Annotated in this window: 60 protein-coding genes (1 of these 60 running past the window's edge); 35 read left to right on the forward strand and 25 right to left on the reverse strand. The window is 64.9% G+C overall.

From position 1 onward, the window contains the following. Positions 1–180: 180 nt before the first annotated feature. Both otsB and QM588_RS18890 read right to left on the reverse strand, forming a co-directional pair. On the reverse strand, positions 181–2733 hold the full coding sequence (otsB, locus tag QM588_RS18885) for a trehalose-phosphatase (protein ID WP_283315601.1): 2553 nt from the start codon (positions 2731–2733) through the stop codon (positions 181–183). Between the two features lie 59 nt (positions 2734–2792). Next, positions 2793–3536, reverse strand: coding sequence for a FadR/GntR family transcriptional regulator (locus tag QM588_RS18890; RefSeq protein WP_283315603.1), 744 nt, complete (start codon positions 3534–3536; stop codon positions 2793–2795). Positions 3537–3616: 80 nt separating this feature from the next. Between QM588_RS18890 and QM588_RS18895 the strand changes: the two genes are divergently transcribed. Together QM588_RS18895 and QM588_RS18900 are read left to right on the forward strand one after the other, a co-directional pair. Beyond that, positions 3617–4177: a gluconokinase gene (locus QM588_RS18895; protein ID WP_283315605.1), complete on the forward strand. Its 561-nt coding sequence runs from the start codon at positions 3617–3619 to the stop codon at positions 4175–4177. Between the two features lie 257 nt (positions 4178–4434). Continuing rightward, positions 4435–4737, forward strand: coding sequence for a WhiB family transcriptional regulator (locus QM588_RS18900; RefSeq protein ID WP_283315607.1), 303 nt, complete (start codon positions 4435–4437; stop codon positions 4735–4737). On the opposite strand, the gene QM588_RS18905 is transcribed toward QM588_RS18900, so the two are convergent. After that, positions 4710–5291 (reverse strand): GNAT family N-acetyltransferase, encoded by a 582-nt coding sequence (locus tag QM588_RS18905; protein ID WP_283315609.1) that lies wholly within the window; start codon positions 5289–5291, stop codon positions 4710–4712. The two genes, QM588_RS18900 and QM588_RS18905, sit on opposite strands and share 28 nt — an antisense overlap. Positions 5292–5741: 450 nt before the next feature. Between QM588_RS18905 and QM588_RS18910 the strand changes: the two genes are divergently transcribed. The 3 genes from QM588_RS18910 (at position 5742) to QM588_RS18920 (ending at position 7764) form a co-directional block, all read left to right on the forward strand. Further along, positions 5742–6113: a hypothetical protein gene (locus QM588_RS18910; protein ID WP_283315612.1), complete on the forward strand. Its 372-nt coding sequence runs from the start codon at positions 5742–5744 to the stop codon at positions 6111–6113. 321 nt (positions 6114–6434) lie between these two features. Further along, positions 6435–7229 carry a DUF2637 domain-containing protein gene (locus QM588_RS18915; RefSeq protein WP_283315615.1) on the forward strand — a complete coding sequence of 265 codons (795 nt, stop codon included), beginning with the start codon at positions 6435–6437 and terminating at the stop codon, positions 7227–7229. Between the two features lie 22 nt (positions 7230–7251). Beyond that, positions 7252–7764, forward strand: coding sequence for a DUF427 domain-containing protein (locus QM588_RS18920; protein ID WP_135041654.1), 513 nt, complete (start codon positions 7252–7254; stop codon positions 7762–7764). Between the two features lie 4 nt (positions 7765–7768). Here the strand turns inward: QM588_RS18920 and QM588_RS18925 are convergent, their stop codons facing one another. The 3 genes from QM588_RS18925 to QM588_RS18935 are packed head-to-tail and all read right to left on the reverse strand — an operon-like array spanning position 7769 to position 11723. Next, positions 7769–8818 carry a hypothetical protein gene (locus tag QM588_RS18925; protein ID WP_283315619.1) on the reverse strand — a complete coding sequence of 350 codons (1050 nt, stop codon included), beginning with the start codon at positions 8816–8818 and terminating at the stop codon, positions 7769–7771. Beyond that, on the reverse strand, positions 8815–9438 hold the full coding sequence (bluB, locus tag QM588_RS18930; RefSeq protein WP_283315899.1) for a 5,6-dimethylbenzimidazole synthase: 624 nt from the start codon (positions 9436–9438) through the stop codon (positions 8815–8817). Before bluB ends, QM588_RS18925 begins: the two co-directional genes overlap by 4 nt. A gap of 11 nt (positions 9439–9449) precedes the next feature. After that, positions 9450–11723 carry a putative bifunctional diguanylate cyclase/phosphodiesterase gene (locus tag QM588_RS18935; RefSeq protein WP_283315621.1) on the reverse strand — a complete coding sequence of 758 codons (2274 nt, stop codon included), beginning with the start codon at positions 11721–11723 and terminating at the stop codon, positions 9450–9452. Between the two features lie 134 nt (positions 11724–11857). Between QM588_RS18935 and dinB the strand changes: the two genes are divergently transcribed. Then, positions 11858–13093: a DNA polymerase IV gene (gene dinB, locus QM588_RS18940; RefSeq protein ID WP_283315623.1), complete on the forward strand. Its 1236-nt coding sequence runs from the start codon at positions 11858–11860 to the stop codon at positions 13091–13093. Here dinB and QM588_RS18945 read toward each other — a convergent pair whose 3' ends face one another. After that, positions 13094–14491, reverse strand: a complete 1398-nt coding sequence (locus QM588_RS18945; protein ID WP_283315625.1) for a cytochrome P450 — start codon at positions 14489–14491, stop codon at positions 13094–13096. Between the two features lie 95 nt (positions 14492–14586). Between QM588_RS18945 and QM588_RS18950 the strand changes: the two genes are divergently transcribed. From QM588_RS18950 to QM588_RS18960, 3 genes are all read left to right on the forward strand, one after another. Beyond that, positions 14587–15162: a TetR/AcrR family transcriptional regulator gene (locus QM588_RS18950; RefSeq protein ID WP_283315627.1), complete on the forward strand. Its 576-nt coding sequence runs from the start codon at positions 14587–14589 to the stop codon at positions 15160–15162. Between the two features lie 22 nt (positions 15163–15184). Next, a complete protein-coding gene (locus QM588_RS18955) occupies positions 15185–15466 on the forward strand; it encodes a DUF2277 domain-containing protein (RefSeq protein ID WP_283315629.1) in 282 nt (93 codons plus the stop codon). Positions 15467–15573: 107 nt separating this feature from the next. Then, positions 15574–16248: a hypothetical protein gene (locus QM588_RS18960; protein WP_283315630.1), complete on the forward strand. Its 675-nt coding sequence runs from the start codon at positions 15574–15576 to the stop codon at positions 16246–16248. Between the two features lie 17 nt (positions 16249–16265). Here QM588_RS18960 and QM588_RS18965 read toward each other — a convergent pair whose 3' ends face one another. Beyond that, positions 16266–17429 (reverse strand): globin domain-containing protein, encoded by a 1164-nt coding sequence (locus tag QM588_RS18965; RefSeq protein WP_283315900.1) that lies wholly within the window; start codon positions 17427–17429, stop codon positions 16266–16268. Between the two features lie 213 nt (positions 17430–17642). Between QM588_RS18965 and clpB the strand changes: the two genes are divergently transcribed. The 5 genes from clpB to pyrE all read left to right on the forward strand — a co-directional run bounded on the left by clpB (position 17643) and on the right by pyrE (position 23697). Continuing rightward, positions 17643–20189, forward strand: coding sequence for an ATP-dependent chaperone ClpB (gene clpB / locus QM588_RS18970; protein WP_283315632.1), 2547 nt, complete (start codon positions 17643–17645; stop codon positions 20187–20189). Positions 20190–20290: 101 nt separating this feature from the next. Further along, positions 20291–21262, forward strand: a complete 972-nt coding sequence (locus QM588_RS18975; protein ID WP_283315634.1) for a DUF5666 domain-containing protein — start codon at positions 20291–20293, stop codon at positions 21260–21262. A 188-nt stretch (positions 21263–21450) separates the two neighbouring features. Then, on the forward strand, positions 21451–22413 hold the full coding sequence (locus QM588_RS18980; protein WP_283315636.1) for a hypothetical protein: 963 nt from the start codon (positions 21451–21453) through the stop codon (positions 22411–22413). A gap of 57 nt (positions 22414–22470) precedes the next feature. Next, positions 22471–23046, forward strand: a complete 576-nt coding sequence (locus QM588_RS18985) for a LemA family protein (RefSeq protein ID WP_283315638.1) — start codon at positions 22471–22473, stop codon at positions 23044–23046. Positions 23047–23148: 102 nt separating this feature from the next. Next, on the forward strand, positions 23149–23697 hold the full coding sequence (pyrE, locus tag QM588_RS18990) for an orotate phosphoribosyltransferase (RefSeq protein WP_027494314.1): 549 nt from the start codon (positions 23149–23151) through the stop codon (positions 23695–23697). Between the two features lie 57 nt (positions 23698–23754). Here the strand turns inward: pyrE and QM588_RS18995 are convergent, their stop codons facing one another. The 5 genes from QM588_RS18995 to QM588_RS19015 form a co-directional block, all read right to left on the reverse strand. Further along, entirely contained in the window at positions 23755–24363 is a 609-nt protein-coding gene (locus tag QM588_RS18995) for a class F sortase (RefSeq protein WP_283315641.1), read from the reverse strand. Beyond that, positions 24350–26194 carry a hypothetical protein gene (locus tag QM588_RS19000; RefSeq protein ID WP_283315644.1) on the reverse strand — a complete coding sequence of 615 codons (1845 nt, stop codon included), beginning with the start codon at positions 26192–26194 and terminating at the stop codon, positions 24350–24352. The genes QM588_RS18995 and QM588_RS19000 overlap by 14 nt, the downstream gene beginning before the upstream one ends. A 271-nt stretch (positions 26195–26465) precedes the next feature. Then, positions 26466–27692 carry an MFS transporter gene (locus tag QM588_RS19005; protein WP_283315645.1) on the reverse strand — a complete coding sequence of 409 codons (1227 nt, stop codon included), beginning with the start codon at positions 27690–27692 and terminating at the stop codon, positions 26466–26468. Next, positions 27689–28150, reverse strand: coding sequence for a MarR family winged helix-turn-helix transcriptional regulator (locus QM588_RS19010; RefSeq protein WP_167327394.1), 462 nt, complete (start codon positions 28148–28150; stop codon positions 27689–27691). The genes QM588_RS19005 and QM588_RS19010 overlap by 4 nt, the downstream gene beginning before the upstream one ends. 90 nt (positions 28151–28240) lie before the next feature. Further along, positions 28241–28840: an Rv1733c family protein gene (locus QM588_RS19015; protein ID WP_283315646.1), complete on the reverse strand. Its 600-nt coding sequence runs from the start codon at positions 28838–28840 to the stop codon at positions 28241–28243. Between the two features lie 141 nt (positions 28841–28981). On the opposite strand from QM588_RS19015, the gene QM588_RS19020 reads away from it, so the two are divergent. Beyond that, positions 28982–29677, forward strand: a complete 696-nt coding sequence (locus QM588_RS19020; RefSeq protein ID WP_283315648.1) for a lysoplasmalogenase — start codon at positions 28982–28984, stop codon at positions 29675–29677. On the opposite strand, the gene QM588_RS19025 is transcribed toward QM588_RS19020, so the two are convergent. Continuing rightward, a complete protein-coding gene (locus tag QM588_RS19025; protein WP_283315649.1) occupies positions 29604–30053 on the reverse strand; it encodes a hypothetical protein in 450 nt (149 codons plus the stop codon). The two genes, QM588_RS19020 and QM588_RS19025, sit on opposite strands and share 74 nt — an antisense overlap. A gap of 91 nt (positions 30054–30144) precedes the next feature. Here QM588_RS19025 and QM588_RS19030 point away from each other — a divergent pair, with 91 nt between their 5' ends. The 4 genes from QM588_RS19030 to QM588_RS19045 all read left to right on the forward strand — a co-directional run bounded on the left by QM588_RS19030 (position 30145) and on the right by QM588_RS19045 (position 33567). Beyond that, positions 30145–30933, forward strand: a complete 789-nt coding sequence (locus QM588_RS19030) for an SDR family oxidoreductase (RefSeq protein ID WP_027494308.1) — start codon at positions 30145–30147, stop codon at positions 30931–30933. A gap of 86 nt (positions 30934–31019) precedes the next feature. Further along, the gene (locus QM588_RS19035; RefSeq protein ID WP_442972945.1) at positions 31020–31688 is read left to right on the forward strand and encodes a DUF6636 domain-containing protein; all 669 of its coding nucleotides are present in this window, start codon (positions 31020–31022) and stop codon (positions 31686–31688) included. Further along, positions 31685–32368, forward strand: a complete 684-nt coding sequence (locus QM588_RS19040) for a TrmH family RNA methyltransferase (protein WP_283315653.1) — start codon at positions 31685–31687, stop codon at positions 32366–32368. The genes QM588_RS19035 and QM588_RS19040 overlap by 4 nt, the downstream gene beginning before the upstream one ends. A 62-nt stretch (positions 32369–32430) precedes the next feature. Beyond that, positions 32431–33567 (forward strand): glycoside hydrolase family 76 protein, encoded by a 1137-nt coding sequence (locus tag QM588_RS19045; protein WP_283315655.1) that lies wholly within the window; start codon positions 32431–32433, stop codon positions 33565–33567. A gap of 50 nt (positions 33568–33617) precedes the next feature. Here QM588_RS19045 and QM588_RS19050 read toward each other — a convergent pair whose 3' ends face one another. Both QM588_RS19050 and QM588_RS19055 read right to left on the reverse strand, forming a co-directional pair. Next, positions 33618–34283: a DedA family protein gene (locus tag QM588_RS19050; protein WP_027494304.1), complete on the reverse strand. Its 666-nt coding sequence runs from the start codon at positions 34281–34283 to the stop codon at positions 33618–33620. A gap of 64 nt (positions 34284–34347) precedes the next feature. Then, positions 34348–35088 carry a VTT domain-containing protein gene (locus QM588_RS19055; protein ID WP_371828753.1) on the reverse strand — a complete coding sequence of 247 codons (741 nt, stop codon included), beginning with the start codon at positions 35086–35088 and terminating at the stop codon, positions 34348–34350. A gap of 164 nt (positions 35089–35252) precedes the next feature. On the opposite strand from QM588_RS19055, the gene fbaA reads away from it, so the two are divergent. Continuing rightward, positions 35253–36293, forward strand: a complete 1041-nt coding sequence (gene fbaA / locus QM588_RS19060; protein ID WP_027494302.1) for a class II fructose-bisphosphate aldolase — start codon at positions 35253–35255, stop codon at positions 36291–36293. A 63-nt stretch (positions 36294–36356) separates the two neighbouring features. Here the strand turns inward: fbaA and QM588_RS19065 are convergent, their stop codons facing one another. Next, a complete protein-coding gene (locus QM588_RS19065; RefSeq protein ID WP_283315659.1) occupies positions 36357–37148 on the reverse strand; it encodes an Rv0361 family membrane protein in 792 nt (263 codons plus the stop codon). Positions 37149–37296: 148 nt separating this feature from the next. Between QM588_RS19065 and QM588_RS19070 the strand changes: the two genes are divergently transcribed. The 3 genes from QM588_RS19070 to QM588_RS19080 all read left to right on the forward strand — a co-directional run bounded on the left by QM588_RS19070 (position 37297) and on the right by QM588_RS19080 (position 39853). After that, a complete protein-coding gene (locus QM588_RS19070; RefSeq protein ID WP_027494301.1) occupies positions 37297–37713 on the forward strand; it encodes a DUF3151 domain-containing protein in 417 nt (138 codons plus the stop codon). A 37-nt stretch (positions 37714–37750) separates the two neighbouring features. After that, positions 37751–38845: an FUSC family protein gene (locus tag QM588_RS19075; RefSeq protein WP_048316520.1), complete on the forward strand. Its 1095-nt coding sequence runs from the start codon at positions 37751–37753 to the stop codon at positions 38843–38845. A 78-nt stretch (positions 38846–38923) separates the two neighbouring features. Then, positions 38924–39853 (forward strand): cation diffusion facilitator family transporter, encoded by a 930-nt coding sequence (locus QM588_RS19080; RefSeq protein WP_283315663.1) that lies wholly within the window; start codon positions 38924–38926, stop codon positions 39851–39853. Here the strand turns inward: QM588_RS19080 and QM588_RS19085 are convergent. From QM588_RS19085 to QM588_RS19095, 3 genes are all read right to left on the reverse strand, one after another. After that, a complete protein-coding gene (locus tag QM588_RS19085) occupies positions 39843–40310 on the reverse strand; it encodes a pyridoxamine 5'-phosphate oxidase family protein (RefSeq protein ID WP_283315664.1) in 468 nt (155 codons plus the stop codon). The two genes, QM588_RS19080 and QM588_RS19085, sit on opposite strands and share 11 nt — an antisense overlap. A gap of 117 nt (positions 40311–40427) precedes the next feature. Continuing rightward, positions 40428–41201: a site-2 protease family protein gene (locus QM588_RS19090; RefSeq protein WP_283315666.1), complete on the reverse strand. Its 774-nt coding sequence runs from the start codon at positions 41199–41201 to the stop codon at positions 40428–40430. After that, positions 41198–41863 (reverse strand): hypothetical protein, encoded by a 666-nt coding sequence (locus QM588_RS19095; RefSeq protein ID WP_052053266.1) that lies wholly within the window; start codon positions 41861–41863, stop codon positions 41198–41200. Before QM588_RS19095 ends, QM588_RS19090 begins: the two co-directional genes overlap by 4 nt. Before the next feature lie 203 nt (positions 41864–42066). On the opposite strand from QM588_RS19095, the gene QM588_RS19100 reads away from it, so the two are divergent. The 8 genes from QM588_RS19100 to QM588_RS19135 all read left to right on the forward strand — a co-directional run bounded on the left by QM588_RS19100 (position 42067) and on the right by QM588_RS19135 (position 48793). Beyond that, positions 42067–43356 (forward strand): adenylosuccinate synthase, encoded by a 1290-nt coding sequence (locus QM588_RS19100; protein ID WP_027494295.1) that lies wholly within the window; start codon positions 42067–42069, stop codon positions 43354–43356. A 431-nt stretch (positions 43357–43787) separates the two neighbouring features. Continuing rightward, a complete protein-coding gene (locus QM588_RS19105; protein WP_032388975.1) occupies positions 43788–44348 on the forward strand; it encodes an alternate-type signal peptide domain-containing protein in 561 nt (186 codons plus the stop codon). 2 nt (positions 44349–44350) lie between these two features. Beyond that, positions 44351–44905 carry a hypothetical protein gene (locus QM588_RS19110; protein ID WP_032388976.1) on the forward strand — a complete coding sequence of 185 codons (555 nt, stop codon included), beginning with the start codon at positions 44351–44353 and terminating at the stop codon, positions 44903–44905. Then, entirely contained in the window at positions 44902–45501 is a 600-nt protein-coding gene (locus QM588_RS19115; protein ID WP_032388977.1) for a signal peptidase I, read from the forward strand. The genes QM588_RS19110 and QM588_RS19115 overlap by 4 nt, the downstream gene beginning before the upstream one ends. Further along, positions 45498–46007: a hypothetical protein gene (locus QM588_RS19120; RefSeq protein WP_052066463.1), complete on the forward strand. Its 510-nt coding sequence runs from the start codon at positions 45498–45500 to the stop codon at positions 46005–46007. Before QM588_RS19115 ends, QM588_RS19120 begins: the two co-directional genes overlap by 4 nt. After that, entirely contained in the window at positions 46007–46639 is a 633-nt protein-coding gene (locus tag QM588_RS19125) for a SipW-dependent-type signal peptide-containing protein (protein ID WP_032388978.1), read from the forward strand. The genes QM588_RS19120 and QM588_RS19125 overlap by 1 nt, the downstream gene beginning before the upstream one ends. A 3-nt stretch (positions 46640–46642) precedes the next feature. Next, entirely contained in the window at positions 46643–48262 is a 1620-nt protein-coding gene (locus QM588_RS19130) for a signal peptidase I (RefSeq protein WP_283315676.1), read from the forward strand. 90 nt (positions 48263–48352) lie between these two features. Then, entirely contained in the window at positions 48353–48793 is a 441-nt protein-coding gene (locus tag QM588_RS19135) for an LGFP repeat-containing protein (protein ID WP_283315677.1), read from the forward strand. Between the two features lie 67 nt (positions 48794–48860). Here QM588_RS19135 and QM588_RS19140 read toward each other — a convergent pair whose 3' ends face one another. Further along, the gene (locus tag QM588_RS19140; RefSeq protein ID WP_032388980.1) at positions 48861–49385 is read right to left on the reverse strand and encodes a methylated-DNA--[protein]-cysteine S-methyltransferase; all 525 of its coding nucleotides are present in this window, start codon (positions 49383–49385) and stop codon (positions 48861–48863) included. 90 nt (positions 49386–49475) lie between these two features. Here QM588_RS19140 and yczR point away from each other — a divergent pair, with 90 nt between their 5' ends. Next, the gene (yczR, locus tag QM588_RS19145; RefSeq protein ID WP_283315681.1) at positions 49476–50957 is read left to right on the forward strand and encodes a MocR-like transcription factor YczR; all 1482 of its coding nucleotides are present in this window, start codon (positions 49476–49478) and stop codon (positions 50955–50957) included. 69 nt (positions 50958–51026) lie between these two features. Here the strand turns inward: yczR and QM588_RS19150 are convergent, their stop codons facing one another. Beyond that, positions 51027–52103 (reverse strand): CaiB/BaiF CoA transferase family protein, encoded by a 1077-nt coding sequence (locus QM588_RS19150; protein ID WP_283315683.1) that lies wholly within the window; start codon positions 52101–52103, stop codon positions 51027–51029. A gap of 95 nt (positions 52104–52198) precedes the next feature. Between QM588_RS19150 and purT the strand changes: the two genes are divergently transcribed. Beyond that, complete coding sequence (gene purT, locus QM588_RS19155; protein ID WP_283315684.1) at positions 52199–53395, forward strand: formate-dependent phosphoribosylglycinamide formyltransferase; 1197 nt, start codon at positions 52199–52201, stop codon at positions 53393–53395. 10 nt (positions 53396–53405) lie between these two features. Here the strand turns inward: purT and QM588_RS19160 are convergent, their stop codons facing one another. Next, positions 53406–54101 carry a CPBP family intramembrane glutamic endopeptidase gene (locus QM588_RS19160; protein WP_283315685.1) on the reverse strand — a complete coding sequence of 232 codons (696 nt, stop codon included), beginning with the start codon at positions 54099–54101 and terminating at the stop codon, positions 53406–53408. A 42-nt stretch (positions 54102–54143) separates the two neighbouring features. On the opposite strand from QM588_RS19160, the gene QM588_RS19165 reads away from it, so the two are divergent. After that, on the forward strand, positions 54144–54626 hold the full coding sequence (locus QM588_RS19165) for a DUF456 domain-containing protein (RefSeq protein ID WP_027494284.1): 483 nt from the start codon (positions 54144–54146) through the stop codon (positions 54624–54626). On the opposite strand, the gene QM588_RS19170 is transcribed toward QM588_RS19165, so the two are convergent. Continuing rightward, positions 54623–55369, reverse strand: coding sequence for an amidohydrolase family protein (locus tag QM588_RS19170; protein ID WP_283315687.1), 747 nt, complete (start codon positions 55367–55369; stop codon positions 54623–54625). The genes QM588_RS19165 and QM588_RS19170 overlap by 4 nt on opposite strands. A gap of 55 nt (positions 55370–55424) precedes the next feature. On the opposite strand from QM588_RS19170, the gene QM588_RS19175 reads away from it, so the two are divergent. After that, positions 55425–56294, forward strand: a complete 870-nt coding sequence (locus QM588_RS19175; RefSeq protein WP_283315689.1) for an SMP-30/gluconolactonase/LRE family protein — start codon at positions 55425–55427, stop codon at positions 56292–56294. Between the two features lie 71 nt (positions 56295–56365). Here the strand turns inward: QM588_RS19175 and QM588_RS19180 are convergent, their stop codons facing one another. After that, positions 56366–56408, reverse strand: partial view of an FAD-dependent oxidoreductase gene (locus QM588_RS19180; protein ID WP_283315690.1) — the 3' portion only. It continues 1343 nt past the right edge of the window; the window shows 43 of its 1386 coding nt (coding positions 1344–1386); its start codon lies beyond the right edge, outside the window; the stop codon is at positions 56366–56368.

Consider the following 56408-nt stretch of genomic DNA (forward strand, 5'->3'; position numbering starts at 1 on the left):
AGGCCCTCGCGGCCTAGGCTTTGCATTAACGGTCCAACCCACGGGGTCCAGTGCAATGCAGTGGTCCATTGACGCAGCCGACCGCAGTGGGTCAATGAACCATTGCACGGGTCAGACGTATGCAGTGGTCCATTGACGCGGACGGGCGCGGGTGGGGGAGGAGTGAACCGTGGGCGGAGGTCAGACGGGCTGAGCGCTGAGCAATCTCGCGCAGCGCAGCAGCCCCAGGTGACTGTAGGCCTGGGGGTGGTTGCCGAGCGACCGTTCGGCGATCGGGTCGTATTCCTCACTGAGCAGGCCGGTGGGTCCGGCGGCGCTGACGAGTTGGGCGAACAGAGCCTCGGCCTCGGCGCGTTGGCCCACCAGTAGGTATGCCTCGACGAGCCACGCTGCGCAGAGGTGGAATCCGCCCTCGCCGCCGGGCAGACCGTCGTCGTGGCGGTAGCGGTAGACCGTCGATCCACTGCGCAGTTCGGCTTCGGTTGCGGTGACGGTGGCTGCGAAACGCGGGTCCGACGGTTCGATCAGTCCGGACAGGCCGATGTACAGCGTCGCGGCGTCGAGGTCGGTGCCGTCGTAGGCGGCGGTGAAGGACTGCACTTCGTCGTTCCAGCCGTTGGCGAGCACTTCTTCTCGGATGGTGTCACGAAGCTCGGTCCAGCTCGATTCGGCTGTGCGGCCGAAGGTTTCGGCAAGACCGATGGCGCGGTCGACCGTCGTCCAGCCCATCACCTTCGAGTAGACGTGGTGGCGGGGATTGTCTCGGATTTCCCAGATGCCGTGATCGGGTTCGAACCAGCGTCGCTCGACGGCTTCGACCATGGCGCGGACGAGTTCCCAGTCGTCGTCGGACAGGCCGTTCTCCGACCCAGTGGCTTTGCGGGCGTGCGCGAGGGCGGACACCAATTCGACGATGGGGCCGAAGACGTCCAGCTGAACCTGTTGGTTGGCAGCGTTTCCCACGCGTACCGGACGCGATCCGGCGTACCCGGGCAGCTCGTCGATCACGGCTTCGGGAGGAAGTCCGAGACCCCAGATCGTGTACAGGGGGTGCAGGCGTTCGGGTCCCGACACCGATTCGAGTACCCCGTGGATCCACGACAGGTAGTTCTCGGCCTCGGTTGTCGATCCGACGTCGACCAGTGCGGTTGCGGTCAGTGCGGCGTCGCGCAGCCAGCAGTATCGGTAATCCCAATTGCGTACTCCGCCGATGTCTTCGGGCAGTGACGTGGTGGCGGCGGCCATGATCGAGCCGGACTCGGAGTGCACGAGCCCGCGCAGCGTCAGGGCGGACCGCTTCATCAGATCGCGCTTGAGCGGCGGCAGATTCAGGCCGTCGGCCCAGTCCTTCCAATACGATTCCGATGCCCGACGGCGTTCGACCTCGGGCCACGGGTGCTCGCTCAGATCGTCTGTGCCGAGCCGCAATTCGAGAACGATCGGACCGTTCGACGGGTCGACCTCGGCGTGGGCGGACTGCTGGGATCCGTCGGAGACGATGTTCCAGGTGACACCGGGGCTGCGTAGGACCATCGGGTCCGCGGTGCCGAGGATGCGCAGGCCGTCAACGTCGGGTTCCAGTGACGCCCAAGCCTTTCCGAACTCCGGACGCGGCGCGAACGTGACGATGGCCGGTGCCTTGCCGGTGATGACGCGGGTCAGTGCGGTCTGGCCCTGGCCGATGTCGTGCGGGAGGTAGTCGGTGACCTGCAGGCTGGCCCATTTGGTCTGCACGGTCATCGTGCCGTCCACGTACTGCTGGCTCAGCGGAAGCGACGCGCGGACGGGTCCGACACTGAAGTGACCGGCCTGATCGCCGCCGAGCAGGTGCGCGAACACCGCTGCCGAATCGGGCTCGGGGTGGCAGAGCCAGGTGACGTCCGCATCGGGAGTGAGCAGCGCGACGGCGTTGGGGCTGGCCAACATCGTCAATCGTTCGATGCGCGGGGCGTCCGCTCCGGAAAGCCACTGCCGACGCTCCTCGAGCAGGAACGCCAGTGCCAGTGCCACGTGCTCGGTGCTGTCGATGCGGAACTCGGCGAGGGTATCGCCCGGCCCGATCTTGACTCCGATGTCGGGTCCGTGCAGGTGGCCGAATGCCTTCTCGTCGGTGACGTCGTCACCGAAAAAGATTGCGGCAGTAGAGGCTTCCTGATGTCTGAGGATATCGAGGGCGACGCCCTTGTCGGTGATGATGACGGCCAGTTCGATGACGGACTTGCCCTCTGTCACCTGGACGCCGTCGCGTGCGGCAGCGCCGGAACGCACGGCGGCCAGGGCTTCTTCGCCCGCAGCGGGCTCGGCGTTGCGCACGTGCAGTGCGACGCTGGCCGGCTTGGTTTCGATACTCACGCCCGGATGGGCGTCGGCGATGGCTTGGAGCTCGCCGGTGATGACGGTGAGGAGCTTCTTGGCGTCGTCGTCGATGGCGTTGACGAACCCGGCGTCGAACTCGCTGCCGTGGCTGCCCACGAGCTGCACCTCGGACGGCAATCGCGAGAGGATCGCGAGGTCGCGAAGAGCGCGGCCGGAGATGACCGCAGCGTTGGTGCCGGCGAGGGAGGCGAGCCCGCGCATGGCGCTGACGGACTCGGGATGCGGAAAGGCCTTCTGCGGGTCGGAGACGATCGGAGCCATGGTTCCGTCGTAATCGGACGCGACGAGCAGACGCGGAGTCCGAGCGACTCCGACGAGTGCGCGGCGAAGTTCGAGCGGCAATTCGAGAGCAGTCACGCGTCGAATCTAGGCGATGAACCTCGTCTCGGCGTACCTGGCTTCGTGCGCCCGGTGCATCACTGCTGGTCGGGAACCAGACCGGGCGACGGCGTCACACCGGAAGCAGCCGACATCGACCTCGCGGACTTGGTGACGATGGCCAACATCGCTCGCTGGGCGGCGTCGGCATCACCGGACTGGATGGAGGATGCGACCACGCCGTGCAACCGAATGGCCTCGGGGTCTGCTTGACGCGACATCAAGGCGTGACGGGTGCGTCCGGCGAGTACCTCGACGACGATGTCCGACATCGACCGCAACATGGGATTGCCCGACGCTTCCAGCAGCGTGCGGTGAAAGTTGCAGTCGTGTTCGAGGTAGGCCTCCGAGTCCGCGGACCGCGACGTCGACGACATTCCGATGACGGCAGCGGTCAGCGCCCCACAGTGTTCGGGGGTGGCTCGGTGGGCAGCGAGTTTGGCTGCCAAAGGCTCGATACCCGACCGCAATTCGCTGAGCAGCAGCAGCTGCTCGGCGCGGGCAGGCCCGGCCAGTTGCCAGCGGATGACCACCGGGTCGAGAGAGTTCCAGTTCTGCGAGCCCAGCACCGTGATGCCGACGCGACGCCGAACGGTGAGCAGGCCCAGTGACTCGAGAACGCGAACGACTTCGCGCACCACGGTTCGCGATACGGTGAACCGTACGGCGACGTCGTCGGCCGAGATTCGGGTGCCGCTCGGGATCGCGCCACTCACGATGTCGCGCCCGAGCTCGTCGAGCACCGAATCGTGGAGTTGGCGGAAATCGTTGGTCTCGGTCATGTCCGATCGATCGTCCCACGGGTTGCCCGGTTTCTCGCGTCTGTCCGATCCCGGTGCACCGGATGGAGCAGTATCGAGGCATGGCAGCAGAGAAGACAGGCAGAGCGCAACATCCGGTTCTCGTGGTGATGGGGGTATCCGGATCGGGCAAATCCACCGTGGCGGGCATCCTCGCCGGAGCCTTGAAATGGGATCTCCAAGAGGGCGACGACCTGCACCCGGACGCCAACGTCGCGAAGATGGCGTCGGGTCAGCCCCTGACCGACGAGGACCGATGGCCGTGGCTCGACATCATCGCCGAATGGATCACCGACCACACCAGCTCGGGCCTGTCGGGAATCGTGACGTGCTCGGCACTCAAACGGTCGTATCGGGACGTGCTGAGCGCAGGGGCCAGGGACGGGGCACCGGTGATCTTCGTGCACCTGGCCGGAACCAAGGACCGAATCAGCGGACGTCTGAATGCACGGATGGACCACTTCATGCCGTCCTCGCTGCTCGACACCCAGATCTCGACCTTGGAACCCCTCGGCGACGACGAGAACGCCATCGTCGTCGACATCGGCCCGCCGCCCACCAAAATCGCCGAGCACGTCCTCGTCGAACTCGAAAAACGCGCAGGAATGTCCGAAAGCCACTGAGCACTGCCTGCCTCGGTCCTTTGGCTCCCCACTGGTTCGGATCAATGCGCGATTCAGTCGGTCAGAGTGCGTCAATGGGACATTGATCCACACCCGGGGGCCGAAACAGGGCAGAGGTCCGGGGCGGAGTGTCCGGTAAGTGCATATTCCAAGCAAGCGCGCTTGATTTTAAGTACTACGAATGACCGAAAGGACTTGTAAAAGTACGACGAATGCGAGAAGGTGAGCTTGTTCACTTTTCAGTGAGGAGACAGCTCATGGTGCGAGGCGCACCCGCCAGGCCGGTCCAACTTCCCGTTCCCAACGCAGATGTCTGGGACTGGCAACTCGACGGTCTGTGTCGTGGTCTCGACTCGTCCGTGTTCTTCCATCCCGAGGGGGAACGAGGCCGTGCCCGCGCCTCGCGGGAGAAAACCGCCAAGCAGGTCTGCGGTCGCTGCCCGGTGCTCGAGCAATGCCGTCAGCACGCACTCGAGGCGAACGAGCCGTACGGCGTGTGGGGCGGAATGTCTGCACACGATCGCGCCGACTTCTACCGCGGAGCCGTTCGTACCGCTTGATCCTGCAGTACCGGTGCTGCAGAGACTTCGTAGACGATCTCGAGGCCGTCCTCGTCATCCCATTGCTCACCCACTTCGATGAACCCGAAGCTCTCTGTGAGGGCCAGCGAGGGCGTGTTGTTCGGGCTGACGGTGGCGCGAACACTTCGCACGTCCTTGCGTTGCTGTGCAACGGCGAGAAGGGTCGATACCGAACGTCGGGCATGGCCTCGTCGACGAAACTCAGGATCGACTCGGTACCCGATCTCCACCATCCCCGTCTCGTCGGGAGCTCCGTGGAAGCCGGCCACGCCGACTGGCATGGCGACGTTCGGGTCGACCATCAGCCGCGTGATCCACGATGCATCACCGGGGATGTCGATGATCTGCTTGCTTCTCCTCCGCCACAGGCTGCGGCATTCGACCCCGGCGAGATAGGGCGAAACACGGTGGTGTGACGTAGGAATCGACTGTCCCGTTGCCAAGGCGTGCAGCATCTCCGCGGGAATTGCGTCCAGGCGAAGTCGTGACAGCTGGGGCTGGGGATGACGCCACGGGGCACTTGTCATAGTCATTGGCGAGACCTTTCCACTCTTTCCCGCCGATCAGCCTTTCATTCTCGGTCCTCGATGAGATCGAGCACAGCGCCGCTCGAGTCGAAGCCGAAACGGGAGTTGAGCGGCAGGCGATGTGCTTCGGGTTTCAAACTTCGATACCTTGGCAAACTATTTTGGCTCAACCCTTGTCTTGGACGTATGTGCCGTTTTATGTTCGAAGCGTCCAGAAGCACGAAACAACTCATGTTTTTCGAGGAGTAGACGTGCAGATCAGACGAGCTATCGGGGGAGTATTCATCGGGGTTGCAGTTCCCGCCATTGCGGGAGCGCATTCAGCCTCGGCTGAACCTGTTCAGCCGCAACCGCAGGAGACTTGACAGGGCTCGTGGGTGGCGCGGTCGGAAACGTAGTCGGAGGACTTTTCTGACACGACGGCGTCAGTCAACTGAACAAGCGAGAGGATGCGACATGAGAGCACCACTGATCAATTCATCGCAAATTCCCGCCCCGATCAAGGTCGGGTCGCGGATACCACGGGGTACCTCGATCGATCGCATCATTGCTGCGCTGGAGCCTCTGAACGGCAAAGTGACGCGTGTAAGCGAGACGTCAGCCCGAATCGACGCCGGCAATATTGCCATTTACCGAATGTTGGGAACTTCACTGGCACTGGGTCGGCGAAACTTGCCGATCACACTCTCGATCCAAATAAGTGATCAAAAGCCCTCACTCGCAGTGACATTGAGAGACACGACCGCCGTCCTACTTCGCGTACGGAGTGAGGGCGATGCGTTGGATGAACGCGTCTCGGAGATCAACGAGCTCTTGAAAAATGTATGACTCCCGACTCTGCGGTGCTCCGAGCCACTGATCTCACCATTATCGGTGGCAAACCGCACACTCATCCGCAGTGCCTGCTTCGCGGTCGCTGCGACGGAGGCGCAGACTGGATGCGGATTGTCTCGTTTTCATCGAGCGTCAACTCGGTCGACCGGTAACTGGACGTATCGTGGCGGGGTTCAGCGCGTGTCGCGGGACTAGCCGAATGGGCTCGTGACACAGCAGAAAGTGCAGCAGGAGGTAGGGCCTCGAAGCGCGCAGATTCGCGAACATGTGTGCTCGATCCGAAACTGTCGGTGGGCTCGTGTTTCATGACGACCCATGAACAAGGTCCTGCGTGCGACGCTCGTCAGTGCGGTCGTCATCACCACCGTCATCGGAATTGCGTCGTTCGTGCTGAGTTTTGCCGCACTGTGGGATCTCGCCACGATGGCGGGCGTCCCGCGATCACTGTCGTGGCTGTGGCCGGTGATCGTCGACGGCACCATCCTGCAGGCCACGATCTCCGTCATCGCACTCGCCCAATTCGAGGAACAACGCAGTGGTCGACGCTTTTTCTGGGGCGTGTTGATCACGGCAGCTCTGGTGAGTATCGGCGCAAATGCCATGCACGCCTTCATTTCCGACGCCGGAACATTGCATCCGGCGTTGTCGGCGGCCATTGCGACGGTCGCCCCGGTCAGTCTGTTGGCCGCGACCCACGGACTCGGCATCCTGGTCCGAGTGCCGGCCGAATTACCGCGCAACACCGAACTGCCCGAACCCGAACGGACCCATGAATTCGAACAGGTCCATGCGGTCGAACAGACCGGCAAGGCCGAGGCGCAACAGAACCACACAACCGAGCAACGCGATGACGCCGAGTCGAGCATCGCAGACGTTCCGGTCGATGCCCGGAGGCTGACGGCCCCCGTCGCCGCGAGCATCGACGACCATGACGGCGACACCTCCGGCGCGCGAACCCAGGAGACGCTGATCGAGCATGTTCGGGTCGATGCGCCGGCGCGCGATATTCCGTTCACGTCCGTGCGCACGGTCGAACCATTGGACGACGTCGATCGCTGGATTCTCGACGAGGAACGGGTGGACGATCTCTATCCCGTCGACGCTCCGTGACATCCGGTGGCACCATCGAGTGATGAGCCAGAATCTGCCGAGATCCGTAGTTCCCGAGAAGCCGAAGCCTGGTCAGGAGTCGGTGTGGGATTACCCCCGTCCACCCAAGCTCGAGTCCTCCAACCGTTCGCTGGTCGTCCGGCTCGGCGGCGAGGTGGTCGCGCGCACCACCGCCGCGTACCGAGTGCTCGAAACCAGCCATCCGCCCACCTGGTACATCTCTCCCGCGGACGTGATTCCCGGCGCGTTGACGCCGTCCGAGGCACGTTCGACGCACTGCGAATGGAAGGGCGCGGCAACGTACTGGGACGTGCACGGCGGGGACGCCGTCGCGCCGGCCGCGGGGTGGAGCTACGAGAACCCGACACCGCGGTTCGCCGAGATCGCCGGCTACCTCGCGTTCTCACCCAGCCGACTCGACTGCGAAATCGACGGCGAAGCGGTCCGGCCGCAAGAAGGCGGTTTCTACGAGGGCTGGATCACCGACGACGTGGTCGGCCCGTTCAAGGGCATCCCGGGCTCCTACGGCTGGTGATCGCTCACCCCGCGGGTAGCTCGGCGCGCGGGATGATCTGAATCGAACTCGTTGCGCCGGGGTCGCTGCCGGTCACCAGCACGTCCCCGGTGCGCGGGTCCACGGCAACGGAGTTGGCCTGCGTCACGGTCGGGACGTCGCCCAGAATTCGCGGTGCGGAGACGTCCGAAACATCGACCACGCGCAGCAGATTCGACGCGGTCAACGTCACGAACAGCAGCGCCCGGTCGCGGTCGACGGCAAGTCCGTACGGATTTCCCGGGGCCTCGATCGACGCGGTCTGGCGAATACTCCCCGCAGCGTCGACCGAGGCGAGAAGAACGGTTCCGCCGTCGGTGTCGGCGAACCCGGCCGTCGTCTCGTTCACCGTCACGGCGTGGGTGAGCTTGACGCCGATCGGGGCCTGCGCCACCTCCCGCTGGGTCGCGCCGTCGTAGACCCACACACCGTTGCCCTGCACGTCTGCGACGGCGGCGTACGGGCCGAGAGCGGCAGCGCCACCGGGCTGGACCGGGCCCGGCGGTAGCTCCGACACGACCGATCCCTCGCGCAGGAAGATCACCCCGCCGCCCATCTCGTTGGTGGCCACGATCGTGCCGCCGGAGGTGAGCACCGCGTCGTGTGGCTGGCGTCCGACACCGGTGGCCGTGGACAGGATCGCGCCGTCGTTCAGCGCCACTTCGAGTAGCTCGTCGCTGCCTTCGAGCGGGACCAGGACGGGGCCGTCGGGACCGGCCAGTGACAGATGCCGGGGTGCGCCCGTCGTCTGGACCATCTGCCGGACGGCACCCGTCGCCGAATCGAACAGCACCACGCCGTCGGGCTCACGTACCCCGGCGGCGGCGATGCCCGACGTCCCCACGACGATCCCCTCGGGAGCCCCGGGGAGCGGGACGACAACTCCGACCGGATCCGCAGAATCGGGTGCCTGGGCGGGTTCGGCCGCCGGAGTGGTTGCCGGCGTGCCAGCCGGCGATGGTGATTCGGAAGGGGCCGAAGAGCACCCCACGAGCAGGAGACACATGACCGTCGCCGCGGCGAGAGCGGTCTTCACGATCGTCGGTACTGCTCGAAGTGCAGGGCATCGTCCAGGGGACGCCCCGTTCGCCAGCCGAAACGCTCGAGATCCGGTACCTCCTGGAACGACTCGACCGGGCCCACGCACAACCATGCGATCGGACGCACCGGGGCGGGGATGTCGAGCAGTTCGGTGAGGTAGGCCTCGTCGTAGAACGACACCCAGCCGACCCCGACGTGCTCGGCTATCGCTGCGAGCCAGAGGTTTTCGATGGCCAGTACCGCCGAGAACAGCCCGGTGTCGTCGACGGTGTCGCGGCCGAGGACGTGCGGGCCGCCCCGGTTCGGGTCGTACGTGACCACCACTCCGGTGCCGCTGGTCTCGATCCCTTCGATGCGGATGGGATCGAACGTCTGTCGGCGCTCGGGGTCGAGCTTGTCCGCGAAGTCCTGTCGGCAGTCGGCGACGTGCGCGGCGAAGGCACTCAACGTGTCGGGTTTGCGTACGACCACGAAATCCCAGGGTTGGGTGTTGCCGACGCTCGGGGCCTGATGCGCGGCGCCGAGGATGCGGCGCAGTGTGTCGTCGTCGACGACGGTTCCGTCGAACTCGGCTCGTACATCGCGGCGAGATCGAATGGCCGCGTATACCGACAGTGGGGCTTCGGTCATGATATCCGTTCTCCGATAGCAACTTTCAGGTTTCGGTTCAATTCGTCGACGAGGGCGGGCAGGTGCTCGCCGGGGGTGGGGCGGCCCAGATGGAAGCCCTGCGCCCGTCCGCATCGCAGCTCCCGCAACACCGATACCGTCCTTTCGTCCTCCACGCCCTCTGCGGTCACCGACAGTCCCAGTGTGCGCGCCAGCTCGATGGTCGAGCGGACGATGGCGGCATGAGCGGCATTGTGCGACATTCCGCTGACGAACGTTCGGTCGATCTTGAGCTCCTGGACCGGGAGGCGCTCGATGTAGGCCAGAGAACTGTAGCCCGTGCCGTAATCGTCGATGGCGACCTGCACACCCATGGCGTGCAGACTTGCCAGCACCTCGGTGGCACCGGCGGGGTCGGTCATCGCCGAGCTCTCGGTCACCTCCAAGGTCAATTGCTCTGCAGAGCAATCGAACTCGGACAGGGCTCGGGACACGTGAAAGATCAGGCTGTCGTCGAACAGGTTTCGGGTGGAGATGTTGACGGCCATGCGCAGGTGCAGGCCCGATGCCGCCCATCGCTGTCGTTCCGCCAGGGCTTGCTCGAGGACGTAACGGGTCAGCGGACGGATCAGTCCGGTGTGCTCGGCCGTGGGCAGAAATGCGCTGGGGGAGAGAATGTCTCCACTCGGGTGGTGCCACCGCAGCAAGGCTTCGACCCCCACCACGGTCATCGAGGCCAGATCGACCTGGGGCTGATAACGCAGCCTCAGTTGGTCCGACGCGAGGGCAGCGGTGAGCTCACCCAGCATGATCAACTGCTCGCTCTTGTCCCGGTCCATCGACCGGTCGTAGTACGCGACTCGCGATTGCACGGTCTTCGCGGCCTGCACGGCGAGGTCGGCGCGCTGCACCAGACGGTCGGGTGTGGCGTCGTCCTCGTCGACGCCCACCGGGGCGTTCGTCGCCACCCCCACGCTCGCTTCGATCAGCAACGACATGTTGCCCACCTCGAACGGCGTCGAGAATTGTTCCTGTATGTCGCGGGCGAGGACCTTGGGATCCATCGAATCCGATTCGCCACACAGCGCGAATTCGTCACCGGCCAAGCGTGCCAACAGGATCGCGTCGTCGCCTACCGTGCGCAGTCGAGTGGCGACGGCGGCCAGCACCTGATCTCCGAGGCCCCGTCCGAACGTGTCGTTGATTTCGGTGAAACGGTCGATGTCGACCGTCAGCAACGTCGATTCACCGGCGTTGCCGTAGATCCTGTGTTGGAGCGCGCGCAGGTTGCCCAGCCCGGTGAGGTGGTCGGTGTCGGCGACGGCACGCAGCTGAACGGTCTGGGTATGCAGCAGACGCAGCAGGTCGGTGATGCGCAGAATCACCAGGACCACCAGAATGCCCGCGCACAGCATGACCGCCCATCCCCATTGGGCGATCGGTTCCTCGCGCACGACTTCGACGACCATCACGGCGGGGGCGGTGAGCGTGGCGGCGGTCAGTACGACGACGGACGGGGTGGTGAACGACGCCATCAGATGGGCGTCGGATTCGATGGTGGGGCTGGTGATTCTCCGCATCGACGGATGGAGTGCGGCGACGCCGATGAGGACGTAGGACAACGTCCACCCCGCGTCGAGCAACGAGCGGTCGGCCGAGGAGTCGGACACGATGGAGAAGTTGTTGACGGTATCGGTGACGACGAGCAGGACCACCGCCGCGGTGAGCAGTCGGTAGGACAGTGCTCGCCATTGACGCGAGCCGACGAAGTGGGCGAGCAACCCGAGCAGAAAGATGTCCATCGCGGGATAGGCGACGTCGACCAGCCCGGCGACTCCGGAAATGCCGTCCCCGTCCAGCGACGGTTGGACCGCAAATACCCAGGTGAGCAGAGCGAATGCGACCATCACGATTGCGCTGTTGGCGATGTGGCCGCGTTCGCTCGCCCGCCACTTGTGCCGGACCAGCAGAAACAGTCCGAAACCGTAGATCGGGTAGCCGACGAGGTAGAGCGCATCGGCGAGCGACGGATAAGGCATGACGCCCCCGCCGGCGTGGTTCCACTCGTAGACGATGTCGCCGAGCACCCACACCGCGGTGCCCGCTGCGATGCTCCACCAGGCGGTTCGGTTGCGCGGACGGTTCAGCCTGGTTCCCACGACCGTGGCGGCGACGGCGGAGGCTCCGACCACGACGAAGATCGATTGCGACCAGACGGAGTCGGGCACCGCGAAGTAGGCGATGCAGCCGAGTACGCCGACCGCTCCGTACCACCGCCACCAGGCCGTCACAGTTGTCTCCAGCCGTTCACGTGATCCGACGACTCAACAATGGCACATCAGGTGACTTGGGTCACTTTCTCGGGGTGTTTTTCGGGCTCGATGCAGGTAACGGGTTTGTCGGTGCCTCGTGGGAGCATGAAAAAGTGGAGTCGAGCACCGGGAAGGCGAAGAGCGGGGAAGCGGCGAGCATCATGCACGCCGATCTCGACTCTTTCTATGCCTCGGTGGAGCAGCGAGACGATCCGCGGTTGCGGGGAAAGCCGGTGATCGTCGGCGGGGGAGTGGTACTGGCTGCCAGCTACGAGGCCAAGGCCTTCGGGGTACGCACCGCAATGAGTGGTGGCCAGGCGCGGGCGGTCTGTCCGCAGGCAATCGTGGTGCCTCCGCGGATGGAGGCGTACTCCCAGGCGAGCAAGGACGTGTTCGACGTCTTCCACGACACGACGCCGCTCGTCGAAGGAATCTCCATCGACGAAGCCTTTCTCGACGTCGGAGGCCTGCAGAAGATAGCGGGCAGCGCACTCGAGATCGGGCAGCAGCTGCGCCGCGACGTCGCCGAACAGGTCGGCCTGCCCATCACCGTCGGGATTGCCACCACCAAGTTTCTGGCAAAAGTGGCCAGTGCGTTCGCCAAGCCCGACGGGCTGCTGTTGGTGCCGCCCGGTGGTGAGCTCGAGTTCCTGCACCCGCTGAACATCGAAAGGCTGTGGGGCGTCGGCAAGGTCACCGCCGAGAAGCTGCACGTACTCGACATCAGGACCGTAGGGGACATCGCGGCCTACGGCGAGAGATCGCTGGCCTCGGTGCTGGGAAAGGGCGCAGGAGCGCACCTGTATGCACTGGCCATGGGCCGAGATCCACGCCGCGTGCAGCCCGGAAAGTCGCGTAGTTCCATCGGTGCCCAGCGGGCCCTGGGTCGCGGGCGGCACGACGCGGCCGAGGTGGAGGCGTCGTTGATCGGTCTCGTCGATCGCGTCACGCACCGAATGCGCGGTGCGCAGCGAACCGGCCGAACAGTCATGTTGCGCCTGCGTTTTGCCGATTTCACTCGGGCCACCCGTTCGCACACCCTCGACCGCGCCACCGCCGACACCCGGGACATCCTCGATGCGGCACTCGAGCTTCTGCACGAGGCGGCCCCGCTGATCGCGGAGAAAGGCATCACTCTGGTCGGGGTGACGGTCTCGAGTATCGACAGGGGCGGAGCCGAGCAACTGGAATTGCAGTTCGACGCCCCCTCGGTACGCAGACCACCCGAGGCGTCGGCTCTCGACCGTGCGTTGGACGGGGTGCACAAGAAGTTCGGCTCGACGTCGCTGACGCGCGGGGTACTGCTCGGACGAGACCCGGGAGTATCGGTACCGTTGCTGCCGGACTGACTACGTGCGCACCGTCGGCTGCACCCGAAAGCCCTCGGGCATCATGGTCAGCCGCTCCGTGACTTTCAGCCGATACGACGGGTCGGCCTGCAGGTCGAAGCGTTGCAGAACGGTTCCGAGAACCAGTACGGCCTCATGGATGGCGAATTGCCTTCCGATGCATGCTCTTTCACCCGTCCCGAAGGGCTTGTACACGTGCGCCGGCCGGGCTTTGATACGAGCGGGCAGGAAGTTGTCGGGGTCGAATTTCTCCGGCCGATCGCCCCACACCGGATCTCGATGCAGTGCCGTCGCGAGCACGATCGCCCAGTCTCCTGCCGCCATGGGGTAGCCGTCGCCGATGACGGTGTCGGCTCGTGCGCCGCGTCCGAACGCGGGAACCGTCGGCCACAGACGCAGTGATTCGTCCAGGACTCGGCGGACGTACCGGAGTTTGGGGACCTGGCCGAACTCCGGTTTGTCGGTGCCCCAGATCTCGTCCACCTCGGCCCGGGCACGTTCGAAGACCTCGGGGTGGGTGGCCAGGAAGTACAGCGCGAAAGACAATGCACCAGAGGTGGTCTCGTGTCCGGCGATCAGGAACGTCAGAATCTGGTGGCCGATGTTGGCTTCGCTCAGGGCATTCGGGTTGTCGGCCTCGCGCGCCGCGTCCATCATGATCTGCAGTAGGTCGGTGAAGTCGCCGTCGGACTGTCGACGAGTACGGACGACGTCGGTGAGGACTTCGGCCAGGTACTTCTTGTTCTGCTCGTATCGGCGGTCCGATCGGGCGAACAGCGGGGCCGCGAACGCCGGGATCGACAGCAACGCCCGTCGCTGGTTGTACGTCAGTGCGCCGACCATCGCGGACACGAACGGGTGTGGTTCGGCGCGGGTGAACGAGCCGAAGCTGTAGCTGAATCCGGTGCGCCCGATGGTCTCGAGTGTCAGCTTCGTCATGTCCGAGGACACATCGGTCGTCGACGCGTCGCGCGAACGCTCGGTCCAATGCTCGACGAGATCGTCCGCGACGTTCACCATGATGTCGTGGTAGCCCCGCATGGCTCCTGCGGTGAACGCCGGCCGCAGCAGATCGTGGGCTCGTTGCCAATTGGGCTCGTGGTTGTAGGCGGTGAACAGGCCGTCGGCACCGATGTCGCGGAGGCGTTCGACGCCCGGCGGCAGGAACTTCTCGAAGCGGCGTTCGTCGCACAGGTCGCCGACCACGTCGGCACCCGAGGCGAAGACGAAACGCTTGCCGAGAATGTGGCGCTCGAACATCGGGCCGAGGCGGGCCGCCATGGTGGTCGAATCCTGGATCGGCGATCGTGGGTCGACGCCGATGACGTCGCCCACTATCGGCAATCGGTACGGCGGATGCGGCAGGACGCCGTCTCGCAGTGCGAATTCCGTCGACATGGCCGCTCCTTCGTCCCCGAACCGACTCATTGAACCGGTGTCAAATAGTGACCGTACTCACCGTTGAACTCGTGTCAAGTAAGGTTCGAAACCCCATGACCACACCTCGAAAACGCATGACACCGGAGCAGCGGCGTGCGCAGCTGATCGAGATCGGGTCGACCCTGTTCGCCGAACGTCCCTACGAGGACGTGTGGATCGAGGAAGTGGCAGACCTGGCCGGGGTCTCGCGGGGTCTGATGTACCACTACTTCCCGTCCAAGCGGGAGTTCTTCATCGAGATCGTGCGCACCGAATCCGAGCGCAACCTCGCCGTCACCGCCCCGGACCCCTCGTTGCCGATCCTCGAGCAGATAGCGGCCGGACTCGACGCCTACATCGCCTACACCGACGACCATGCGCACGGCGTCCGAGCGGTCAATCGAGGCGCCCTGCTCGGAGACGACCGCATCAACGACATCCTCACGCGCGAGTTCGACATTCAGCAGCAACGCATTCTCGACGCGCTGCCGGACGAGTTCCACGACGACGAGATGATCCGGGCCGCGTTACGCGGGTGGGTGGCTTTCGTTCGCGCGGTCTGTCACGACTGGGTGGAGCGCAGGACCCTGAAGAGGGAACAGGTTCGCGAGCTGTGCCTGAAGGCGATCGCGGGTCTTCTCGACGTGTGAGCTGCGGGTCTATCGTCGGAGAATGTGCCGAAACATCACCACCCTGCGGGGATTGGAACCACACGCCACCGACGAAGAGATCGAGGCTGCGGCGCGTCAGTACGTCCGCAAGATCAGTGGTGTTCAGAAGACGTCCGACGCCACCCGTGACGCGTTCGAGACGGCAGTCGCCGAGGTGACTGCCACGACGCATCGGCTGCTCGACGCCCTGCCGGACCGGCGTCAGCCGCCGCCGACGGTGCCGCCGCTCAGGCGTCCGGACGTGCAGGCTCGGATTGCCGCCAAGGCTGCCGCCGGGGCCTGACGCGCGCTAGCAGATCACTGCATCGAACGGATGGTTTTCCGCAGAATCGGACGCGGGATCGGGGTCGAGGGTGGCAAACTGGTCGAGTCAGGCGAAGGGGGGTGACCATGACCGATCGACGACGACGACGCACGTTCGATTCCCGAGACGGTGACGCCGAGGTCGCCGAGCCGCTGCTGCGAGCGGTGCTGTCCTACGCGCCCCGCGACGAGTCGCCGTTGCCCCATCCTTCCGAGGGCATCACCTTGCGGGCCGAGAACGGATCCGGTTCGATCCGCCTGGAATTGGCCATCGCCAACGAGCTCGGGGTAGGCATACCGGGGCCGTTCGGATCCAGATTCTACGAGTGTGGAACTTTCGAAGTTGTTGTGCCGCAACGAGACCAACGCGAGGGTGCGTTGTTGATGATTCATCTGCTCGAAGCCCAGGCTCCGCATCGATTCGAGTTCACCGCATCCATGCCTGCGTGCTGGGAGTTGCGGCTCGAGCGAGACGGCTCCGTATCGGTGCTCGACGGCACGGGCGACGCAGTGATATTCATCGGTCGCCCTTGGGCTTTCGACTCCGACCTTCACCCGGTGCACGTGTTTTACACCATCGAGAACGGCCTGTTGGTGCAGAATGTCGTAGCTACCTCCGACACCGGATACCCCATTCTCGTCGACCCCGATCCCGAGGCGATCATCACCGGAGACGGCAGGCTCGTCACCGAGAGCTGGACACCGCGGCTGGTTGTCGGCGGCATCGTCGAGGACCTCCCGCCGAGGTCGATCTCCGGCTGAAAGATGTTGTAGCGCAATCAGAACGGATCGTGCTGAATGTGCTCCATCGGAGTGCCGACCTTGCGTAGTGCGTACAGCGTGGTGCGCACCATCGACGGTGATCCGCAGATCTGAATCTGTCGATCGGCCCACGAGCCGAACCGCGTCACCACCTTGCCCACCGGCCCGTGCAACCGATGATGCATGCCCCACGGAAGTTCGCGCGTCGGACCCGAGTACCACCACGGATCCTCGAGCTCCTCGGTCACCGGCACCACCGTCAGCCACGGATTCGACAACGACAGCTGCCACAGTGTGTCGAGGTCGTAGAGGTCGCACGGATACGTCCCACTGACGAACAGATGCACCCGCGGATTGCTGCTGCGCTGGGCCATCTCCATGACCTGCGCGCGTAACGGTGCCAAACCGGTGCCCCCGGCGATCATCAACACGTCCTCGCCGATCGTGCGATCGACGTGCATGCCGCCCAGCGGCGGGCTGATCAGCCAACGGTCGCCGACAGTCGTTTCGGTGACCATCGCCGGTGATACCCAGCCCCCGGATACGCGTCGAACGTGGAACTCGATCTCGCCGTAGAGGTTGCTGGGAATGGCAGGGGACAGGTAGCGCCACAGTTTGGGCCGCTGCGGAATCTGCACACTGACGTACTGGCCGGGGAAGTAGGGAATCTCCCCGTCGGTCTTCAGTCGCACCACGGCCAGGTCGTCGAGCAAGCGGTGATGTTCGACGACGGTGGCACTCCAATACGGGGGCAGTTCGTCGTTGTCCGCGGCGGCGGCCATTGCGTTGCTCACCACGGTGAGGGCGTCTCGCCAGGCGGTTTCGACCTCGTCGGTCCACATCTCGGTGCCGGCGAAGCTCCGGAACGCGCTGATCAGCGCCGAACTCCCCGCCCGGAAGTGTGCTCCGGAGATTCCGTGCTTGCGGTGATCCCGGCCCAGCTGTTCGAGGAACGGCTCGACGCGGTCGGCGTCGTCCAGATTGTCGAAGATGTACCCCAGTGCCAGGACGAAATGCTCGCGCAATGCGTCCATCGATGCCGGGAAGAGGGAACGGAAGTCGGGATACTCGGCGAAAAGGTGAGCGTAGAACGACCGGGACAGCTGTTCGGGACCGTTCGGTGCAGCCACTACCGACTTGAATCCGGTGCGGACCAGGGAGACCGTGCGTGCGTCGAGCAACCTCCACCCCCACCGATTGACACCTTCGACCGTCACCAAAGTAGACCGATCGAGACTTTCGCGCATCAGGGCTGCGCCCTCGTGCGCGTCTTGCGCCCCTCCAGGTACGCAAAACGCGCACGAGAAAAATCAAGGTTGAGCGGAACAGACTCAACTTGTCTATGGTTGTACCCAGCGACACGCTCGAACCCCACACTGGAAAGAAGGTGACCGGTGGACAGTTTCACTCCCACCACGAAGTCGCAGGCAGCACTTTCCGCTGCCCTGCAGGCCGCATCCGCGGCCGGTAACCCGGATATTCGTCCGGCACATTTGTTGGTGGCGTTGCTCGATCAGACCGACGGCATCGCCACACCACTGCTGAAGGCCGTCGGCGTCGACCCTGCAACGGTGCGTCGAGAAGCGCAGAACCTCGTCGACCGCCTGCCCTCGGCATCCGGTTCGACCACCACTCCGCAACTCGGCCGTGAAACCCTCGCCGCGATCACCGCAGCGCAGCACCTGGCCACCGAACTCGACGACGAGTTCGTCTCCACCGAGCACCTCATGGTGGGTCTCGCGACAGGAAACGACGACGTCGCCAAGCTCCTCTCCGGACACGGTGCCGGAGCCAACGAGCTGCGCGACGCGTTTCAAGCCGTACGGGGCAGCGCTCGGGTGACCAGCGCGGATCCGGAGAACACCTATCAGGCGCTGGAGAAGTACAGCACCGACCTGACGGCGCTCGCGCGAGAAGGCAAGCTCGATCCCGTCATCGGACGCGACACCGAGATCCGCCGCGTCGTCCAGGTGCTGTCCCGGCGCACCAAGAACAACCCGGTGCTCATCGGCGAACCAGGCGTCGGCAAGACGGCCATCGTCGAAGGACTCGCGCAGCGCGTCATCGCGGGAGATGTTCCGGAGAGCCTGCGCGGCAAGACCGTCGTCTCCCTCGACCTCGGTTCCATGGTCGCGGGCGCGAAGTTCCGCGGTGAGTTCGAGGAACGGCTCAAGGCCGTGCTCGACGACATCAAGAACTCCGCCGGTCAGGTGATCACGTTCATCGACGAGCTGCACACCATCGTCGGCGCCGGCGCGACCGGCGAATCCGCGATGGACGCGGGCAACATGATCAAGCCCATGCTTGCTCGTGGCGAACTGCGTCTCGTCGGTGCGACCACCCTCGAGGAGTACCGCAAGTACATCGAAAAGGATGCCGCCCTCGAACGCCGATTCCAGCAGGTCTACGTCGGTGAGCCCTCGGTCGAGGACACCGTCGGCATCCTGCGCGGGCTCAAGGAACGTTACGAGGTGCACCACGGTGTCCGAATCACGGACTCCGCCCTGGTCGCCGCGGCAACCCTCAGCGACCGGTACATCACGGCCCGGTTCCTGCCCGACAAGGCCATCGACCTCGTCGACGAGGCCGCGTCGCGGCTGCGCATGGAGATCGACTCGCGCCCCGTCGAGATCGACGAGGTCGAACGTGCTGTCCGTCGCCTCGAGATCGAGGAGATGGCACTGGCCAAGGAGACCGACGACGCGTCGAAGGCCCGGCTGGACAAGCTGCGCCAGGAACTCGCCGACCTGCAGGAGAAGTTGGCCCAGCTCAGCACGCGGTGGCAGAACGAGAAGAACGCCATCGACTCGGTGCGAGCACTGAAGGAGGAGCTCGAGAACCTGCGCGGCGAATCCGATCGCGCCGAACGGGACGGCGATCTCGGCAAGGCCGCCGAACTTCGGTACGGCCGGATCCCGACCTTGGAGAAGGAACTCGCGGCCAAGACCGAGGACTCACCTGCCCAGGGCGACGTGATGCTCAAGGAGGAGGTGGGCCCGGACGACGTCGCCGACGTGGTGGCGGCCTGGACCGGAATTCCGGCAGGCCGGATGCTGGAAGGCGAGACCGCCAAACTGCTACGGATGGAAGACGAGCTCGGCAAGCGAGTCGTCGGACAGAAAGATGCAGTACAGGCGGTGTCCGACGCCGTCCGACGCTCCCGCGCCGGGGTGGCCGACCCGAACCGTCCGACAGGCTCGTTCTTGTTCCTCGGACCCACCGGCGTCGGTAAGACCGAGCTCGCGAAAGCGTTGGCGGAGTTCCTCTTCGACGACGAACGCGCGATGGTGCGCATCGACATGAGCGAGTACAGCGAAAAGCACGCCGTCGCACGCCTGGTCGGTGCACCTCCGGGCTACGTGGGCTACGAGGCCGGCGGCCAGCTGACCGAGGCGGTCCGCAGGCGTCCGTACACCGTGGTGCTCTTCGACGAGGTCGAAAAGGCGCACCCCGATGTGTTCGACATCCTGCTGGCCGTATTGGACGAAGGCAGGCTCACGGACGGTCAGGGCCGGACCGTCGACTTCCGCAACACAATCCTGATCCTTACCTCCAATCTCGGTGCCGGCGGTACCAAGGAGCAGGTCATGGACGCGGTGCGTCGTTCGTTCAAGCCCGAGTTCGTCAATCGACTCGACGACGTCGTCGTGTTCGACGCATTGTCCGAGGACCAGCTCGAGTCGATCGTCGACATCCAGCTCGGCTTCCTCGCCAAGCGTCTGGCCGCTCGACGGCTGACGCTGGAGGTGTCGTCGCCGGCGAAGATGTGGCTCGCGGCCCGCGGCTACGACCCGCTGTACGGCGCGCGGCCGCTGCGTCGACTGATCCAGCAGGCCATCGGCGATCAACTGGCGAAATTGCTGCTCGCCGGGGATGTGCACGACGGTGACGTGGTGTCGGTCAACTCGAGCCCGGACGGCGAACGCCTCATCCTGGGCTAGCGCCCCGAGCCGGCAATCAGCCCGAACAGGCCCGCACGACACCTCGTGCGGGCCTGCGGCGTTGTCACTGCGGTCGTTCTCGGCGTGGGTACCCTCGTGGAATGACAAATCCGGACGACCCGCGAGCACCCCGAGATCGCGATCAGGACGCGGCGCAGCAGCCGGAGTCATCCCATCCCGAGTCATCCCAGCCGACCGAGGACTACGGGCACCCAGGTGCCCAGCAGTACCCGAATGCGCAGCAGTACCCGGATGCGCAGCAGTACCCGGATGCGCAGCAGTACCCGGATCCCCAGCACTACCCGGGCGCTCAGCCGACGGAGGCGTATCCGACCCAGGCCTACGGCAACCCCGACCCGCAGGCTTATCCGCCGGGCTACCAGCCGACGCAGGCTTTCCCGCCCTTCGACCCGGCGCAGCAGGCGGCCGCGAACCAGGCCTACGGCCAGGCCCCGGGATACGACACCCAGCAGTACGGCCACACCCAGCAGTACAGCCACACCCAGCAGTTCGGACAACCGCAGCAGTTCGGACAACCGCAGCAGTTCGGGGATACGCCGCCGCCGGAGGAGCCGTTCGTGGCCGAACCCGGCAGGAAGGGTCCGCGTCCGTGGCTGCTGGTGTTGCTCTGGTTCGTGGTGTTGGCGGTTGTCGTCGTCGCGGGGATCGCGTTTCTGGGCGGACGGTCGGACGAACCGAGCTCCGCCACGGCACCGTCCACCTCCATCCGGCCCTCGCCGTCCAGCGCGCCCACGACCACGCCGCGGCCCACTGAATCGGGTGCGACAACTACACCCGAGCTCATCCCGGGTGGAATTCCAGAGATCCTCGGCCAGCTCGGCTCGTCGGCAGGCACGATCAACGCCAACGACGGTTCGACGTTGACGCTCGACGGCCTCGACGGCGCTCCGGTCACGGTGCAGACCACACCGCAGACCCAGATAATCTCGTTGTCCGGTAGCGATCTGGCGTCGTTGACCGTCGGTGCTTTCGTCGTGGTGCAGGGAGAAGCCGTCGAGAACGGAATCATCCGTGCGAACGTCATCGTCGAGACTCCCAAGCTCGGGGGGTAACGGCGGGAGTGGAGCCTGCGGAATGACCATGAGGTCCGGCGGGAGTGGAGCCTGCGGAATGACCCTGAGGTCCGGCGGGAGTGGAGCCTGCGGAATGACCCTCGTATCCCGTGCGGCTCCTATGACCGTTCCCAGGAGTCAGCGGCCGTGGACGGGCGCGAGGTGGAAGTCGATTAAGGTGGTTCGCGATGACGGCAATGTGGTTCGGCCTGGCGGTAATTGCACTCGTGGGCGCAGCAGCGCTGCTCTACATCGACCGATCCAAGCGAGATAGATCCGGGCGGGTACGGCAGATGTGGGCCAAGGCCCAGGGGTACGAGTACCGACCCCATGACCGAGAGCTGGTCACCCAGTTCTCGCGCGCCGCGCTGTCCAAGCCCGAATTCGACGTGGCTCTCGGCGTCGTCACGGGAGTTCGGCGAGGTGAGGAGTTCGTGCTCTTCGACGTCGAGGAGACGGGCACCATCGTGGCCGTGCAGCGTTCCGTCGGCTCCGATGTCGACATCGATCTGAGGCCCCGCTCGACGCCACCTCCGCGCGACGAGGACATGCAACTCCTCGGGTCCATCGGACCTCGGGTCGTCTTCGCCACCGACGTCGACATCGCTCGTCGCGTCTGTGACCAGCGGATGGCGGCGTTCACCGAGTCGATTCCCGAGAATCTGCAGCTGTTGTGGAGTGAACACGACTGGACTCTCGGATCGATGCCCCTGAGTAGTTCGGGGCGCGATTGGGATGCCGCGATCGATGCGGTCGCGCGATTGTCCGGGATGCTGCACGTTCTGCCACCGGTACGCGGTAGCGCCGCGTACGGCTCGCGACCGGGCGGCGGTGAGTCCGTCCGTGATCGAAGCGATCCGGGTCGGCCATTGGTGCAGGAGCCGCGCGTCGGGCCGCCCCGCAACCAGCAGTCCGCAAACGTCCCGCCGCGCAGCGTAGAACCGCGCAGCGCAGAACCGCGCGGTGTCGAGACGAGGAGTCCCGTTGCCGATTCTCGTCCGCAGGAGGCGAGTCGACGGCCGAGTCCGCCGAGGCTCGATCAGAGCGGCCCGCAGGCCCCGCGATCGGTGAATCCGGTGCGACCGGTACCGCGCCCGCCCGTGTCCCGTCCGATTCCGTTCGATGCGGATCGGCGACGCAACCAACCCTGATCATTCTCGGGCGTGCCTACCGGCCTCGGCGGCCGGGCACCGTTAAATTCGTACCTCGTGACGGTTTTCTCGGGCGTTGTGGTCCTCGTGCTGGTACTCGTCGTGGTCGGTTATGTCCTGCGTGTGGTGCGCCGCCTCGCGCGGTACCGCGGTCTGGCCGAGCAGAGTGCACGGCTCGTCGACGTCGAGCTCGAGCGTCGATACGTGCAACTGCAGCCGTTTCTGACTGCGGCCGAGTCGGCTGACCTGTCGGGTGACCTGCTGCGTCAGCTAGCCGGAGCGCGTTCGTGGTCCAAAGCAGTCCGTGATCGCGGACTGGGCATGCAGGCGCAGGCCGCCGCTGAGAACGCGTTGTCCGCCGCCTTCCACGCGGTTCTCGACGACGCCGAAGCTCGCCGCAGTGTGGTCGGCAACTGGGCGTTCCAGGGGCCGGCCGGCGACCTGACGGTCACCGAGAAGCGGATCGCCGGCGCAGTGCGGGTGTACAACGACACGGCGTATCAGCTGTCGGAGGCCGTCGGGTCTTTCCCCTCCTCGCTGATCGCGAAGGCTCGCTCGGTGACGGCACCCGAACCGTTCGTCGAAACCAAGGAATCCCTCGACGAGCACCGGGCCGCCGAGGTCGCCGCGTAGGGGAGCGCTGCGCGCAGTACCCGGGTGCGGGTGGTCGAGAATCTCGGTGGGTAAGTTCGTAGCGACCCGACCGCCTCATGGCACGACGAGAGGAACCCGAACATGGCCGACAGCGCTGCGAATTCGGACAGGCAGGAACTGGCCGATCTGGTGAAAGAGCTCGCCGTCGTGCACGGGAAGGTGACGTTGTCCTCGGGCAAGGAAGCCGATTACTACGTGGATCTGCGTCGGGCGACACTCCATCATCGCGCAGGTGCGCTGATCGGCTCGCTGATGCGTGAACTCGTTGCCGACTGGGATTTCGCGTCGGTCGGCGGTTTGACGATGGGCGCAGATCCGGTCGCTATGGCGATCATGCATGCGCAGGGCCGGCCGATCGACGCATTCGTGGTGCGCAAAGCAGCGAAGGCGCACGGTATGCAGCGTCAGATCGAGGGACCCGACATCGTCGGCAAACGTGTTCTCGTCGTGGAAGATACGACGACGACCGGTAATTCGCCCCTGACCGCGGTTCGGGCCCTGCGTGACGCGGGCGCGACGGTGGTCGGGGTCGCCACGGTCGTGGATCGAGCGACGGGTGCGGACGACGTCATCGCCGCCGAAGGGCTCGAATACCGATCATTGCTTGGCTTGGCCGACCTCGGTCTGTAGCCCGTTTCGCGGCCGGACCGCAGGCCCGGCCGCGAAAGTGACTGTCGGCAAGCCTTTTCAGTGAACCAACTGCGCGACGACGACGAAGTTGTCGTCGGTCGGCTCGCCGCCTTGGACGTCGCAGTTGGCCAGGATCAGTCGACCCGGCACCGATTTGCGAAGGTCGTTGTCCGCCAACAGAGATCCCTTCGGGAGGGGTCCTACCGATTCGACTGCGTACTCCATGGTGCCGGTGGCCGTTCGGAGCACCACGGTGTCTCCCGGTGTCACCACCCGGAGCGCCTTGAACGGTGCATCACGCTTCGAATAGTTGTGTCCGGCAACAACAACGGTCTGTTCGGTGCCGGTTCCTGGCATTCCGCTCTCGGCCCACCACGCGGGTAGTTCGTCGACCGGGTTCAGCACCTGCCCACTTTCCCCGCCGCGATAGAGGGGGTCCGGGTGGATGGGACTACTCAGATAGGTCGACCCGTCCGCCGAGCGCAGCTCGATGTACTCCGGTCGAGAGGGGGCGACATCGCCCGTCGGTGCAGCCCCCGAGATCTGCGACTGCACCGGCGAACGATCGGGTGCGGCGATCCCGACTTCGTCACTCGCACAACCTGATACGAGAAGAACGAACGTCAGGATCGCCGTCCACAGCCAGCGGGTGTTACGAGGTGGCATCGGTGGAACTGCGGCGACGCAGGTAGAACGCGCCACCGGCAGCTGCGACGACGACCACGCCGACGCCGGCCAGGATCACCGGAGTGTTCGACGAGCTGTCCGACGCGCCCGACGCCTCGTTCGAGGAATCGCCGAGTGCCAGATCGACCGGCGGAAGCTCTCCGGCCACGCTGACGACGCCGTTGTCGTCGGTGGTGAAGTAGTCCGCGACGGTGAACGACCCGTCCTCGTTCTTGACGCCGATGAGAGAGACGCCGGTCTTGTCGACGACCACGGTGTTCTCGTCGACCTCGGTGACGGGAACATCTTCCTCGACGGTGTTGCCGAGGTTGATGGTCCACGTGAATTTCGGTCCACTGGCGGCCAATTCGGCTGCCTTCGCCTTGAGATCGGCCTCGGCCTTCGCCTTGGTGTCGGCGGTGGCCTTGGCGGTCGTGGCCGCGTCCTGAGCACTCTTCAGTGCAGTCTGGGCTTCGGTGACCTTGGTCTTGGCAGCCGCGGCTGCATCGGTCTTGGTCTGCAGCTCGGCTGTGGTGGTGGTGACCAGTGTGTTGGCCTCCTCCAGAGCCTTCGCCGCGTCGTCGGCCTTCTTCTGCAGGGCGACGACGTCGCCGTCACCTGCAGTCAGTGCGGCCTGCGCGTCGGCGGATGCCGTGGCCTTGGCCTCGGCATCGGCCTTCGCCTCGTCCGCCTCGGTGCGGGCCGCTGCCGCTGCTTTCTCGGACTCGGTGTCTTCGGCCGTGGCTGCGTCGGCGATGGCCTGGAGGTTCTTGGCGTTCTGCTCGGCCACCGCGGCAACTGCCGCTGCGGTCTGGGCCTCGACGTTCAGGGCCAACGACTTGGCCGCGGTGGCTGCTGCGGCCCGGGTAGCGGCGAGCACCTTGGTGAGGTTGAAGTTCTTGAAGGAGTCCTGCAACGCCTTCACCGAATCTTCGACGGCTTTGTTCGACGCGTCGGCGTCGGCCTTTGCGGTGACGGCGAGCTCGGCCTTCGCATCGGCGTCTGCGCGTGCTGCCTCGGCCTTGGCGGTGGCCTCGGGGTCGCCCGAGACGGCTGCGGCTTCGAGTTCTTTGGCCTTGGCGTCTGCCTCCGTTGCGGCTGTTGCTGCGCTGTCGGCGGCGGCCTTGGCGTCGTCGGCCTTGGTCTTCAGTTCGGCAGCGGTGTTCTTCGCGGCAGTGACCGCAGCGCTGGCCGCTGCGCTCTCGACCTTGGCGTTCGTGGCGGCCGTGACGGCGGCTTTGGCCTTGACGTCTGCTTCGGCAGCGGCAACCTCTGCCTTGGTGGCGTCGGTGCTCGCGGTGGCTTCGGCGGCCTTGGCCGTCTCGAGTCGTACCTGGGCGGCAGCCGATGCGGCTGCGGCGTCCTTGCTGGCGGCTTCGGCGTCGGCGATGGCCTTCTTCTCGGCGTCGGACAGCTGCGGGATAACGTCGAGATTGACTGTGGCCGTTCCGTCTTCGTTGAACACGACTCCGCCGGTGATCTGCGGCAGAGGGCGGTCGGTCGACGGGGCGGCAGGGACCGGCTCGGCGACGCGGGCGGCGTCACCCTGGCCGGGTGCGGGAACGACGGCGGCAGGCTGCTGCATTTCAGCAGTGCCCTCGGTGGTCGCTGTGCCGGATTCTTCGGTAGGTGCGCCTTGTTCGCCGGTGGGAGTTCCGGGGTCGGTGCCTTCCTGGGTGCCGGGCTCCTGCTGCACCTCGGAGCTGTCCGGGGTGCTGGGCTCCTGAGCACTGGCGATTCCCGGTGCGGCGATGGAGAGGGACAGTGCCATGGCGGCCCCGGCTGCGGCGAGGCGCGCCTTCTTGGACCTGGCGATCGACTTCTGCGACATGGAGATTGTGGCCCTTCGGTCAGTGGCAGCAGTGAGCTGCGCGCACCCGTCCTCCCACGCGGAACGAGTGTTGTTGGTGAGTCACACGAACAACCGTGATGACGTGACCGTAAACCAACCGGACGGTACATCGAACCGAAAAGTCCTTTACTGAGGTATTGGTTACCAAAGTGTTACTGATGAGACGGATGTGACGAATGAGGCCATTGATACACGCCGACGGCCGAGAGTGATGCTCTCGGCCGTCGGATCCAGCGGTTGATCGGAAGGCTCAGTCGCCTACTGTCACCGCGCGGGCTTCGTCGATGCTGTGTGGTGCCGACTCATGTTCGTCCACGTGGGAGAGGACTTTTCGGCCGGTCGCCAGGACGACGATGGCCAGGGCCGTGCAGGCCGCGCCGACCCAGAACGGGACGTGCATGTTGGATTCACCGAGCTTGCCGGCCAGGTAGGGAGCGGCGGCACCGCCGGTGAAGCGGACGAAACTGTAGGCCGCCGACGCGGTCGAGCGCTCCACCGGTGCCGAGATCATGACGGTCTCGGTGATCAGAGTGTTGTTGACGCCCAGGAACAGGCCGGCCACGACGGTTCCGACGATCAGGACGGTCTTGTTCTCGGTGAACATCGCCATGACGCCGAGGTCGACGGCGAAGAGCAGGAGCGAGAGCATCATCATGTTCAGCGTTCCGTAGGCCCGCTGCAGTCTCGGTGCGATGAACACCGATGCCACGGCCAGGCAGAGGCCCCAGCCGAAGAAGATGAAACCGATCGAGTAGGTGCCCATGTCCAGGGGGAACGGGGTGTACGCCAGCAGGGTGAAGAAGCCGTAGTTGTAGAGCAGTGCGGTGATGCCGACGGTCAGCAGTCCGCGGTGTCGCAGTGCCCGGAACGGGTCGAGGATCGACGTGGTGTGCGCGGGCTTGGGGGTGTCCGGGAGCATGACGATCAGCAGGATGAACGCGATGGCCATCAGTACCGCGACGCCGAAGAACGGTCCGCGCCAGCTGAATCCGCCGAGTAGGCCGCCGACCAGCGGGCCGGTCGCGATTCCGATGCCCAGTGCGGCCTCGTAGAGGATGATCGCGCGAGCGACGCCGCCGGATGCTGCACCGACGATGGTCGAGAGCGCCGTGGCGATGAACAGGGCATTGCCCAGTCCCCAGCCGGCGCGGAAGCCGATGATCTCGCCGACGGAACCGGACATGCCGGCGAGGGCGGCGAAGACCACGATGACGGCCAGGCCGGCCAGTAGCGTGCGTTTGGGTCCGAATCGGCTGGACACGACGCCGGTGATGAGCATCGCGACGCCGGTGACGAGCATGTAGCTGGTGAACAGCAGCGACACCTGAGACGGCGAGGCGTGCAGTTGTTCGCCGATCGGCTTGAGTATCGGGTCGACGAGACCGATGCCCATGAAGGCGATGACGCTGGCGAACGCGACGGCCCACACTGCGCGCGGTTGCTTCAGCAGGCTGTCGGGGGAGGTGCTGGTGGTCACGAAAGAGTTCCTCTCTTTTCGCGATCGACGGGTTCGAGGATGCTGCGAAGCTCGCTCAGGCCGTCGGTCAATTTCTGGATTTGTTCCGGGTCTCGGTCGGACAGGTACGGGACGAGTCCGTCGACGATGTGACGGCGACTCGCCGCGAGCCACCGATGGCCGGCCTCGGTCATCTCGACGAGCACGGCCCGTGAGTCGTCGGGGTCGGATGTCTTGGTCACCAGGCCGTTCTTGCCCAGCTTCGCGAGCAGTGCCGTGGCCGAGGGCTGAGAGCATCGGTCCAACTCGGCGAATGTGCTGATGCGCAGGGGCTGGTACTCCTCGAGCAGCGACAGTGCGCGCATCCACGCTCTGGGCCATTCGTCGCTGCCGAACCGGGCGGCCAATCGAACGAAGCGTGACGAGCTGGTGACCAGCTCCGAGACCAGATCTCTGAGGTCGTCGTGGGAATGACTCACTGCTTTATTGTTACATACACTAACTATCTATCGCAACGCGAGTCTCACCTCGGGGTCCGATCGGGCGGGGTGAGCTCGAGGGGGAGTCGGTCAGTGTCGACTCAACAGATCGGCGATCTCGCGATCCCATTCGGCGTCTCGCCGCCCGTCGTAGCGGTAGCGCATGACGTAGTAGAAGCCGACCAGCGCAGTGGCCGCCAGGATCCAGCTTCCGACAGCACTGAAGATCGCGGCAGCGACGACGTCCGAGGAGGTCAGTGGCCGCAGGCTCAGCTCGCCGGCGTCGTTCACCCAGATCTGAGCGGTCGTACCGACAGGAGAACCGGTGTCGACGCTGACGCGCCCGGTGTGCTCGACACCTCGGTAGACCCACTGCGAGGGAACGGCCGTCACGGCGGCACCGTTGGTGGAGTCGAAACTGGTTGCGGCCGTCGGTGCTACGGCTGCGACATCCGTCGTGGTGGCCGTCACCTGGTGGATCGACGTGCGCTGCTCGTCGAGTCGTTGCTGCTGCTCGGAGTAGGCACCGATGCCGATCCACAGCGAGAACGGCACCATGACGATCAACAGGGTGACGACCCAGCGCTTGATCTGTGCCTGGCGGAGGTCGCAGTCGCGGAGGAGCGGATTGGGGTAGCCGGCGACCTCGTCACCTGCGATGCGAGCGTGCCCGGTGAGTTTGCGGCGCATGATGGTCCCCAGTGCTTTCGAAAATGATCTGTCCGACCTATCCACGATGCCCACGCGCCCTGCGAGTATCAAGCGATAGGGGTCAGGGTCACATGTGACGGTCGTTATGACGGATTCGCCCAGGAAGGGTCGGAAGTGAACATGGATCGGGTCGGTTGTGCCCGCGTTGCCGCATCGGTGGCAGCTGCGGTGACGGTGCTCGGCGCGTGGACGGGCTCGGCCCGGCTGCAGAAGATCGCAAAGCCGCTGATCGTTCCCGCATTGGCCACCGGCCTCGATCCGGCACACGATCGAGTGCTGGCGGCGGGTCTGGCCGCAGCCACCATCGGCGACGTGCTGTTGATCGACCCGGACGACGACTCGGCGCTCGAACTCGGTGCCACGGCATTCGGAGTCATGCAGGGCTGCTACACGTTTCTGCTGTGGCGTCGTGGTGCGCGTCCGGTTCCGCTGGACGCAGTTCCGCGATACGCGGGCTGGTTGGCCGCGTCGATTCTGTTGGCTCGACGCCAACCGGCAGTCGCCGCGACGTTGTCGGCCTACGGCGGCGTGCTCGCGACGACGTCGACGTTGTCTGCGCGGTCGGTCTCGCGTGGCGGTGATCACCGGCTCGTCGTGGGCGGAATGCTGTTCACGCTGTCCGACGCGCTGATCGTTCACCGACGGTTGTTTCTCACCGACGAACGGCACCGCCGCGCGGCGGAGGTGGTGATCCTGTCCACGTACGTGGCCGCTCAGATGCTCCTCGTCGACGCGCTGGCCACTACTCGTCGACGTCGTGACGGGGAAGCAGCAGAACCCGCTCTCGATGGGCCGGGTCCACTCGAACGGCGATGACCGTGCCCGGCTCGAAGTGTGTGGTGTCGGCTCGCGGGATGCCGTAGACGATCTTGCCGAAGTAGCTGCTCGAGCCCGGCACGGTGAACTCCAGGTCCAGTTCGGCGGTGTCGTCGTCGATGCGCCGGATCGCGTCCACCGTCGCCCACCCCTCGACGCCGTGTTCGATCAGTTCCTTCTGCTCGCGCGTCGGGCGTCCGGCGATCATCATGGCCAGGCCGAGAGCCGCGCCGAATCCGGCCACCAGGGCTGCCAACTGGTACGGCAATGTGCCGGGCGGGGTCTTGTCCACGACCCAGCCGATCCAGACTGCCAGCACTATCGAATAGCCGATCGCCACGGCGACGACGGCTCGCACGATCCTCGAGTCGTTCACTTCGGTACTCCTGTGCCGTCGGGAGACGGCGTTCGTTCGATCGAAGATTGGGGGGTTACTCGTAAGTAGGGTTACATGTACGGTGATCGATGTGACTCGACCAACTGTCTTCATCTCAGGTGCCGCGGCCGGCATCGGCCGTGCTACGGCACTCAAGTTCGCTGCCAACGGTTACCTCGTCGGTGCATACGACATCGACGAGACCGGATTGGCGTCACTCGGCAAGGAAGCTGCTTCGCTCAGCGGTCGGGTGTTCACCGGTACTTTGGATGTAACCAACTCCGACCAGTGGGAAACCCGGTTGAAGGAGTTCGTCGCCGAGGGCGACGGTCGACTCGACATCTTGATCAACAATGCCGGGATCCTCGCTGCAGGGGCCTTCGAGGACATGCCGCTCTCGGTGCATCGCCGCCAGATCGACATCAACGTCAACGGCGTCGTATACGGCACCCACGCCGCATTCCCCTATCTCAGGGACACTCCGGGCGCGCAGGTCGTCAACCTGTGCTCGGCATCGGCCATCTACGGTCAGCCCGAGTTGGTCACGTACGGCGCATCCAAGTTCGCGGTACGTGGCATCACCGAGGCGTTGGATCTCGAATGGAGCAAGTACGACATCGCGGTCAAGGCCATGTGGCCGCTGTTCGTCCAGACGGCGATGACCGAGAAGATCTCGACGGGCACCACGAGTTCGTTGGGTATCAAGCTCACCGTCAAGGATGTGTCCGACGCGATCTTCGACGCCACCCGTCCGGTGAAGCGTCGGTTGCACAAGGTGCATTTCCCGGTCGGGCTGCCCTCCAAGGCGCTCTCGCTCGGTTCACGGTTCTCGCCTGCGTGGCTCACCCGTGAAGTCAACCGCCGTCTGAGCCACACCTAGAACGCCGCACCGGACGATGCCGGCGCTGCGCCGGTATCGTCTGTCTTTCGAGCAGTCGGTGTCGAAAGGTGGGTCGGGTTTTCTTCATGCTGAGCACGGTGCGGTCGAGCAGGACAAGACAATTCGGGCAAGTGCGGGTCGGAACGCTGCGGGCGTGGGTGGTCGCTGTCGGGGTCGGGTCGGCTCTCGTCCTCACCGGCTGCAGTGGTGAGTCGGCTGCGCAAGCGCCGCCGCCGCCGCCCTCGTCGACCACCACCCCCGTGACCACCACCACGACGACGGCACCGACCACTACTGCGCCGCCGGTGACGACCACGTCGGAACTGCCGCCGCCCCCGCCGGTCGAACCGCCCCCACCGGTCGCGGAGCCGCAGACGACGTATGCCGCGATCGGCGGGGCCTATTACTTCACCTCGCCCGACGGGCTGTTCCAATGCGGCATCGTGCCGCTGTCGAGTCGCACCGAGGCCGGGTGTCAGGGCACGACCACTCCGGTTCCGCCGCGGCCCGACGACTGCATGATCAACTGGGGCAACGGTATTCGCGTGACCAACGACGGTCCCGCGGCATTCATGTGTTCCGGGGGAGTGGTGTACACCTCGGGTGGCGAGACGATGGATCCGCCGCTGGCTGTGGGCGCGACCATCGCCGAGGGTGGTTACACCTGCACCTCGGCCGAGAACGGCATCTCGTGCGCGAACGACGCCACCGGTCACGGATTCCGGATCGCGCCGGACAGTAACGAAATCTATTGAGCGAGAACGAGATCGAAGACCAGCCGGCCGAAGTCGGTCCCACCGAATGGGGTGAGAACCCGAACGGCGTAGGCCCGTGGTCGGACAACCATGACGAGCCCCCGCCCGACGACCCGCGACTGGACCCCGAACTGCTCGCCGCCGGTGATCGACGCAATGTCGTCGACGCATATCGATACTGGCGACGCGAGGCCATAGTCGCCGACATCGACACTCGCCGTCATTCCCTGCACGTCGCCATCGAGAACTTCGCGAACGACGCGAACATCGGCACCGTGGTGCGGACCGCCAACGCCTTCGCCGCGCAGGCGGTGCACATCGTCGGGCGGCGTCGATGGAACCGTCGCGGCGCGATGGTCACCGACCGGTACCAACACATCCAGCATCACGATTCGGTGGAGGCGCTGATGGCGTTCGCCGAGGTTCAGGGACTCGTCGTCGTCGCCGTCGACAACACCCCGGGCTCGGTGCCGATCGAAACGGCAGAATTGCCGCGCAACTGCCTGCTGCTGTTCGGTCAGGAGGGCCCCGGCGTCTCCGAGAGTGCGCGGGAGTCCGCGTCCATGACGGTCTCGATCGCGCAGTTCGGGTCGACACGCAGCATCAATGCCGGTGTCGCGGCCGGGATTGCGATGCACTCGTGGATTCGTCGCCACGCCGATCTCGATACCGCATGGTGAGGACAGGGCCCTACCCGGACGGGATGTAACGGTTCGGCAACGGTAGTGGCAGGATTGCGGGTATGCAGGAGTTGTGGTCGCAGCGTGCCGACGCCGCGGAGGGGGCCGTCGTCGCACGGCACATGCGTCGGCTGTGGGGACTGCCCGGTACGGCGCTCGGAGTGGTCGCGTGGCCGCCCGTCAAGCGTGAGCGTGCATTCCTGCGCTGGCACTACTGGTGGCAGGCACACCTGCTCGACTGCGCAGTGGATGCAGCCGACCGCGAACTCACCACGAAACGTCGTCGACGCCTGACGAAGATCACCCGCGCGCACCGCACCCGGAACCTCACCGGCTGGACCAACAATTACTACGACGACATGGCCTGGCTCGGGTTGGCTCTCGAACGTGCGCAGCGTCAGCACTTCGTCGGAAACCGCAGCGGCATCCAGCAGATCGAGATGGAACTGTTCGACGCCTGGGCTCCGGTCGAGGGCGGCGGCATCCCGTGGCGCAAGAAATCCGACTTCTACAACGCGCCGGCCAACGGCCCGGCCGCGATCATGCTCGCCCGCACGGGTCGGCTCTGGCGCGCCCAGGAGATGTCGGACTGGATGGACCGAACCCTGCGTGACTCGCGCACCGGATTGATCCTCGACGGTATGCACTCCACCCGCGCCCTCGTCGACGCAGGCAAGTCGGGCGAGGTCGAACGCGCGATCTACAGCTACTGCCAGGGCGTCGCACTCGGCCTGGAAACCGAACTCGCTCTCCGCCTCGGCGAGCCGAGGCACGCGCAGCGCGTCCACGCTCTGGTCGACGCCGTCGAGAACCACCTCACCCGCAACCTCGTCATCACCGGCGGCGGCGGAGGAGACGGGGGCCTGTTCAACCCGATTCTCGCGCGCTACCTCGCGCTGGTGGCCACCGAACTACCTGGCGACACCGACGCCGACGGCCGTGCACGAGAAGTTGCGGCCGCAATCGTCCTCGCCTCGGCCGAGGCCGCATGGGAGAACCGGCTCGAAGTGGAGGACAACCCACTGTTCGGTGCCGATTGGACCCGCGAAGCCCGATTCCCGGGGCAGGGCCTGCACATCGCCACCTTCGCCGAGGGAACGGTCCGACCGTCCCAGGTGCCCGAACGCGACCTGTCCGTGCAACTCGGCGGCTGGATGCTCATGGAAGCGGCCTACCGCGTCTGTGCGGCTGGCTTTTAGGTCGTTCCGCAGGCTGCACTCCCGCGGGCTTTTAGGTCGTTCCGCGGGTCTTACTCCACAACCTCGTCGACGACGATCGTCTCTTCCGGACGCGCCATTTCCTTGCGGTATTGCCAGATACCCAGGCCCGTTCCGACGACCAGCAGCACGATCATGCTGATCAGCACCGCAGGCATCAGCCACGGGATGCGCTGGATGAACGAGCCGAAGTAGAAGCCGACGAGCAACAGCACCGGGGCCCAGATGATCGCGCCCAGAGTGCTGGCGATCGTGTAGCGACGGTGATCCATCTTCGCGGCACCGGCGACCATCGGGCACAGCGTGCGGACCCACGGGATCCACCGCGCGACGAGGACCGCCCAGAATCCGTGCTTTTCCAGCAGCAGATTGACCTTGTGCAGGTTCTTGGTGTTGAGGTACTTGCCGTTCTTGCGGGCCACCAGCGTCGAACCGGTTCGGTGGCCGATCATGTACCCCACCTGGTTGCCGGCTATCGCCGCGACCATCGCACCGACCGAGAGAGCCCAGATGTGGCCGGTGCCCGACGCGTGCGTCGCCATGACGATGCCCGCCGTGATCAGCATCGAATCGCCGGGTAGGAAGAGACCGATGATCACCGCGCATTCGATGAACACGAATGCCATCACGATCACCCACACGACCAGCGGGCCCGCGGACTGCAGCGGTCCGAAACTGCCGACGGCCTCGGTGGACACGGTCTGCAGTGCGGTGGCGGTCAATGCTGTGACGCTCAGTGACACGGGCTCGATCGCTTTCGGATCAGGACTTGGAGTCCGGGGCGTCGGCTTCGATCGCGTCGGCTGCTTCCCCGAGTGGAGTCTTGCGGGCCTTGATCATGCGCTTGCCGACCTCGATGACGATGGGCAGTACGGAGACGGCGACGATCAGCAGGAAGATGATGTCGACGTGGTCGCGGATGAACGCGATCTGTCCGAGTAGGTACCCCAGAACAGTGACACCCGCGCCCCACAGGATGCCGCCGACGACGTTGTACGTCAGGAACAGCGAGTACTTCATGTGCGACGCACCGGCGACGACCGGAGCGAACGTCCGCACGATGGGGACGAACCTCGCCAGGATGATCGTGATCGGCCCGTGCTTTTCGAAGAAGACGTGCGACTCGTCGATGTACTTCTTCTTGAAGAACCGGGCGTCGTTGCTCTTGAACAGGGCGGCACCGCCCTTGGTGCCGATGAGGAAACCGACCTGGTCACCGAGGATCGCCGCGATGGGAATCAGGATGACCAGCGTCCAGATGGACGCGAACGGTTCGATCTCGGTGGACTTCGACGCCGCGATCAGGCCGGCGGTGAACAGCAACGAGTCGCCGGGCAGCAACGGAAACAGCAGGCCGGACTCGATGAACACCACCAGCAGCAGACCGATCAGGACCCAGTGACCGAAGGAGTTGAGCAGGTTCACCGGATCGAGGAAACCGGGCAACAGGGCCAGATTCGTCGTCACCGATTCCGAAGCAGCAAGAAGACTCACCGCGCCCACACTACCGGCCGAAACCGGCAACTCCTGAACAGTCGGTGACGTACCGCCATGGTCCGAACGACGCTTCCCCTAGCGGGCACGCACGACACCGAGCCCGGAGGTTGCCATACTGCACAGGACACAATCGACTTTCACTATCGAACTTCCATTGGAGGAATGACGCCGTGCCTATCGCAACTCCCGAGGTCTACGCCGAGATGCTGGGCCGGGCGAAGGAACACAAGTTCGCCTTCCCGGCAATCAACTGTGTGGGTTCCGAGTCCATCAACGCCGCCATCAAAGGCTTCGCCGACGCGGGTAGCGACGGCATCATCCAGTTCTCGACCGGCGGCGCAGAATTCGGCTCCGGTCTGGGCGTGAAGAGCATGGTCACCGGCGCTGTCGCTCTCGCCGAGTTCGCCCACGTCGTGGCCGCCGAATACGACGTCACGATCGCGCTGCACACCGACCACTGCCCCAAGGACAAGCTGGACACCTACGTGCGTCCGCTGCTCGCGATCTCGCAGGAGCGCGTCGACGCCGGCAAGAACCCGCTGTTTCAGTCGCACATGTGGGACGGATCGGCCGTGCCGATCGACGAGAACCTGGAGATCGCGAAGGATCTGCTGGCCCGCGCTGCGGCCGCGAAGATCATCCTGGAGATCGAAATCGGTGTCGTCGGCGGCGAGGAAGACGGCGTCGAGGCCGAGATCAACGACAAGCTGTACACGTCGAACGAGGACTTCCTCAAGACCGTCGAGGCACTCGGTGCCGGAGACGCCGGCTCGCGCTACCTGCTGGCGGCCACCTTCGGCAACGTGCACGGCGTCTACAAGCCGGGCAACGTCAAGCTCAAGCCGTCCGTTCTGGCCGACGGTCAGCGTGTGGCCAGCGAGAAGCTCGGCCTGGCATCGGGCTCGAAGCCGTTCGATTTCGTCTTTCACGGCGGATCGGGCTCGGCGAAGAGCGAAATCGAAGAGGCGCTCGAGTACGGAACGGTGAAGATGAACGTCGACACCGACACCCAGTACGCATTCAGCCGCCCCATCGCCGGACACTTCTTCTCCAACTACGACGGTGTGCTCAAGATCGACGGCGAGGTGGGCAACAAGAAGGCCTACGATCCGCGCAGCTACCTCAAGAAGGCAGAAGCCGGAATGACGGCCCGTGTGATCGAGGCCTGCAACGACCTGAAGTCGGCCGGACGCAGCGTCAGCGCCGGATAAGCGGCTGCGCCGCATGTGAGCGGAACTTCGTAGTGGATTACGAAGTTCCACTCACATGGGCGCTCAGCTGCACACCTTCCACTGATCGCCGTCGAGGCTCAGGTCGAAGGTGCGCGGCGAGCGATCGTTCGGGTTGGCGTCCGTGTGGGCGATGACCTGGGCGATCGCCGTGGAGTCGTCGGTGACCTGGATGGCGTCGATGCTGTCGACGGTGGGGATGTTGCCTTGCTCCACGGACACTCGATGCACGTCGGCGAACTCCGCATCCGGGATGTCGCGATAGAACGTCGCCAGGTCTCCGCAGGACGTGCTGCGTAGCGTCGCCAGATCCCCGGCGGCCAGCGCCCTGGTGAACGACTCGACGGTCGTGCGAATCTGCGCTTCCGGTGAGTCCTCGACGCTCGTGCGGTCGATCAGCAGGTACGCACCGGCGGCCACTGCCGCGATCACGACAACCGCGGCCACCAGTGCCGCCCACCACTTCTTCTGGCTCGGTTTGCCGGGTTCCGTCGGCGCGGGTCCGATGCGCTGGGGACCGGCCTGCTTCGGTCCTGGTTGCCGTGGCTCGATCTTCCTCGGCCCGACTGGTTGCGGCACCGATGCTGGTGATTTCTTTTCTGCCGCAACATCTTTTGTTGAAGCTTCGGATGGGTTTCGCGGCGGGATGCGACGCGGGGCTGCGGTCGGCTTCGCTACCGGCTTCGCTTCCGTTGTTGCCGGTTCCTCGGCTGGAGTGGTGGCGATCTTCTCGGTCGGAGTGTCGGCGGGCTCGTCGACCTGCTTCTTCTTGCCCAGGTCGATCTTCTCGGTGGCTGCGTCGGCCTCGGAGGGCGCATTCTTCTTCTCGTCCGGCATGCGTTCTCCCTCGTTCACCGAATTACTCGAAAGCTGTAAGTCCGAAATTTCGTCAGCTGGCAGCCTATCGACCGTGTGCGCAGCGCAGCGTGAGCGCCGCCGGGGGTGTTCGGACACGATTGGGTGACGTAGGGGCACAATGAGCGCCATGACTTCTTTCGGTGATCTGCTCGGACCTCAACCAACGCTGTTGCCCGGCGACGACGAGGCCGAATCCGCACTGCTGAATCACGAGGCCCCCGAGACGGTTGCTGCGGCCCACCCGACGGCGTCGATCGCGTGGGCGTATCTCGCCGAGGCCGCTCTCGAATCGGGTGCCACCATCACCGCGTACGCCTATGCGCGTACCGGCTATCACCGAGGTCTGGACCAGTTGCGTCGTAACGGATGGAAGGGATTCGGGCCGGTCCCGTACAGCCATGAGCCCAACCGCGGATTCCTCCGATGCGTCGCAGTCCTCGCCAAAGCCGCCCGCGACATCGGCGAGCACGACGAGTACGCCCGCTGCCTCGACCTCCTCGAAGACTGTGATCCCAAAGCAGCGGAAGCGCTCGGCCTGGGCTGATCGGGCCCGCGCGAGCCGGGCGCGTGGCCGAACCCGGATGAAGGCGGGTACCGAGCGCCTGCGGTTGTCGCTGTTGCCCATCGTGCAGTGCGCGTTGGCGGCCGGGGTCGCGTGGTTCGTCGCCACGGATCTCGTCGGTCACGAACGTCCGTTCTTCGCGCCCATTGCGGCCGTCGTCTCGCTCGGTGTCTCTCTGGGGGCGCGGTTGCGTCGATCGGCCGAGCTGGTGGCCGGCGTGACGGTCGGCATCGGCGTCGGCGATCTGTTGATCTCGCTGATCGGCAGTGGGCCGTGGCAGATTGCGCTGGTGGTCGTGTTGGCGATGTCGGCTGCAGTCTTCCTCGACGGCGGTCCCATCATCGCGATGCAGGCCGGATCGTCTGCGGTACTGGTGGCGACGCTCATTCCGCCGGGCAACATGGGTGGCCCCAACCGCATGGTCGACGCGTTGGTCGGCGGGCTGGTGGGCATCGCGATCGTGGCGTTGATCCCGACGCATCCGGTGTGGCGGGCGCGTAAGGATGCGGCGAACGTGTTGGCGACCGCGGCGAGTGTGTTGCAGAAGGTGGCCGACGGGTTGGTGGCCAACGACCCGAAACCCATCGAGGATGCGTTGCGCAAGGCTCGGGCGACGCAGTCCGGTATCGATGCTCTACGGACCGACCTCAAGGGCGGTCGCGAGATCGCACGAATTTCGCCGATGTACTGGAATCATCGCAATCGTCTTGCAGCGCTCGCCGCGACGGCCGATCCGATCGACAACGCGGTTCGCAATATTCGGGTGCTGGCACGGCGGTCGCTGACCTTGGTGCGCGACGACGAAATTCTGGACCCGCGGGTGGTCGACGAGGTGGAGAAGCTGGCGCATGCGGTGGAAGTCCTACGCCAGATGATTCTCGCCGATCCGGGGCAGAAGCCGGATGCGGCGGAGGCCGCGCGGGTGTTGCGGTCGGTTGCTGCCGGAGCCAAGCCGGAACTGATCTCGAACGCCGGGTTGTCGGCGACGGTGGTGCTCGCTCAGTTGCGGTCGATCATCGTCGATCTGTTGCAGGTCGCCGGGCTCAAGCGTATTTCCGCGTTGGCGACGCTTCCGCCGACGGTCAAGCATCCGCACGTCCCGCCGGAGTTGTGACCCGAGCGCACCATTGCATATATGCGTATGTACGCATATGGTGACTGCCTGAAGTCGTTGCAGTCACGAGGGGGAGTCATGGGCGCGGGTCACGGACACAGCCACGGCGTGGGCGGTCACTCGCCCGCAGGTGCGGGGCCGCCCCGATCTCGGGTTCGCAAGATGGTCGTCGCTCTGGCGGTTCTGGTGGTGTTCCTCGTCGTCGAGGCCACCGTTGCCGTGGCAATAGGTTCGCTCGGTCTGCTCGCCGATGCCGGCCACATGCTCACCGACGTACTCGGAATGTCGATGGGTTTGATCGCACTCGTCCTTGCGCGGAAGGGAAGTGCTGCAGCGGCAAGGACTTTCGGCTGGCATCGGGCAGAGGTGTTGACCGCCATCGCGAATGCCGTTCTGCTGCTGGGGGTTGCGGCGTTCATCATGTACGAGGCGATATCTCGCATCGGCGATGCGCCCGAGATCCCCGGTCTTCCGCTGATTCTGACCGCTGCGGCCGGTCTTGCCGCCAACATCGTCGTCATGATGCTCATCCGCGGCGATGCGAAGGACTCCCTGGCCGTTCGCGGTGCCTACATGGAGGTACTGGCCGACGCCGTCGGAAGCGTCGGTGTGCTCGTGGGCGGTGTGCTCATGGTGGTGTTCGGCTGGACCTGGGTCGACATCGTCGTCGGCGTGCTCATCTCTCTGTGGGTGGTGCCGCGTGCGATCAAGCTCGCCGGGTCGGCACTGCGCATTCTCACCCAGGCGAGCCCCGCCGATGTCGACGTGGACGCGTTGACCGGGGACCTGAGTGCCCTTCCCGGAGTGACGGGAGTGCACGATCTGCACGTATGGACCCTGACCACCGGAATGGACGTGGCCACCGTGCACCTGGAATGCGAGGGTTCGTCGTCGATGGTGCTCGATCGCGCGCGCTCACTGCTGTCTACCTACGGACTCGACCACGCCACCGTGCAGGTCGAGCCGACCGCACACGGCCGAACCTGCAAGGAAGAGCTCACCTGGTGACGGTGCGTACCTCGGTTCCCGGACGCCAGACGTCGATCTGCATGTGATCGTCCACCAGTGACGTCAGTACGACTTCGCCGATGTCGAGGTCGAACACGTGATACGGCACGAGTTCGCCGGGAGCCGCGTCGAATATCGGTTGCAGCACAGCAGGATCGGTGATCTCTGCGGCCATTCCGCTGATCTTTGCGTCGCCGCCCTCCATCGAGTGATGGCCGGGATTGCTGTGCAGTGCGAATCGGCCGTCGCGCTGAAGATCTCGCGCTTTGGCGGCACCGAGCATCGATCCGAGTCGCAGCACCCCGGTGTCCACGAACTCCACCTCGGTTCCGCTCACGCGCGCTGAGCCGTCTGCTCGTAGCGTCGCAAGAACATGGTGCTTGTGCGCGGTGAATCGAGCCCGCACCGCCGACGCGAGTGTCGGGGCCGCTGCCGAGAATTCGTTCCACGTTGTCATGCGCACATTATGCGATCCGCCACCGACAGTGTTGGGAAAGAATGCACGGAACCTGCCCGAACAGACGGAATCCCGCCGATTGCGCTCGATATCGTGCACTCTTTCCCGCTGGACCTGTCAGATCCAGAATCGCATCAGGTAGTTGCCGTTGCCCGCGAAGAACTCGGGGACCCCCGACAATCCGAACATAGTGTAGATCGCTCCGAAGAAGGCGGCGTTGACGGCCGGCACGAAGAGCAGCGCAACGAGGACGAGAATTCCGTATCCCTTGAACTGGTTCAGCGATGCACGGGTGGCGGGCGAGAGCGAGGGTTCGAGGGCGGCGTATCCGTCGAGTCCGGGCACCGGGATCAGGTTGAGGATCGTGGCCATGATCTGCAGGAACGCCAGAAAGCTGAGCCCGTACCAGAAGGCGGCGTTGGTGCCGTCTGTGCCGAACAGCCTGATGACCGTCAGAAGAACAACGGCGAGAACGGCATTGGCGAACGGGCCGGCCAGGGCGATGCGCCGCTGGGTCGACGCCGAGAACTGGCCGGTGCGCAGGTACACGGCACCGCCCGGCAGGCCGATCCCACCGATCGCGATGAACACCACCGGGAGAACGATGGACAGCAGCGGGTGGGTGTACTTCAGCGGGTTCAGGGTCAGGTAGCCGTGGAGCTCGACTTCGCGATCACCGGCTCGAAACGCGGTGTAGGCGTGTCCGAATTCGTGCAGGCACACCGACGCGATCCACCCGGCGAGAACGAGTACGAACACTCCGATGCGCGCGGCGACGGACGTGACGTCTTCTGCCGTCCAGGCAAGAGCACCGCCGATTCCGGCGATGGCGAGTACCGCGACGAAGATCGGACTGGGCAGGACGGGACCGCGCCGCACCGGAACGGTCATCGGACCAGCAACCACTCCTGATGGTGGCGGTAGAAGGTCGACCGCTTCACTGCCTTGCCGCCGGCGATGCCGTCGCGGGTCAGTTCGGCGGCGGGGGAGCCGAGTTGCATGGCGCGGCCGCTCACCCAGCGGCGCGGCAGAAATCGGCGACGGCCGACCACGCGTGCACGGAGGCCGGGCATGTCCGGGGTGGGAGCCACCTCGACTCCGGGCACGACGCCGGAGAACAACCGGGTGTCGTCGACATAGGCCTCGCCTTCGAGGTCGGTTCCGTCGGCACCGCCGAGCAGAGCCCTCCCGACGACGGCCTTGCCTGCATCGTCGCGGATGAGGGGTGTGCTCGACGCAGTGCCCGTCAAGGCGACCTTGGCGGCACGTGACCCGGTGCCCAGCTTGTAGATGTGAGCGGCATCGGTTGCGTTCTCCGGCACGAACGCGACTTCGACGTGCAGCCGTTCGGTGCGCATCAGGCGCGTCAGCAGCGCGGCGAGGGACGCATCATCGCCCAGGACGATGATGCGTGGCTCGGGGGCGGATTCGATGTCGGAGAAGATCGCGCTGCAATCGTCGTCGGTCGGTACTGCGTCGGCGTTGCGCAGTGGGACGTCGGTCAGCGTGATCGGCAGCAGCGGGTTGCCGCACTGCAGAACGAACGGTGTCACGGCGCTCCTAGATCTTCCGATGAATCCTCGTCACGACCATAGTGCCCTCGTTCTGCGTCGACCGTAGCGGCATGCGGGCCAGCTCACCGCCTCGGCTAGACTGTTCCCCCGGCCACTGTCGCGCCTGCGACGAATGGTGACTGCTGCATTCGCTCGAGTACATCTGCAGCACGTCCTTGCACGAAAGCAACGTAGGAGAGCACATGCCGGCGATAGTCCTGATCGGCGCCCAGTGGGGCGACGAAGGCAAAGGCAAAGCCACCGACCTGTTCGGCGAACGACTTCAGTGGGTGGTTCGCTACCAAGGCGGCAACAACGCCGGCCACACCGTCGTTCTTCCCAACGGCGACAAGTTCGCACTGCACCTGATCCCGTCGGGAATTCTGACGCCGGGCGTCAAGAACGTCATCGGCAACGGTGTCGTCGTCGATCCGGGTGTGCTGCTCACCGAGCTCGACGGCCTCGAGAAGCGCGACGTCGACACCTCGAACCTGCTGCTCAGCGCCGATGCGCACCTGATCATGCCGTACCACGTGGCCATCGACAAGGTCACCGAGCGCTTCCTCGGAGCCAAGAAGATCGGCACCACCGGGCGCGGCATCGGCCCGTGCTACCAGGACAAGCTCGCCCGCGTGGGCGTGCGTGCGGCGGATGTGCTCGACGAGAAGATCCTGACCCAAAAGGTCGAGGCCGCACTGGAATTCAAGAACCAGGTGCTCTCGAAGATCTACAACCGCCGGGCGCTGGATCCACAGCAGGTCGTCGACGAGGTGCTCGAGCAGGCCGAGGGATTCAAGCACCGCATCACCGATACGCGCCTGCAGCTCAACCTCGCGCTCGAGCGCGGCGACACGATTCTGCTCGAGGGATCGCAGGGCACGTTGCTCGACGTCGACCACGGCACCTATCCGTACGTGACGTCGTCGAACCCGACGGCAGGCGGTGCGTCCGTCGGCTCCGGCATCGGCCCGAACAAGATCACCACGGTCCTCGGCATCCTCAAGGCCTACACGACGCGTGTCGGTTCGGGTCCGTTCCCGACCGAGCTGTTCGACAACCACGGTGAGTACCTGGCCAAGCAGGGCGGCGAGGTGGGCGTCACCACCGGTCGCGCCCGACGTACGGGCTGGTTCGACGCAGTCATCGCTCGGTACGCCACCCGCGTCAACGGCATCACCGACTACTTCCTGACCAAGCTCGACGTGCTCTCCAGCCTGGACACCGTGCCCATCTGCGTCGCCTACGACGTCGACGGTGTCCGTCACGACGAAATGCCGATGACGCAGACCGGTTTCCACCACGCGAAGCCGATCTACGAAGAAATGCCCGGTTGGTGGGAAGACATCTCCGGTGCCCGGACATTCGAAGAACTGCCGATCAACGCGCAGAACTACGTCCTGCGTCTCGAGGAACTGTCGGGCGCGTACATGTCGTGCATCGGTGTGGGACCGGGCCGCGACGAAACCATCGTCCGTCGAGACATCCTGCGGTAGCCGAACCCGTTACCGAAAAGCCCCGAGGCACACTGCCTCGGGGTTTTTTGCTGTCTTCCTGCGGTCCGAAGCCACTGAATTCGCCGATCGGGACAAAGAAACCTCAGGTCGGATTTCGCGCTGAACCGCAGTCGGCTCTTCGGGTTCAGACCACTGTCCAGACGTGGCGTGAAGTCCGATTCGACCGATTCCGGAAGCGCTTCATCTTTACAGTCATGTTGTAGATGTAACTGCCCGTATTGAGTCGGTCCACAAAATCGGGCATAAGAAAACTCTCGGACTTTTATCCCAATAGGGGTAACAGACCGCCCGGTTTAGGAGAAACAATGATCGACGCACCCTGTTGCGCAGCCCTTTTGACACAAGGGGCACCGACCCGTTGGGGTCCTCAACCGCCCTCTTCGTCAGGGCCACCGAAGAAAGTTGAAACAATGAACAAGGCAACCAAAGGCGCTGTAGCGGCGGGCGCGGCGGCGGTTCTGCTGCTCGGCGGTTTGGGATCGCTTGCTCTCTGGCAGGACGAAGAGACACTCGGTGGTGGAACGATCAACTCGGGCGAGCTCTACTTCGATCCGGTCGCGAACACGGCCAACTGGACCGAGACGACGTCCGGCACGTCCATTGGTGCCGACCCTTCCGGCTTCCTCATCGTGCCGGGCGACGTTCTCGAGTACACGACCGACTACAACGTCACCTGGGCCGGAGACAATCTTCTTGCCAGTATCACCGCCGATTTCGCCGACGTTACAGGTGATGCCGAGCTCCAAGCAGCTTTGGCCGGTGCAACTGTGTCAGTCAACGGTGGCGCGAACGTGCCGAACGGCGCTCCGGTGAGCCTGCCGCTCGGGGCTGCATCGCCCACTCTCATCACGGTCGCTGTCACGATCCCGTTCGATATCGGTACTGGCGGACTCATCGCGCAAGACGAGAGCGTCAGCCTCGCTGACATCGCCCTGACACTCGACCAGGTTCGTCCCGCTCCATTGCCGTGACGATGAAGCACGGCCGGTATTGGGCACTCGCAGCCGCGTCCGTCGCTGTGCTGGTCTTCGGATCAGCACAGACGACGGGCGCGCTGTGGCGTGACGAGGAAACACTCGATGGTGGCACCCTCGACTCCGGCACCTTGGACATCAAGCTCGGCCCGCAGGGGTCCGCCGAGGTGCAGAACTTCCCGATCCCGGGGCTGGGTAACGGGGTTCTCGCGCCCAACGGTTTCGCGCAAGCGCCACTGCTCATTCGCAACAACGGAACCACCCCGTTCGTCTTCCGGTTGCAAAACACTACTGTGAACGGCCCGTTGCCCTTCGTGCTCACGGCAAGCACCATCTCCAGCACTGGTTCATGCCCCGCCACCGGTGCGCCGACCGGAGCCTCGGTCCTGTACAACGCGAACGCCGCGGGTGCTCAAATACCGGTCGCACCCGCGGCGCGCCTCCTCGCACCCGGATCGAACGAGGTGTGGTGTTTTCGCCTCACCACGTCCGATTCACCACCCCAGACCGCCACATCCACGGTGACATTCTCCTTCCGAGCGGATCAGGCATGACCACCGACGACACCGACGTCATCCCAGTCGTCTCTGCGCGCGAGGACGAGGACGAACACACCGGGGCGTGGTGGTGGATCAGTCGCATGGTCTCCTACACGCTGTTGGCCGTCATGCTCGCCATTCTTGCTGCGACGGTGGTGATTCCGCGATTCACCGGTTCGACGCCGTACACGATCCTGACCTCGTCGATGCGTCCGACCTATCCGCCTGGTGAATTGATCGTCGTGCGACCGGTCGACCCGAGAGAGCTGACGGTGGGGACGCCGGTGACGTATCAGCTGCGGTCGAACGACCCCGAGGTGGTCACGCACAGAATCGTCGCCACCAGACAGAGCGGGCGCGGCGAGCAGACGTTCATCACCCGCGGTGACAACAACGGGTCCGACGACGAAAACCCAGTACAGATCGGGCAGATTCGCGGCGCGGTCTGGTATTCGCTCCCGTACATGGGATATGTCAACAACTGGCTGAACGGCGAACAACGGAAAATCACGGTGACCGTCATCGTCGTCGGTTTGGTCGGTTACGCGCTGGCGATGTTCATCGGAGCCGGCGTCGACCGGCACCGAACCCGCAGGGAACCGTCGACATGAAGCGCCGGACGTTTGTCGCGTGCACCGCAGCTTTCGCCGGAATCGCGGTCGTGTTGCTCCTCGGTGCCGGATCGACTCCCGCGCAGACGGTCAAGTACAGCGACGACGGGGAGAATTGGGCGACGAGCTTTCGGAGCCCGTTGTTCGACAACGACATTCGGTGGGTTCCCGGGGATGTGCGCGAATCGCAGTTTCACGTGTTCAACGACACCGACAAGGACGGCCGTGTCCGGCTCACCCTCGACAGCGACAATCCCGGGTTCCTTCGAGCTCTCACCATCTCCATCGGCGGCGGTGAACTGGTCGAATCGTGTGCACTGATCGCCATAGCGGCAGGGGAGAAGAATCGCATCGACGCCTCGGTTGCGATGGCCGAGTCGGCCGGCAACGACACCCGCACCTCCACTGCACGAATCGATCTGGTTCTGCAGTGGGAAAACAGTGATAGCGCCGCTTGCCCGGAAAATTCGGATGCGCGGACGGATATGGAAGGGGCGCAGCCCTGATGTCGCGTCACAGTGACACCGCCGGCCTGGAGGCGGTTCTGGCACGGTTCGGCTCCGCGCTCATCAGCGCTCGCGCTCGGGCCATCATGTCGATCGGCATCGTGCTCGGACTCGGCGCGGTGGGAACCCTTGCAGCATGGTCGGATTCAGCGATCGCCACGTCGGGTGTGTTCACGACGGGTCGACTCGACATCAAGGTGGGAAGTCCTGCCATCGACAACAATCCGTCTGCGTTCAGCACGACGCTGGCCAATCCTGCGATTTGGCCGGGAGATACAGTTGCGGCCGGGCTTCTGGTGACCAACGACGTGGGTTCGGTCGCCAATTCCTACACCATTTCTGTTCTGGCCAGCAATGCCACTCTCGGGAATCTTCTCAACTCTTCGGTGCACGCCGGTGCGCCTGTGTCCGGCGCATGTAGTGGAACCCCGATCAGCACGGTGACGGGACTCGGAACATCGAAAGTCTTCCCCGGTCTCAATCGGTCACTGATTGCGCGACCGACAACCGCCGTCATCGCTGGGCAGACCGATCAACTGTGCATCAGCGTGACCATGCCGACCGGGACAGCTCAGCCCAATCCCGTTGCTACCGGCACCATCACGTACACCATCACCGCGACGTCGACGTAGATCATGTCCGACACCCATGCCTCCGCTGACCGCCTCCGATCTCGCCCGCGTCTGCTGCGCGAGATAGCTCTGACCGTCGGCGCTGTCGCCGGACTCGTCTGTGTGCTGTTCGCGCTCACGGCGGTGTTCCTAGGAATTACTCCGCTGATCTTCCGGTCCGGGTCCATGGCCCCGGCCATCGACACCGGTGCTCTGGCGTTGAGCGAGACCACCCCGGCCGCGGAGATCGAGATCGGTGACATCGTCAAGGTCACCAACGCGTCGGGAGCAGCAATCACTCACCGGGTGGTCGAAATCGGGGCGGTCGGAACCGACAGCGCACAGCTGTTCCTGAAGGGGGACGCGAACGCCGAACCCGATGCCGAGAGCTACGTGGTGTCCGAAGCCGATCGTGTGTTCTTCAGCGTCGGGAAACTGGGCTACGCGGTCACCTGGCTCAGCGGTCCGGTCGCTGTGTTCATCGGCGGCATCGCCGTCGGCGCACTTCTCATGACCGCGTTCGGAGTTCGTAGGTCCACCGAGGAGGCTCCTGCGCAGCCCGACGACGACGATCGGAGGCAGGAACCGCGTAGTGGGCGGCACAGTGCACCGAAGCACGGCGCGTCCAGACTCGGTGTGGTGCTCGCGTTGGCGGCCATTTCGGCAGTTGGAATCAGTGCCTCGAACACTCCGACAACCCTTGCGGCGGGACAAGATAAGGCAACTGCGCTCAGTGGCACCTTCACCACAGCACTGCCGATCCCGGTACCGCAATCAATATTGTGCACCAACCGTGCTGGAGTTGCCGGACTCCTTGGTAACTACGTGACCTTGTCCTGGACGTCAGCGGGAGCGGGATTTACCTACAGGTGGACTATCCGTCAAGCTGGTCGATCGGATGTCACCGGCAGCGTCTCGACGAACTCGGTCGACCTTCAGAACGGACTTCTGCTCGGTGGCACCCGCACCGGTACCTGGATCTTCTCGGTCCAGACTATGTCCGGTACTCGATCGTCTACTGCCAGCGCCACCCAGGATGTAGCCATGAACGGGGGACTGCTGCCCAGCTCGCGGTGTGTGACGCCAGGCGTCGTCGCCCGCAGCGCCGCGCGGGCGATCGTTCCGGAAACCACCACCGAAGTCCCCACAGTGACGTCCCCGATCATTCCGGAGTCGACACTCGCACCGGCCCCAACGACGACGGATCCGTCGCTCACCGAGGAGTCCCCGGTTCCGTCGCCGGTCGAGGTTCCGCCGACGACGACGACCCCGTCGTCCACCACCGACTCACCCGCAGCGGTAGCCCCACCGCCGACCATCACGACCACGCCGCCGCTACCCGCGGCTCCGTCCGCACCGGTGGTCTCACCGTCGGGTGCGTCGGAGGCCCGGGTTGTGGATATCGACGGCTCTCCGACGCTGCAGATCGTCGACACCACCGGCACTGTTCAGTACAGCGCTCCCGCTACTTCCAGCGAGGCGTACGGCTATGGCGTCAACTGGTCAGCCGGGGATCAGCTGTGGTTGCTCGGACCGAATCAGCTGGTTCGGTTGGACGCGTCGGGTGGCAGTTGGTCCCGAACGGTGGTCGACCCAGCAGCGACGGATGAGGTCCCCGCCGAGATTCTGGCACTTCTCCGATAGCTGAGGCGCCACATATATCTCCGAATCGAAGTGCGCATTTGCGCAACGGGTGGATAATCGAGGCCAAGTAAAGCGACGGAGGGCCGGTCGATGACTGAAAATTACAATGGCTTGGAAGTTTTCAGCTACCAATTCGATCGGTTTGCTTACGAACACTCGTGGATCGGGGCGCAGACCGGCGAATTCATGCTGGGTCCGCAAGGGGGCGGCATGTTGGAGTTCACCCACGCGATGGTGTTCGCCCTCCCCGAGGGTGGTGCACACGAGGTGCATGGTCCGATACTGGCTTGGTACCTCGGTCACGGGGGACCCTATGGCGCACTTGGCTATCCGATCAGCAACGAGCGCCCGACACCCACCGGTTCCGGGCGGTACAACCTGTTCCAGCGGGGAGCGATCGGCTGGCTGCCGGATGCAGGTGCGTTCACCATCGGCGGTAAAGCGGAAGACTCGGAATTGAGTCCGGGCCCCGAGGCCGAAACGGTCTCGGCAGTCGACTCGTCGCTGTCCTCGCTCCACATCTCTGCCTGATTCATAAACTCCGTCCCCGTTTTTCACATTGTTTCCAGATATGCGGTCTTTTGTATCAGTAGGCAATTCAGAACAATGTCGGCTCGTCGAATCCTGCTACACCCTCGATGCCGAGAATTCGTTGTTTCGTATTTGCCCCGCCGGGAGCGGAGAAGCCGCCTACTTCTCGGCCCGCGCCGAGGACGCGATGGCACGGAACGATGATCGGCACCGGGTTGCGGCCCAGTGCCCCGCCCACCGCCTGGGCCGCGCCCGGCAGCCCGAGACGGCGCGCGATGTCTCCGTACGTCAGCGTCGCGCCCCGGGGAATCGCGCTGCACACGGTGTAGACCGAGGCGTCGAACGCCGAAACCTCGAGCACCAGCGGGATCGGGCTCATGTCCACGGCGCGGCCGGCGAGAAGCGCCACGATTCGATCGATCGCGTCCGCGGCGAGAGCATCGACCGGACCTCGGGTAGCGCCGAAGCCGGCCAGGTAATCGAACATGGCCTCGTCCGACGGCTCGGGTAATGCCACGGCAATCACGCCGTCCGCGCTCCAGGCAAGACCGCATCGGCCGATGGCCGTGTCGAAGAGGGTGCTGCTCGGCATGGGTCGAGTATCCACCGGACGTCGACGGGCAGTCCAGTCGAACGTGTAATGGACTTGAAAGTTCGATGCCAGTGGGTGAATATGGGCTGTATGGCCTCCAGAGTGCTCAATGCAACGTCACTGGCCCGCGATCTCGGTAGCTGGCGCGCCGACGCGACCGCGGATGGATCCGGTAAGCGCAAGGCCTCGCGTCCGACGTATCGGGCGTTGGCGGACGGCGTTCGCCTGCTCATTCACGACGGCCGGATTCCGCTAGGCGTCGGGCTGCCGAGCGAACGCGATCTGTCTGCCGCCCTGGATCTGAGCCGTACGACGATTACCTCCTCGTATTCGGTGTTGCGCGACGAGGGATATCTGATCAGCAAGCAGGGCTCTCGCAGTACGGTCGCGTTGCCCGCTGCCCCCACCCCGAACGGGCTGCTGATTCAGTCTACGTCGCCGTCGGGACCGGTGGTGGATATGTCTCATGCTGCGATGTCGGCCGCGGACGGAACGATGACAGCTGCGTACGAATCTGCGCTGCAGGCACTTCCGACGTATCTACCGACGCACGGTATGGAGCCCATCGGCCTGGCGGTGTTGCGGGAGGCCATTGCGCAGCGCTTCGTCGAACGTGGCCTACCGACAACCGCGGACCAGATCATGGTGACATCCGGTGCGCAGCAAGCGGTTCGGCTGTTGCTCGGCACATTGACCTCACCCGGCGATCGCGTGTTGATCGATCACCCCACGTATCCCAACGCACTCGAAGCCATCAGACGCGTGGGGGCTCGGCCCGTGCCGGTGCCGGTGCGCCCCGCCGAGGGCGACTGGGATCTCGACGGAATCCGTAGCGCTGCACGGCAAACGGCAGCAAAAGTGGCGTATCTGATTCCGGATTTCCACAACCCGACAGGGCAGGTGCTCGACGCCGAGGGCAGGGCCGAACTTGCGCGCATCACTCGCGACACCCGGATGACGCTCATCGTCGACGAGACCATGGTGGACCTGTGGCTCGACGCACCTCCGCCGCCCCCGGTCGCATCGTTCGGGCGGGTCTCCGGCTCGGACATCGTCACCATCGGTTCGGCGTCCAAGTCCTTCTGGGGCGGCCTACGGATCGGTTGGATCAGGGCGCACCCGTCGTTGGTTTCGCAGCTCGCGGGTTCGCGGGCAGCTCACGACCTGGGTACGTCGATCATGGACCAGCTTGCGTCGTCGTTCCTTCTCCAAGATGCGGAACCCGCCCTCGATCTGCGTCGTTCGCAACTGCGTGAGCGTCGTGAAGTTCTCGAAGATGCTCTCGCCGAACATGTTCCGGAGTGGAAGTACCGGCGCTCGGAGGGCGGGATGTCGCTGTGGCTTCAGCTCCCCGCTCCGGTATCGAGTGCGCTGGCCGCTACTGCGCCTGCGTTCGGGGCAGTATTGGCCGCCGGTCCGCGGTTCGGAGTCGAGGGTGCGTTCGAGCGCTATCTCCGGCTGCCGTACACCCGTGAGCCGCAAGAACTTCGGGCTGCAGTTGCGGCCACTGCCGCGGCGTATCGAGCCTTGGCCCCGAGCGTCGAATCCGAACAGCCGGCCCTGGTCTTTTGACCGCGAGCTCGACGTTATGGACGAGAATCAGCCGAAAGGCGTCCATAACTTCGAGTTCGGCGCAAGCAATCAGGCCCAGACGGATGCGATGTCGGTCGCCGTGGCCGGCGGTGGCGTCGGGACTCCGTTTTCGGTGCGGGAGAACCGCGGTGCCGGTCGGTGCTGCGTCACGCCACCGATGTCGATGAGCGAGTCTCGGTCCTTCATATGTGGGTGGTTCGGGGCCTCGGCGAAGGTGAGCACGGGGGAGACGCAGGCGTCGGTGCCGTCGAAGACCGCGGCCCATTCGTCGCGAGTCTTGGTCAGGAATGTCGCGGTGAACTTCTCGCGCAGCTCCGGCCAGCGCGACTTGTCCATCTGTGACGGTAGATCCGCATCGGAGAGACCGAGTCCGGCTACGAGCTGAGCGTAGAACTGTGGTTCGAGGGACCCGACCGCCATGTACTTGCCGTCCGACGTCTCGTACGTGTCGTAGAACGGTGCGCCGGTATCGAGCAGGTTGACGCCGCGGTCGTCGCTCCATGCTCCGACGCCTCGCCAGGCCCAGATCATGTGCGACAGTGCCGCGGTGCCGTCGACCATGGCCGCGTCGACGACCTGTCCCTGTCCCGAATTCTGTCGTTCGTAGAGCGCCGCCATGATGCCGAAGACGAGGAACATCGATCCGCCGCCGAAATCGCCGACCATGTTCATCGGTGGCACCGGTCGTTCGCCGTCGCGGCCGATGGCGTTGAGGACGCCCGTGACGGAGATGTAGTTGATGTCGTGGCCGGCGGTCTGTGCCCAGGGGCCTTCCTGCCCCCAGCCGGTCATGCGGCCGTAGACCAGGCGCGGGTTGCGGGCCAGGGCGTCGTCGGGCCCGAGACCGAGTCGCTCGGTGACACCGGGGCGGAACCCCTCGATCAGCACGTCGGCGCGCTCGACGAGGCCGAGAACCTTCTCGATGTCGGCGGGGTCCTTGAGGTTCGCTTCGACAATAGTGCGGCTGCGCAGCTGGTGGTCGTGTGGAGAGACCTGCCCGGCGCGCTGGACGCGGACGACGTCTGCGCCGAGGTCGGCCAGCAGCAGTGCGGCGTGCGGGCCGGGTCCGATCCCTGCGAGTTCGACGACGCGGAGCCCTGCGAGCGGTCCACCAGTGTTAGCCACGTTTGTTGCCTCGTTCCGTCTCGTCAGCTGCGATAGTGAATGGAGACTAACGTGTACTAGGGCGTCCAAGTGATGTGGGTGTGGATAATAAGGCTGTGACTGCCCCAGATTCCGTCCGCATCGGTACTCCACTGACCCCCGGTGCCACCCGGGTCATGCTCCTCGGGGCAGGTGAGCTGGGCAAAGAGGTCATCATTGCGTTCCAGCGCCTCGGTGTCGAGGTGATTGCCGTCGACCGTTACGACAACGCCCCGGGCCATCAGGTGGCGCATCACGCGTACACGATCGACATGAGCGATCCCGAAGAGCTGCTGGCCCTGATCGACGCTCAGCAGCCGGACTTCGTCGTCCCGGAGATCGAAGCCATTGCCACCGATGCTCTCGCCGAGGTGGAGGCCAAAGGGCGCTCGGTGGTCATTCCCACAGCGCGTGCAACGCAATTGACGATGAATCGCGAAGGAATCAGGCGGCTCGCGGCCGAGGAACTCGGTCTGCCCACCTCGCCGTACGCGTTTGCCGATTCGTTGGGCGAGGTCCGACAAGCGTTGTCCCGCATAGGCTTCCCTGCCGTCATCAAGCCGGTGATGTCCTCGTCCGGTAAGGGGCAGTCGGTGGTACGGACCGAAGCCGACGTCGAGACGGCGTGGGACTACGCGTTGAAGGGCGGTCGAGTCGACCTGGGCCGCGTCATCGTCGAGGGATTCGTCGATTTCGATTACGAGATAACACTTCTCACCGTGCGCGCGACCGACGGGACGTCGTTCTGCGAGCCGATCGGCCACCTGCAGGAGTCGGGCGACTACATCGAATCCTGGCAGCCGCAACCGATGTCCGACGCGGCACTCGCGTCGGCGCGCGAGGTGGCCGAGAGAATCACGACGGCACTCGGTGGTCGGGGACTGTTCGGCGTGGAGCTGTTCGTGCAGGGCGACAACGTCTACTTCTCCGAGGTCAGCCCCCGGCCGCACGATACCGGCCTGGTAACGCTTCGGACGCAACGGTTCTCGGAGTTCGAGCTGCACGCCCGCGCCGTTCTGGGGCTGCCGATCGACACGACGCTGCTCTCGCCGGGAGCATCGGCAGTCATCTACGGCGGCGTCGATGCGGACGGCATCGCGTTCGAAGGCGTCGCCGATGCCCTTGCGGTTCCCGAAACCGACCTTCGACTGTTCGGCAAGCCCACCAGCTTCGTCCGGCGGCGAATGGGTGTTGCGGTGTCGACGGCGTCGGACATCGAGACTGCGCGGGCTCGGGCCCGCGAGGCAGCAGGCAAGGTTCGACCGACCGTCTAGATCGCGCCGTCTAGATTGCGGCCACCACCGCGGCGGTAGCAAGGGCGTTGTTCATCGTGTGCAGTGCGATGCCCGGAATCAACGATCGGTGCAGCCGAACCAGCAGGGCCGCAGCGGAGCCTATGCAGACCATGATCAGCGCGATGGCGGGCAGCACGTGTACGGCCCCGAAACACAGTGCGGATGCGAGAACCGCGATCTGCCATCGTGTTCTGGTTTCGAACCACCCGAAGATCACCCGGCGGAAGAGGACTTCCTCGAGTACCGGTGCGATCAGCACAGTGCAGGCGATGGTCAGGATTCCGGCGACCACACCCACGTCGAGTGCATCGAGAGTCGACGCGCTTCCGCCGGCATCGGAGGCGGGAGCTATGTCGACAGCGCCGGCGAGTGCAATGCCGACGCCCATGGCGGCGATCCACGCGACGGGTACTTCCCACAGCAGGTGCCACAGCGATCGTGGACCCGACGTGAGCTGCAGATCCTTCCACGTCCAGCCGCGGCGACTCAGCGACTGCCACAAGGCAACTGCGAACACCGCCGTCGCCAGCGGAATGGCGTAGCCGAGTACCCAATTCAGGTCGAACACACCGACGAGAAGCACGACCGCGGCCACCACAGCGATGGCACCGATGAGCAGGCTGCCGATGGACAGCAGGGCGTCGCCGCCGGAAACAGGACGTTCGAAAGTCGCGGTTCGGGGCACAGGCATCAACTTACCGGCGATCGGCGTGCACACTTGACCACCATGAGCGCTCTCGGAGAAATACTGGTCGGCCTGGTGATTCTGGTCGGCCTCGTCGGCATCGTCGTGCCCGTGCTGCCGGGCACCATCTTGATATTCGCGGCTGTTGCGGTGTGGGCGTGGGTAACCGGCGGCACGGCCGCGTGGACGGTGTTCGGCATCGCGACGGTGCTGCTGGTGCTGAGCGGCGTCGTGAAGTACACCTGGCCGGGCCGCCGGATGCGGGAGGCCGGAGTGCCGATGCGGTCGCTGATCGTCGGCGGCCTGCTCGGCATCGTCGGCTTCTTCGTCATTCCCGTGGTGGGTCTGTTCATCGGTTTCATCGCCGGCGTCTACGTGGCCGAACTACCCAGGCACCGCAACCATTCCGAGGCCTGGCGATCGACCGTGCATGCGACCAAGGCGGCCGGGCTGTCGATCCTGGTGGAACTGTTCGGCGCGTTGCTCGCCTCGGCGGTGTGGCTCGGCGGGGCCTTGTTGATCTAAGGGACCCGATACCAAGTCCGGGCATTACCGTCGAGAACGGCGGGGAGGTCGCCGCCGACTGCCCCGGAGATGATGTCGATGTCGGTCTCGGAGAACGGCCGTGGGGCTCGCGTACCGGGCAGGTCGGTGCCGAACAGCAGGGCCTCCGGGTTCACACGGTGGATCTGCTGCAGGGTGTCGACGATGTCGAGATCAACCCGGCCGAATCCTGTTGCTTTGACGCGTACTCCACGGTCGACCAGATTCAACAGATAGGGAAGTCCCTGCGTCGACAGTCCCAGATGGTCGATGCTCACCGCCGGTAGTTTCGCGAGGATCGGCTCGAGCGAGAGCAGCAGGGTCGCATCGACGTACAGCTCGGCGTGCCAGCCCACCAGTTCGTGCACTCGTCGGGCCTGCGTGGTGAGCATCTCGACGTCGGTCTCACCGCGTTTGAGGTTGAATCGCATTGCTCGCACGCCTGCCTCGTCGAGGGCAACGATCTCTTCGTCGGTGCACCCCGGATCGAGCTGGGCCACCCCCACCCAACCGCGCCCGAGCGTCTCCAATGCGGCCAATAGATAGCTCTGATCGGTGCCTTGGAACGATGCGGTGACCACGGCACCGCCGGTAATCCCGAGCCCGTCGACGTCGTAGAGATAGTTCGAGACGGTGTACGGATCCGGCGTGTATCCCTGGTTCTCGATCAGCGGAAATCTGGGGTCGATGATGTGTAGGTGGGCGTCGAACACGGGTCCCAGCATGCCAGCTCGCCGATTCGCCGTCGCGGCGACCTGACGCGGTGTTTGAATGCGAAATATGAAACCGGAGACCACCGTCGTTCTCGACGGATACACATACTTCGAATGTCCCCGCTGGCACGACGGGAGGATCTGGGTATCGGACTTCTACAGCCATCGCGTCGTATCCGCTCTCGAGGACGGTTCCGATGTGCGAGTCGAAGCCGAGGTGCCCAATCAGCCGTCGGGCCTGGGCTGGCTACCCGACGGGCGGCTGCTGATCGTCTCGATGCGCGATTACAAACTGCTACTACGCGAGCACGACGGGTCGCTGACCGTCCACGCCGATCTGTCGACGTACGTGAAGGCGAACCTCAACGACATGCTCGTCGACGCGCAGGGACGCGCGTACATCGGCAATTTCGGCTTCGATCTGATGAACTTCGCACCCGTCGAGACGGCCGACCTGATTCGCGTCGATCCGGACGGGTCCGCACACGTGGTGGCATCGGATCTGTATTTCCCCAACGGAATGGCGTTCACCGATTCCGGTGAACTGCTCGTCGACGAGACGGTCGGGAACCGGGTCAGTGCGTTCGACATCGCCGAGGACGGATCACTGGGGGAGCGGCGCGACTGGGCGACATTCGGTGAGCCGCCGTCGTCGACGGACATGGCAACGGCCATGAGTGAGGTGAAGGTGGCCGCCGACGGCTGCTGCATCGACACCGACGGCACGATGTGGATCGCCGACGCGCTCGGGCAGCGCGTGTTGCACGTCGCGCCTGGCGGAGAGGTTCTCGAGCAGCTCGACTTCGCTCTCGGAGTGTTCGCGTGCGGACTCGGCGGATCCGACGGTCGCACGCTGTTCGTCTGTGCTGCACCGGATTTCAACGAGCATCAGCGCAAGATCGAAACCGAGGGAAAGTTGCTGGCGGTTCGGGTGTAGAGCGCTCCGCGCATGTGAGTGGAAACTCGTAGCCTGCTACGCGTTTCCACTCACATGCGGCGCCAGCCGCTCTACGCCTTGTCGGGCTCGGAGGCCTTCAGCATGTCCTCACGC

Origin of the sequence: Rhodococcus sp. IEGM 1354 (assembly GCF_030056855.1) — a bacterium.
Taxonomy (GTDB): domain Bacteria; phylum Actinomycetota; class Actinomycetes; order Mycobacteriales; family Mycobacteriaceae; genus Rhodococcoides.

Excerpts from the sequence above, each read along its gene's own strand:
- QM588_RS18890 (WP_283315603.1), bottom strand. The coding sequence starts at position 3,536 with ATGACCGAGACCAACGATTTCCGCCAACTCCACGATTCGGTGCTCGAC.
- QM588_RS18895 (WP_283315605.1), top strand. The coding sequence starts at position 3,617 with ATGGCAGCAGAGAAGACAGGCAGAGCGCAACATCCGGTTCTCGTGGTG.
- QM588_RS18900 (WP_283315607.1), top strand. The coding sequence starts at position 4,435 with ATGGTGCGAGGCGCACCCGCCAGGCCGGTCCAACTTCCCGTTCCCAAC.
- QM588_RS18905 (WP_283315609.1), bottom strand. The coding sequence starts at position 5,291 with ATGACTATGACAAGTGCCCCGTGGCGTCATCCCCAGCCCCAGCTGTCA.
- QM588_RS18910 (WP_283315612.1), top strand. The coding sequence starts at position 5,742 with ATGAGAGCACCACTGATCAATTCATCGCAAATTCCCGCCCCGATCAAG.
- QM588_RS18915 (WP_283315615.1), top strand. The coding sequence starts at position 6,435 with ATGAACAAGGTCCTGCGTGCGACGCTCGTCAGTGCGGTCGTCATCACC.
- QM588_RS18920 (WP_135041654.1), top strand. The coding sequence starts at position 7,252 with ATGAGCCAGAATCTGCCGAGATCCGTAGTTCCCGAGAAGCCGAAGCCT.
- QM588_RS18945 (WP_283315625.1), bottom strand. The coding sequence starts at position 14,491 with ATGTCGACGGAATTCGCACTGCGAGACGGCGTCCTGCCGCATCCGCCG.
- QM588_RS18950 (WP_283315627.1), top strand. The coding sequence starts at position 14,587 with ATGACCACACCTCGAAAACGCATGACACCGGAGCAGCGGCGTGCGCAG.
- QM588_RS18955 (WP_283315629.1), top strand. The coding sequence starts at position 15,185 with ATGTGCCGAAACATCACCACCCTGCGGGGATTGGAACCACACGCCACC.
- QM588_RS18960 (WP_283315630.1), top strand. The coding sequence starts at position 15,574 with ATGACCGATCGACGACGACGACGCACGTTCGATTCCCGAGACGGTGAC.
- QM588_RS18975 (WP_283315634.1), top strand. The coding sequence starts at position 20,291 with ATGACAAATCCGGACGACCCGCGAGCACCCCGAGATCGCGATCAGGAC.
- QM588_RS18980 (WP_283315636.1), top strand. The coding sequence starts at position 21,451 with ATGACGGCAATGTGGTTCGGCCTGGCGGTAATTGCACTCGTGGGCGCA.
- pyrE (WP_027494314.1), top strand. The coding sequence starts at position 23,149 with ATGGCCGACAGCGCTGCGAATTCGGACAGGCAGGAACTGGCCGATCTG.
- QM588_RS18995 (WP_283315641.1), bottom strand. The coding sequence starts at position 24,363 with ATGCCACCTCGTAACACCCGCTGGCTGTGGACGGCGATCCTGACGTTC.
- QM588_RS19000 (WP_283315644.1), bottom strand. The coding sequence starts at position 26,194 with ATGTCGCAGAAGTCGATCGCCAGGTCCAAGAAGGCGCGCCTCGCCGCA.
- QM588_RS19015 (WP_283315646.1), bottom strand. The coding sequence starts at position 28,840 with ATGCGCCGCAAACTCACCGGGCACGCTCGCATCGCAGGTGACGAGGTC.
- QM588_RS19020 (WP_283315648.1), top strand. The coding sequence starts at position 28,982 with ATGGATCGGGTCGGTTGTGCCCGCGTTGCCGCATCGGTGGCAGCTGCG.
- QM588_RS19035 (WP_442972945.1), top strand. The coding sequence starts at position 31,020 with ATGCTGAGCACGGTGCGGTCGAGCAGGACAAGACAATTCGGGCAAGTG.
- QM588_RS19045 (WP_283315655.1), top strand. The coding sequence starts at position 32,431 with ATGCAGGAGTTGTGGTCGCAGCGTGCCGACGCCGCGGAGGGGGCCGTC.
- QM588_RS19065 (WP_283315659.1), bottom strand. The coding sequence starts at position 37,148 with ATGCCGGACGAGAAGAAGAATGCGCCCTCCGAGGCCGACGCAGCCACC.
- QM588_RS19070 (WP_027494301.1), top strand. The coding sequence starts at position 37,297 with ATGACTTCTTTCGGTGATCTGCTCGGACCTCAACCAACGCTGTTGCCC.
- QM588_RS19075 (WP_048316520.1), top strand. The coding sequence starts at position 37,751 with ATGAAGGCGGGTACCGAGCGCCTGCGGTTGTCGCTGTTGCCCATCGTG.
- QM588_RS19080 (WP_283315663.1), top strand. The coding sequence starts at position 38,924 with ATGGGCGCGGGTCACGGACACAGCCACGGCGTGGGCGGTCACTCGCCC.
- QM588_RS19085 (WP_283315664.1), bottom strand. The coding sequence starts at position 40,310 with ATGACAACGTGGAACGAATTCTCGGCAGCGGCCCCGACACTCGCGTCG.
- QM588_RS19090 (WP_283315666.1), bottom strand. The coding sequence starts at position 41,201 with ATGACCGTTCCGGTGCGGCGCGGTCCCGTCCTGCCCAGTCCGATCTTC.
- QM588_RS19100 (WP_027494295.1), top strand. The coding sequence starts at position 42,067 with ATGCCGGCGATAGTCCTGATCGGCGCCCAGTGGGGCGACGAAGGCAAA.
- QM588_RS19105 (WP_032388975.1), top strand. The coding sequence starts at position 43,788 with ATGAACAAGGCAACCAAAGGCGCTGTAGCGGCGGGCGCGGCGGCGGTT.
- QM588_RS19110 (WP_032388976.1), top strand. The coding sequence starts at position 44,351 with ATGAAGCACGGCCGGTATTGGGCACTCGCAGCCGCGTCCGTCGCTGTG.
- QM588_RS19115 (WP_032388977.1), top strand. The coding sequence starts at position 44,902 with ATGACCACCGACGACACCGACGTCATCCCAGTCGTCTCTGCGCGCGAG.
- QM588_RS19120 (WP_052066463.1), top strand. The coding sequence starts at position 45,498 with ATGAAGCGCCGGACGTTTGTCGCGTGCACCGCAGCTTTCGCCGGAATC.
- QM588_RS19125 (WP_032388978.1), top strand. The coding sequence starts at position 46,007 with ATGTCGCGTCACAGTGACACCGCCGGCCTGGAGGCGGTTCTGGCACGG.
- QM588_RS19130 (WP_283315676.1), top strand. The coding sequence starts at position 46,643 with ATGTCCGACACCCATGCCTCCGCTGACCGCCTCCGATCTCGCCCGCGT.
- QM588_RS19135 (WP_283315677.1), top strand. The coding sequence starts at position 48,353 with ATGACTGAAAATTACAATGGCTTGGAAGTTTTCAGCTACCAATTCGAT.
- QM588_RS19140 (WP_032388980.1), bottom strand. The coding sequence starts at position 49,385 with ATGCCGAGCAGCACCCTCTTCGACACGGCCATCGGCCGATGCGGTCTT.
- yczR (WP_283315681.1), top strand. The coding sequence starts at position 49,476 with ATGGCCTCCAGAGTGCTCAATGCAACGTCACTGGCCCGCGATCTCGGT.
- QM588_RS19165 (WP_027494284.1), top strand. The coding sequence starts at position 54,144 with ATGAGCGCTCTCGGAGAAATACTGGTCGGCCTGGTGATTCTGGTCGGC.
- QM588_RS19170 (WP_283315687.1), bottom strand. The coding sequence starts at position 55,369 with ATGCTGGGACCCGTGTTCGACGCCCACCTACACATCATCGACCCCAGA.
- QM588_RS19175 (WP_283315689.1), top strand. The coding sequence starts at position 55,425 with ATGAAACCGGAGACCACCGTCGTTCTCGACGGATACACATACTTCGAA.